The organism is Burkholderia sp. JKS000303, from assembly GCF_002563755.1.
Taxonomy (GTDB): Bacteria; Pseudomonadota; Gammaproteobacteria; order Burkholderiales; family Burkholderiaceae; genus Burkholderia; species Burkholderia anthina_B.
Map to the genome: position 1 here is coordinate 3705590 of NZ_PDBZ01000001.1, position 57671 is coordinate 3763260.

The window sequence follows — 57671 nt, forward strand, 5'->3', positions numbered from 1 at the left end:
ATCGACCGCTTCCTGATGTTCTACGTGCGCACGGCCGACCGGCTGCAGCGCACCAGCGTGTGGCGCGACAACCTCGAAGGCGGGCTCGACTACCTGACCGACGTCGTCGTGCACGACAAGCTCGGGATCGCGGCCGAACTCGAAGCCGACATGCAGCACGTGGTCGACACCTACGAATGCGAATGGAAGAAGGCCGTCACCGATCCGGAAACGCGCAAGCGCTTCCGCCACTTCGTGAACAGCGACGCGCCCGACGCGACCATCGCGTTCGTCGAGACGCGCGGCCAGATCCGTCCCGCGACACCCGACGAGCGCGTGGGTGGCAAGCCCGTTTCGATTCCCGTCGTCGCCGAACTCGCGACGCAGGCCGTGACCGAATCCGCAACCGTTTGACCGTGACCGACACCAGCGTCTTTTCCAAGGAGCCCATCATGAACGATCGTCTTCCCCTGTCCTGGACCCGCGTGTGCCCGCTCGACGACATCGTGCCGAACACCGGCGTATGCGCGCTCGTCAACGGCGAGCAGGTCGCGGTGTTTCACGTCGCGCATGCCGAAGGCGGCGTGTTCGCGATCGACAACGTCGACCCGGTGTCGCACGCGGCCGTGATGTCGCGCGGGCTGATCGGCAGTCTCGGCGAGCGCGTCGTGGTTGCGTCGCCGCTGTACAAGCAGCATTTCGACCTGCGTACCGGCGAATGCCTCGAATCGCCCGAGCAATCGGTGAGCGCGTATCCGTCTCGCATCGAGGACGGTTTCGTGTGGATCGCAGCCTGAGCACCGCGGAGCACGCATGAGCGCCACCCCCGTCAAGAGCGTGTGCCCGTACTGCGGCGTCGGCTGCGGGATGGTGCTGCACGTCGAGGATGGCGAAGTCGTCAAGGTATCCGGCGACGCCGACCATCCGACCAACTTCGGGCGGCTGTGCACGAAGGGCTCGTCCGCGCACGTCGCGCTGCGCCGCTCGGGGCGGCTCGATCGTGCGTTCGTGCGCCGCGCGCGGGAGGACGACCTCGTGCCGCTGCCGGCGCGCGAGGCGATCGCCGAGACCGCGCGGCGCCTGCGCGCGGTGCTCGATACGAACGGGCCCGATGCGCTGTCGTTCTACGTGTCGGGGCAGATGTCGATCGAGGCGCAATACCTCGTGAACAAGCTCGCGAAGGGCTTCGTCGGCACCAACAACATCGAGTCGAACTCGCGCCTCTGCATGGCGAGCGCGAGCACCGGCTACAAGCAGTCGCTCGGCGCGGACGGCCCGCCCGGGTCGTACCAGGACTTCGATCGCGCCAACCTGTTCTTCGTGATCGGCGCGAACATGGCCGACTGCCATCCGATCCTGTTCCTGCGGATGATGGATCGCGTGAAGGCCGGCGCGAAGCTGATCGTCGTCGATCCGCGCCGCACCGGCACCGCCGACAAGGCCGACCTGTTCCTGCAGATCCGGCCGGGCACCGACCTCGCGCTGACCAACGGGCTGCTGCACCTGCTGCATGCGAACGGGCGCACCGACGCCGCGTTCATCGACGCGTACACCGAAGGCTGGGACGCGATGTCCGCGTTCCTCGCCGACTACACGCCCGAGCGCGTGGCCGACATCACGGGGCTCGCGGAAGCCGATATCCGCACGGCCGCGCAATGGATCGGCGACGCACAGGAATGGATGAGCTGCTGGACGATGGGGCTCAACCAGAGCACGCATGGTGTGTGGAACACCAACGCGATCTGCAACCTGCATCTCGCGACGGGCAGGATCTGCCGCGTGGGCAGCGGGCCGTTCTCGCTGACCGGCCAGCCGAACGCGATGGGCGGGCGCGAGATGGGCTACATGGGCCCCGGGCTGCCGGGCCAGCGCTCGGTGGCGTCCGGCGATGATCGCCGCTTCGTCGAGAACCTGTGGCGCGTGCCGGCCGGCACGCTGCGCAAGGACACCGGCAAGGGCACCGTCGATCTGTTCGAACGGATGGCGGCCGGCGACATCAAGGCGTGCTGGATCGTTTGCACGAATCCGGTCGCGACCGTGCCGAACCGGCAGAACGTGATCGCGGGGCTGCAGGCCGCCGAGCTCGTGATCGCGCAGGACGCGTTCCTCGACACCGAGACCAACCGCTACGCGGACATCCTGCTGCCCGGCGCGCTGTGGGCCGAGGGCGACGGCGTGATGATCAACTCCGAGCGCAACATGACGCTGATGCGCGCGGCGGTCGCACCGCCCGGCGACGCGCTGCCGGACTGGCGCATCGTCGCGGAAGTCGCGCGCGCGATGGGCTTCGGCGATGCGTTCGACTATGCGTCGGCGGCCGACGTGTTCGACGAGATCGTGCGTTTCTCAAATCCGGCGACCGGCTACGACCTGCGCGGCGCGAGCCACGCGGCGCTGCGCGACGGTCCGGTGCAATGGCCGGTCGCGCCGGGCACCGCGCGCGACCGGCATCCGGTCCGCTACCTGAACGACGGCGTGAGCCAGACGCCACGCGCAGCCGCCGACGGTAACGACGTGCCGCGCCTCGCGTTTCCGACGCCGTCCGGCAAGGCGCGCTTCTTCGCGCGGCCGCACGTCGCGCCGGCCGAGCTGCCCGACGACACGTTCCCGATCGTGCTGAACACCGGCCGGCTCCAGCATCAATGGCACACGATGACGAAGACGGGCAAGGTCGCGATGCTCAACAAGCTGAACCCGCGCCCGTTCGTCGAACTGCATCCGGACGACGCGCGCGCGCTGGGTATTGCCACGAGGGACAGCGTCGAGATCCGCTCGGCGCGCGGCCGCGCGGTGCTGCCGGCCGTCGTGACCGAGCGCGTGCAGCGCGGCAACTGCTTCGCGCCGATGCACTGGAACGACGTGTACGGCGACGATCTGTGCATCAACGCGGTGACGAACGACGCGATCGATCCGGAATCGCAGCAACCCGAACTGAAATATTGCGCGGTCGCACTGACGCGCGTCGACACGGACGCGTTCGCCTCGACCGGCGACGACACGGCGCGCGCCGACGCATGCGTGGACGATGCACCGCCCGCGCATGCGATCGCGATCGCGCCGATCACGGCTTCACAGGAATCCGACATGGCAGACCTCGACACTTTTGCGGCCGCGCTCGGCGTGGCCGATCTCGCGCCGCCGCCGCTGACCGATGCGGAGCGCCTGTACGTGGCCGGCCTCGTCAGCGGGCTGAAGGCGAGCGCCGGCCGGCGCGAAGGCAGCGTGCCGGTGCTGCCGGCCGGCGCGCCGCTCGCGCCGCCGGTGCGGTTCTGGCTCGACGGGATGCTGGCCGGGTTGTTCAGCCGCACGTTCCCCGCGGGTGCGCCCGTTGCCGCGGCGCCCGCGCTGCCGGCGGAAGCCGCCGCGCCCGGCGGCGTGCGGATCGTGCGCACGCGCCCGAAGGTCGTGCTGCTGTGGGCATCGCAGACCGGCAACATCGAATCGCTGACCGAGGATTACGCGACGCAGCTGATGAACGCGGGCTTCGAGATCCGCACCGCATGCATGTCCGACTATCCGGTCGCGTCGCTGGCCGGCGCGCAATACGTGCTGCTGATGACGAGCACGTTCGGTGACGGCGATGCGCCCGACAACGGCAGCGAATTCTGGGACGCGCTGCAGGCCGGCAGTGTCGCGCGGCTCGACGGCATGCACTTCGCGGTGCTCGCGTTCGGCGATCGCAATTACGACCAGTTCTGCGGACACGGCCGCCGGCTTGATGCACGGCTTGCGGAACTCGGCGCGGCGCGTTTGTGTGCGCGGGTCGACTGCGATGTCGAATTCCAGCGCGATGCCGACCAGTGGCTCGAACGCGTGGTCGCGCGGATCAAGGAGGCCGATGCGGCGCTGCACGCGGTGCCGTCCGCCGGGATGAGCCCGTCGGGGCTGCTGCCGACCAAGGCGCATCCGGCGCCGTCGAAGCTCGTCGCGAACCTGCGGCTCAACCGCCCGGGCGCCGCGAAGGACACGCGCTGCGTGTCGCTGTCGACCGACGGCGCGAATCTCGAATACGAAGCCGGCGACGCGCTCGGCGTGTGGCCGACCAACTGCCCGGAGCTGGTCGACGAGCTGCTGGCCGTCACCGCGCTGAAGGCCGATGCGCCGGTGTCGGTCGCGGGCGTCGGCGACGTGCGTCTCGGCGATGCGCTCGCGCGCCACTTCGACATCACGCGCCCGCATCCGGACACGCTGGCCTTCATCGCATCGCGCAGCACGAACGGCGCACTGAAGGCGCTGCTCGGTGACGAGCGCAAGGCCGATCTGAAGCAATGGTTGTGGGGGCAACAGCTTGCGGATGTGCTGCACGAGTTTCCGGTCGAGCTGTCAGGCACGGAGCTGGTGTCGATGCTCAAGCGCATGCAGCCGCGGCTGTATTCGATCGCGTCGAGCCCGAGCGCGCACCACGGCGAGATCCACCTGACCGTGTCGGCCGTGCGCTATCACAACGGCCGCCGTGCACGCAAAGGCGTGGCGTCGACGTTCCTCGCCGATCGCGCGGACGACGGCCGCGTGCCGGTGTTCGTGCAGAAGTCCGCGCATTTCCGGCCGCCGGTGAACGGCGACGTGCCGGTCGTGATGGTGGGGCCGGGCACCGGCGTTGCGCCGTTCCGCGGCTTCCTGCACGAGCGGCAGGCGCGCGGCGCGCGCGGACGCAACTGGCTGTTCTTCGGCGAGCAGCATGCGCAGACCGATTTCTACTACGGCGACGAGCTGGGCGCGATGCGCGACAGCGGCTTCCTGACGCGGCTCGATCTCGCGTTTTCGCGCGACCAGGCCGACAAGATCTACGTGCAGGACCGGATGCGCGAGCAGGGCGCCGAACTGTACGCGTGGCTGGAGGAGGGCGCGCACTTCTACGTGTGCGGCGACGCCGCGCGCATGGCGAAGGACGTCGATACCGCGCTGAAGGCGGTCGTGGCCGAGCACGGCGGGATGTCGGACGAAGCTGCGAACGACTACGTCGCGCGGCTCGCGAAGGCGCGGCGCTACATGCGGGACGTGTACTGACCACGGGCGTGGTGGAACGAGGGGCGTCGAACGGCACCGCCGTGAGCGGGTGAAGGCGTGACGGGCGAAACCAAAGGTTCGCACAGGATCCGCTCTTGACCGCGCCCAAACAATTGGCACACGGCTCTGGAGCGGTGACTTCGATATCACGAGAGCAAGGAATGTGCTCGCATGACTAAGCTCACCCGTGGCGTATCTATTTCCCGAATGATGCGGACCGTGCTGGATCGCCGTCCAACGAAGGAATTTCAATGATCTGCCAACCTTCGTTTCGCCGGGAAAGAAATTGCATGATCGAGTCGACCGTGACGGTTTGAATCCGGTTCGAGTAACGTAATTCCGAAGGGTGATCGTCAAAGGCGACGTTCGCCTTGAATAGGCGGCCGCCGAGGCGTTTTAGCGCGCCAACCTGCATTTCAGATGGCTTATATCCCGCGAGTCTGAGCCAGGCCTGTGCTTGTTCGCGCGAGTCGACGCTTGCGTCTCTCGCTTCGGTCGCTGCGAGCGTTTCCAGAACCCAGTCATTCGAATTCTGATAGCGAGTGGAAAACGGGTAACCGACGAGACTGTAGCGACTGCTGTGGACCGATCGAAGGGCGCTGGAATTCTGGAACCGCTGCAGCAGCTTGTCACCGACTTCACGGGGCGGAATGATGGCCACGGAATCGTAGCTGAAGAGGTCATCAAGGAAGAAGTTGCCTAAGCCTTGGTACCACAGATCCGACTCGGCCGTGTTGCAGGCATTGAGCAGGTGGACAACGCGCCGGGGCGCGTCCGGACTTATCCGATAAATGAAGCCGACGTGGCTGTACTTGAGATTGTAAGCTGACAAGTCCTGTCCGACGCGACCCAACAAGGCGACGTTATCGTGTCGCTGGTCCAGGACGTTCGTGACGTTAAGTGCCGTTTGCATGGCCTTGCTGACCATAGCGGGGGACAATGGCGCCTCATCGCAGCTCTGGCCAGCACTCGCAAGTAGCGGTGCGGATAGCGTAGCCAAGAGGCAAGGGATATGCAGACGCCGGAAAATTGATGGAGACCTCATTGAGCCTCCGTGCCGGGAACTCGAGCGTTGTAGAGTAGTGCTTCACCGACCTTGTTCGGGATAAAGGCCAGCAGCTTTCCCGACGCGATCAGAAGCGTACCGGTTGATTCGGCCACTGCGCGCACCGTCGTGCCGACCGAAATACCGAGCTTTTCGAAGCTTGCGCGCGCGAGATTGATCGATACTTTTCCCGCTCCGCTCGACGCATCTAGGATGACCTCAACGGAATCCTTCGTGCCCTCGCCAATGCCGGTCACGACAAACGCACTGCCCATGCCAGCCAAGGTAGAACCTGCTACGGGGTTTTCACCTCCGACGCTACCTGCGACACTTACAGCGGGCGCGGCCAGTATGGACATTGTGCCAACAGCCACTGCTTCCGAGTTCCCCATCGTGGTTGTCGATTGGGCATGGGCGTTGGTGATCGTCAGGGTGGACGATATCAAAATTGAGAGGACTACTTGTTTTCCAAATGAATTGCGGATTTTTGCTGATTTCATTTTCTCCCTTTCTGAGAAAGGCTGAAGCACTTGTTGTTGTTCGTCACGGTCGAGAGCCGTCGGTTTCTTCCCACTGTGAGAGAAGCTCGGCTGGGATTGCTGTGACGACTTCGGCGTAAGGCTTGCCGACGAACCGCTCCGCACGCTTGAGCAACACAGGAATCGGGCTGCTCGGTTCGTGGGTCTCGAACCACGTTCGTGCCGTGCGAATCAGAGTAAGCGCCGCCTGGCGGTCCGCCGGAGCGGATCTCGGTTGGGCCGTTATGGGTTTGGTGGCGCTAACCGTTCTGTCATTCACCGGTTCGAGCTGCGCTGACGCATCATTTCCTGATGATTCGCTGGAGGCCGACGTGGGATCGCGGGATTCTTCCAACTGCTCGACTGCGTTCGCCGGCGCAGGCGCACTCAATATGCCGAGTAGCCGCGTGAGCGACGACAGATCTGGCAGGTACCCTTCGAGATGACGGGCGCACCACGCAGCGATCGCAGCGAGATGCGTAATCGCATCGTCAAAGCCCACCATCACTTCGGGCTGCTGCATGCGCACATCCAGCAACTGCTGCGTGACGGACTCGGGCGCGAGGGCATCGGCGGGGCGAGGATGCGCAAAGGCACGTTCGACATCACGCACCTGCAGTCGCGCGAGCGTCGATTTCGAAAGCACGATCTCGCGCACGTCGGCGAGCAGTCCGTCCGGATCGGCGAGCGCCTGTAGCGCATTCATCCGCATTTCACGTGCGGCGTCACGCCCCCCGTCGACATCGGGCTGTGGATGCATCTGTCCGGCGAACCCGTCGAGCCAGGCGGCCAGCCATCCCGTGCCATCTGCAAGACCTGCTGCACCGGCGAGCCGCGTGCGGCATCGCGTATACAGGATGGCGACCCGAATATCCTTCGTCCGCAGCATGAGCCGTTGGCAGTCGCGTTCAAGCTCGCTCCAGTTGACGGGATCGGGTGCACCGACGAACGCGCCGTACTGCACGTCCTGTCTGGGCGCCGCACTCGCGAACAGCACCACGAAATCGTGGTCGTATTCGAGGTCCGGGCCGCAGGGCATGGAATCGCTTACGGGCGCGAGCCAGTCGTGATGCCCTGCATTTTTCAAGGAGCCTTTGCCGGATACGGACTGTCGGGCTGACTGCTTTTTGATCATGGTCGATTGTCGGATTCAGTAGTGTGCTGTTCGAAATGCCTCATATAACGTTCGGGTTCGAATCGCATGCCGGTAATCGGCCGATCGGGTCTGGGGTGCCCCAGCCATCCGGACCATCCCATGCGTTGCTGGCCGCCCATGACGGCCGGCGGCGCGCTTTCCGGCTTGATGCGCAGTTCGAGTTCCCATTCCAGTTCGTAGCCGACGAACGTTCGCACCCATTCGACGAGACGCGGCAGATCCTCGCCTTGCGGCGTGAAGCGCAGATACGCGTCGAGATCGATGGGGCCGATCACGATGCGGAACCGGTGTTGACGGTCCGGCGCCACGCGACCGAGCATCGCGGCTTGTCCCATCGTCGCGGCGGGACCCGGTCGGCCCATGCGTCCTTGATCGGCCGCGTCGATTTCGATCCAGTGGAATACGTTTTCCTCGATCGCGACCGGCACGCCGAAGTAGTGTTCGAGTGTGGCGCGAAGTCCGTCCGAGTTGCGCGACTCGCGTACAAGATGCGCGGACGCTGCCAGTCGTGCGTGCGAGGGCAGGGGGCGCCGCCCGATTTCGGCGGTATCGTGGCCCGTGAGGCTCGCAATGTAGAACGAAAACCGCTCGTCGTCTTTCCGGTCGAGGCCGGCAGTCGACTGTGCCGACGCCCATGCGCGATAGAACAGCGTCAGGAACCGGTGATGGAAGATGTCGAAGAAGTCGACCGTCGTCGTGTCGCGGCGGCCCTCTTCGCGTTCGCGTGCCCATTCGGTCACATGGATCGGCAGCGGCCCGTTGGGCCCGAGCATGCCGAGTCCGAAGAGTCGCACCTTGAGCCGTCCCGCCGCTTCCTGGACGCTGGCGATTTCGCGCGGCGCGAAAGCGAGACTCGGTTGTTGTCCGAGCCGGAACGGCTCGGCCTGCGGTCGGCGCGCGGTGCCGACCGGGTCGACCGCGGGGTTTGCGGCGACGCGTCGCAGCAGCGACAGGAACCCGAAGCGCCACGGCTCGATTTGAAGACTTTCTAGCAGGTCGGGCGAAAGCGTGCTGTCGCGCACGAGCGCCGGCAAGGTGGCACGTTTCATCACAGCACTCCACGTGTCCCGGTGCGCACGGGCCAGCGCGCGATACGGCCGCGCTGCATCGAATGCAATTCGGTCTGCGTGAAGCTGTTGATCGAGACGTGCCGCGCCAGCCAATGCTCGAGAATCGTACCGAATAGATAGGGGCTCACGCCGGAGAAACCTGTCTCGTCGACCGTTACCGCACACTCGATGCCACGCCCGAACGTCATCGGACCCGTGCCCGGCAGCTTGCGTGTTACCGGGCGCGTCTTGACGCCGACGAGGCTTTCGACTTGTCGCAGATGTTCGTTGTTGTCGTTCGAAATGGTTAGGCGCAGCAGGTCGCGCAGTCCTTGTCCACCATCACGATGATCGAGACCTTCGAGTGGCAGATAGTTGAAGTTGAGCTGGCGGATCAGCCGCCACGCCATCTCTCGCTCCGCATACGGCGCTTTCGGCGGACTCGGCGGTCGAATGAGACCGATGCTCTCGACTGGCGCGGACTCCTCGGTTGCCAGGTCACGCACGCCGTTGCGTGGCACGAGCGTGGCGAGATCCCGATTCGTAAGTAGCGCATCGACTGACAGGAAACGGATGTCCTCGCCATACGGGGCCTCGTTTTGGTCAACCAGCGAGAGAAACACTTCGGTGCCGACATACGGGGTCCGCGTGCCGTAACGGCGCGCCGAATCGGACACGAGCCGCCGTTCGCGCCGTGTCGAGAAGTACCGCCCGTGATTGCCTTCGTCGTTGTTCAGCGTCTGATACAGCGGACGGAATTCCAGTTCGTTCGAGGTTGCTGAGACCTGTCCATGCACGGTCTCCACCGAGAACACTTCGTAGTCGAGCGGTGCGAGTCGGGCGGGCACCAGATGAGACTCGGTCTCGCGGGGGGAAATCTCGATGCGGTCGGTATGTCGTTTGAAGAGGTTGACAACGGGCGTGCAGAACAGCGCGAAGCGCGACGCATCGACGAGGTTTGCGAGCTGGCCCGGTGCCCGGTCGAGCAGCACGACGATTTCGACCTCGCGACCGTTCACGCGGGATAGTCCTTCGGCAAGACCGTTGAGTGCGAAGAACCAGAATCGTGCCGGGCATGCGAAGTATTCGTGCAGCAGGTTGTGTCCGTGAAACTTCGTCCAGGTGAGTGGCAGCAAGTTCTGATCGGTGCGCAAGCCCTCGTGTTCGACCGCACCGTGAGTCACGGCGGCGGGAGAGCGGCCCGGTCCACCGAATTAGCCGGGCGCGGCAATCACGGATGCGATGCCGGCAACGTGCAGCAACTCGAACAGGTGCGAGGCGACCTGTTCGTCGCCGGCCAGATACACGGGCAGCCGGTCGAGCGCCTTCAGATCGGCGATGCGCACGTCGCCTGTCGTCGCCAGCCGCAGTCGCAATGCGCCGCGCACCTGTCGGTCAGGCGGGACGTAGCGGTCGAGCGCCGGGATGTCGGGCGGAATGCCCGTCAGGCGCGCATCGGTGATCGTGAGCGGCCAGAGCGTGACCTCCTGCCCGCTCGTAAACTGGCAAGCGGTTTTTTCGCCATCGGGAACCCGTGCCTTGAACGACGTGCCGCGCGCGATACGGTAGCCTGCGGCCAGATTGCCTTCGGCCTGACCGGGGTACAGGCGCGCGACCGCGATCGACGGCGTGGGCGCGACGTAATTCGGGTAGATCACTTCCAGCAGGCGCCCCGTGAAGCGCGGAAACTCCGCATCGAGCTTGAGCTGCATGCGCGCGGCCATGAAGCAGAACGACTCGATCAGGCGCTCGACGTAGGGGTCCGCCACTTCGCCGGCCTGCATGCCGAGCCGGCGCGCGATTTTCGGGTGCGCGTGTGCGAACTCGGTGGCGAGTTCGCGCATGTAGATGAGTTCCTGGTTGTAATAGTCGAGTAGTCGAGGGTCCATCGGAAAGGTCTCGTTTTGTTGTTATGCCGTGCCTACCCGGAGCGCATGCCGGTGATCTGGATCTCGCTTGTCTCGAGATCGAGCGAGCTCTGCACCATGAATTCGAGCGGATACGGGTCCATGTGAACCAGGCCGCGCACTTCGAACGCGAGCACATTGTGATGGCCGCTGGCGTCGTCACCCTGACGGGGCGACACTACCAGCGAATCGGCGATCAGCCGCGGCTCGAAATCGGTGATGGCCTGCCGGATCATCCGCTCGATGTCGTTCCACTGGCGCGACGCGAGAAAGGTGCCCGCGAGTGGCGGCACGCCGAAATTGACGGTCGACGCGGCCGCTTGCGGGTGGCGTTCGCGCTCGATCCGGTCTCCCATGCTCGTCGTGTTGAGCAGATAGGCGAGATCGCGCTGGACGATGTCGCGCATCTGTTTGCGCGTGACGGCATATTCTTCGGGGGCTTCGACGAGCCGATGCGGTGCGTCGTCGCGCAGCCGGTCGAGCAAGGTCGGCATCAGATGCGCGTTTGCCCGCCGCGGCGGGCGCGCGACGAGCGAGTTGTCCTGCGTGGGATGCCGCTTGCGCTCAGTCATCGATCGGCGCTCCAGTGGTGGCACCGTCCGCTACACGCGAGCCGAACTGCGCGTGTGCCAGTTCGAAGAGACTGAAATCACCCTGATCCGTTGTCCAGGTTTTTTGTCCGATCGCGATGACGGAGGTCTGTCCAGCCTCATGCCAGGCTGTTTCGCGCCCCAGACGCAGTGCATCGGTAGCGGCCCCAGAGCCTGGGTAGCGGGCCGCCATGAAGCCATGCACGGCGCTGCCGTCGGTCAGGGTCAGCACACACGGCGCCCAGACGAGATCGATGAGGTTCGCAGGTGGTGCCACGCGCCACGCGGCAAGATCGGCGAACGGTATCCATCGGTAGTGCCCGGCCGTCATGACCTCGCACACCGGGCCGAAACGCGAATCGCTGTCGGCGATCCAGCTTGTGTCCCCGAGGGGCGTGCGCGCTGCGATGAGCGGTGCCACATCGAAGGCTTTTTTTCGCGCTTCGTCGGCGCGTTCGCGGTGCCCCTGGCCAGCAAGTCGCAGTGCGAATGCGAGTTCCATGACCCACGGAGCCGGTTCGAGGACGAATCCAGGGCGTTCGTGTCCCACGACAACCTTCTGTCGCCAGCGCTCGGCCCGGATCAGGTCACGATAAACCTGTGCGGCCTGCGCCTGTTGCGGTTCAAGCTTCGCCCACGTCTGCAGTTGAATCACGGCGCGTGCCCAGTCGCCCGTTACGCAGAGCCACTGGAACAACGCCCACCGATGGGCGGCGCAGGTCGGCTGCGCGCGAATATGCGATTCGATCCGCTCGATCTGCACGGCGATCGGCAGGTTGTCTTGGCCGTGGCCACGCAGTGCTTCGGCAGCTAATGGCATTTTCATGCGTCGTCTTTGCGTACCGGCGCGGCCAGCGGACTATCGACCGACAGCGCGTGATGCTCGCGCCGGGTGAGCGCGGGTGGCAGGGCTGGCGCGCGGTGGGCCTCGGCCGCATGGAATTCGGGAGGTGCAAAGACGCGCAACACCTCCGGCACGGGCTCGATCTCCAAGTCGGACAAGACACTTTGCTCCAGACGTCCGAAGGCGTCTTCCAGGTTGCGCTTGCCTGACAGCAACATTTCGATGGAATCGGGGCGAGCAGGGTTTGCCGGTGCCGGCCGGACGTCGTGCGAATCGGGCGTGACTGAGGCAAGAGGTGTTGCCGGCGAATCCAGCCGTTCGCCCCTTGAGTCGGAAAGGGCGGTGTGTGGGTTCGTCAGCGCGCGCCAGTACTGCGCGTGAAGCGTTTCGACGAGGTCGTCGGTGCGCTTGGGAAATGACATAGCCTGCGACTCCGTACCGCTCTTCCTCCGCGCGGCATCCGCAGTAACGCCGTGGCTGCTGATCAGATCGAGGATCGACGTATTGCTGCCCGCGCGATCCGATGAATCGAGCAGGAGAAAGTCCGCGCTGCTCTCCTGCTTTTCGGAATCGCACGGCCCGTTACGCAATACGGGCTCGGTGAGAGAGGCGTCAGGTCGACGGCGCCACGGCAAGCGGAATGAACGCATGGATAGATATTTTCTAATGGATTCCAGATTCTAACCGCGAGGGATCGCATTAAGTTCATTCAAATGGTGGGTGTCGCCATTTTAAATAATGATCGTCGTTTAATCTCGAAATATTAAATATATCAAGATATGAAAAAATGCTCTCCGCGGAGAGGGAGTTTATATTGTGATATCGCTTAAGTTTCTGGTAATTGTTAAGAAATGTTCACGTTTATTGATGAATTTACCTTTTATATCAATAGGTTGTTGATTGAAGTATTCGTGTAATTGGTGATTTTGCGCTATGTGAGCGGCGAAGGTGGAATGTCTTTGGTGGCACGCGGAAGGATGTAATTCGGTGCGGGCTTGCTCATTGATATGGGTTGACGGCGGCGAAAATTAATTGGAATAATGCGTCGCCTGAGAGGCTTTCACTTTGTTTTGGTGTGAAGCGCGGCAGTAGACCAATGTCACATGAATGGGATTCCTGATCGCTCAGGTCAGAGCCAGGAAATACCGAATAAACAACAAGAAGGTTCGCATGACGATTTCACGCCAGGCGTTGTTCGGCAAGCTCGGGGTTCGGCTCTACCGCAGCATCGAATCGGCGACGCAATTCTGCAAGCTGCGCGGGAATCCATACGTGGAGCTCGTCCACTGGTTGCATCAGCTCCTGCAGCAGCCCGATAGTGATCTGCATCGCATCGTGCGGCACGCTGGCATCGAGCGCGACGCGCTCGATCGCGACTTTGCGCGGGCGTTGGCTGTACTGCCGGCTGGCGCCAGTTCCATCAGCGACTTTTCCTGGCACATCGAGACGGCGATCGAACGCGCGTGGGTGCTCGCCACATTGAGTCATGGCGATCGCCGTGTGCGTGGCGCGTGGCTCGTTGCTGCGCTTGTCTCGACGCCCGAGTTGAGGCGTGTTCTGCTGTCGATCTCTCCAGCGTTCGGCAAGATCCCTGTCGACGGACCGGGCAACGAGCTGCCCGCATGGGTCGACGGCTCGCCCGAAGCCACCGATGCGCCGTACGACCACAGCGATTTTTCGGCTGCAACGCCGGGCGAGGCATCCAGCGCAATGCCAGTCGAATCGAAGGGCGGTTCGCTCGATCAGTATTGCGCCGACCTGACAGCGCGCGCTCGCGCGGGCGAGATCGATCCGGTCATCGGCCGTGAGCTCGAGATTCGCACGATGATCGACGTGCTGCTGCGCAGACGGCAGAACAATCCGCTGGTCACGGGGGAGGCCGGCGTCGGCAAGACGGCCGTCGTGGAAGGACTGGCGCATGCGATCGCATCGGGCAATGTGCCGCCGAAGCTTGCCGATGTGCGGCTGCTGTCGCTCGACGTTGGCGCACTGCTCGCCGGCGCGAGCATGAAAGGGGAGTTCGAGGCGCGTCTGAAAGGGCTGCTCGAAGCCGCTGCAAAATCGCCGGCACCGGTGATCCTCTTCATTGACGAGATTCACACGCTGATTGGCGCCGGCGGACAGGCGGGCACGGGCGATGCCGCCAATCTGCTGAAACCCGCGCTTGCGCGTGGCACGATCCGTACGATCGGCGCGACGACCTGGGCCGAGTACAAGCGCCACATCGAGAAGGATCCGGCGCTTACGCGACGCTTCCAGGTGCTGCAGATCGCGGAGCCGTCCGAGGCTGCTGCGGTCGATATGGTGCGCGGGCTTGTGCAAACGTTTTCCCGGCATCACGGCGTCGTGGTCCTCGATGAAGCGATTCGTGCGGCGGTGACGCTCTCGCACCGTTACATCCCGTCGCGTCAGTTGCCGGACAAGGCCATCAGCCTACTTGATACCGCTTGTGCGCGCGTGGCGCTGTCGCAGCATTCCCCGCCGCGCGAGCTGGATGACGCGCGCCAGCGTCTTGCGGCCGCGCGCGCCGAGGAAACCTTGCTCGTACAAGAAACCCGCATCGGTCTGGATGTCGACAGGGCATTGGCGGGCGTGAGAGCGCGCATCGATACATTGGCGACCGAAGAGGCCGCAGTCGAGCATCGCTGGCGAGCACAGGCGACGGCCGCGGAGGCGTTGCTGGCCGCGCGCGAGGCCATTGGGCCCGACGACGGCGAAACCCCACGGGCCGAGGCGGCGATTCCCAAGCTGCGCGAATTCGAATACGCGCTCGCTGTGCTGCAAGGCGATGCGCCGCTCGTCTTCCCCGAAGTCGACGAGGCGATCGTCGCGGAAATCGTCTCCGACTGGACCGGCATACCGGTCGGCCGCATGGTGACCGACGAGGTCGCGGCCGTGCGCACGCTGCCCGACACGTTGGAGGCGCGCGTGATTGGTCAGACCGACGCGCTGCGTCAGATTGGCGAATGCGTGCAAACCGCGCGTGCTGGTCTGACCGACCCGAAGAAACCGCTCGGCGTATTCCTGCTCGCCGGTCCCTCGGGCGTCGGCAAGACGGAAACCGCGCTGGCGCTGGCCGAAGCACTGTACGGCGGTGAACAGAACCTGATCACGATCAACATGAGCGAGTATCAGGAGGCGCACACCGTCTCGGGCCTGAAGGGCGCGCCGCCGGGTTATGTCGGTTACGGCGAGGGCGGGGTGCTGACCGAAGCGGTGCGCCGCCGTCCGTATTCGGTCGTCCTGCTCGACGAGATCGAGAAGGCCCACCGCGATGTGCGCGAAATGTTCTTCCAGGTACTACACGCATCATGGCATGTCGACGACCGAGGACGTCAATGTGTCCGTCTCGGAAACGGCAAAGCCGGCAACCGGCGTTCCGGGTAAGGACGGCGCCGATGGCCAGCCGGCTGGAGAGGCTAAAGGCGACGCGAAGCGGAATGAGGCATCGCAATCGAAAGCTGCCGCCGTGTCGACAGCCAGCGTCCATGTCGTTCCGCCCGGTCAAGGTGCGGGTGAACGCCGACAGAAGATCGATCGCGCGGAATGGCTTGGATTTCTGGGCATGCTGCGCCGGCATCGGCCTCGCGCGCCGATCAACGGCGCGTTGCTGACGATCGATCTTGCCACGTTGGCAGGCGCCGACGAACAGGCGCGTGTGGCGGAGGCTGCCGCGTTGCGCGCGCGGCTGGCGGAACTGAGGCAGGAGCTGGGTATTCGTTTCCCTGTCTACGTGATGGTCACGAAGATGGATCGTCTGACGGGCTTCGCCGAGTATTTCGGGACGCTGACGGCCGAGGGGCGGGCGCAGGCGTGGGGCTTCACGCTTCCGTATGGCAAGGAAACGGTTGCGAAGGAAGGGCTGCGCGCCCGCTGCCAGGCGGAACTCGCAGAACTCGCGCAACGGCTTAGCGGTTCGATCGATACGCATCTGCAGGATGAGTACGATTCGCGCAAGCGCCGATCGCTTGCCGCTTTGCCCGAGGAGTTTGCTGCGCTGCTCGGACCGCTGCTCGACTTGATCGACCGGGTGTTTCTCGACTCGCGTTACGACGATACCCAGCTCCATTCGACTTTGCGCGGTGTGTACTTCACGAGCGCTCGACAACGGGACAACGAGCTCGCTGTGGAGCGCCGTACAGTCGTTCAACGTCTTCTGTCGACTCAGGACCACGCTGCCGCTTCGCCGGCGCGTGCCGAGGGCAACCAGGGTTTCTTCCTGCATGACCTCCTGACTCGTGTCGTGTTCCCGGAAGCGCATCTGGTGAGCCCCAACCTGCGCTGGGAATATCGTTACCGGCTTTTACGTCTGATCGGCCACGCATTGGCCCTGTTGTTGTTCGTGTGGCTGGCAATTGGCCTGCGCGCGAGCTTTGGCCACAACAACGACTATCTCGATGCGGTCGGCCGCAAGGTGCAGGCGCTCACGGCTCGCGTCACCCAGCTCTACAAGGAACCGAAACCGGAAGCCGTGCCTGACACGCTGACCGAGGCACGCTATCTGCCGACCTTCCCGGGGCTCGACCTGTCCGATCCGGACAGCGCGTGGCGCTACGGCCTCTACACGCCGGCAGACATTGCAACCGAAAGTCGCCACACCTACGACGCCCTCGAAGACAACCTGCTGTTGCCGCAGATCGTGCACCGTCTCGAAGACGTCATGTCCGGTGCAATTGCCAACAGGGATCCAAAGACCGCCTACGATGCGCTGCGCGTATACCTGATGTTGTACGACAAGGCGAAGTTCAATGCCGCGGACGTCAAGGCCTGGGTGCTCGACGACTGGGCGACGACCGACAGCGCGGCTGTTTTTGGTGGACGTGCGTCGATGATCGACCACATGCAGCAGCTTTTCTCCGGAGAGCGCGTGGTGCAGTCGCCGCTGATCCGCAACGATGCGCTGGTGCAGCAGGCGCGCGCGTTTCTCGACGGCAGCAACGCTACCGATCGCCTTTATCAGCGCGCGAAGGCGGCCATGCTCAAGGAGGCGCCTGATGAGTTTACGTTGCTGCGCGCGGTCGGCCCGCAGGCCGGCACGGTGTTCACGCGAGCGAGTGACGCGCCGTTGTCGCGTGGTGTGTCGGGGCTCTTCACGTTCGATGGTTATCGGAATCTGTTCGACAAGCGATTGCCCGAATTCGTGCAGATCGCGCGAGACGACGATGCATGGGTGATGGGACGCTCGTATCTGGCGGGTTCGTCGGATTCGGCTCAAAAAAAAACGGTTGAGATTGTGAGCAACGCGACCGGTACGGACGATGCGTTGACCGACGCGGTCCGCCGCGAATACCTGATGGAATATGCCCGGCAGTGGGGCGCGTTTCTCAACGACATCCGGACCGTGAGCGGCACGAGCCTTGCGTTCAATCTCAAGGTGCTGCGCAGCTTCGCGGCGCCGGATTCGCCGCTCGTGCGGCTTGCGCGCGCAGCCGTGCACGAGACGACGCTCACGCAGCCGATGGCTGCGTCGGACGGTTCGCTGCTGCAGCGGGCCGCCGATCAGCTCAATCAGAAGGCGGACAAGGCGTTGGGCATTCGGGCGTCGGAACGCGTTGAGCGGGAACTCGTCGACAATCACTTTGCGGCGCTGCGCGAGGTCGTGACAGGGAGTGTGGATGCGCAATCCGATACGCAGCCTGCCGCCACGCAGGCAGACAAGACGGGGCTGGACGGCGTCACCAACCTGCTGAACGACTATTACACGGCGCTCACCGTTGCCGATAATGCGTTGTCGAACAACAGCATGCCGCCGACGAGCGACGTAGCCGCGAAACTGAAAATGACGGCCGACACGATGCCCGCGCCGTTCCGTGCGGTATTGCTGCAACTCGCCGCCGATGGTTCGCGCGAAGTCAATCAGGGGATTGGCCAACTGCTGTCGCGCCAGATGCAGGCGGTGGTCGGCGATACATGCCGGCTGATTGTCGAGGGCAACTATCCGTTTTCACCGGACAGCAAGCGTGACGTCAGCATCGGTGATTTCACCCGGGTGTTTGCGCAGGGGGGCTTGATCGATGACTTCTTCACGAAAACGCTTGCACCGTTTGTCGACACGGCCGCGAAGCCTTGGCGCTACCGGACGCTGCCGGGTGCGACCGAACCCATGCAGGGGCCGGACCTGGAGCCGTTCGAGCATGCCAAGGCAATCCGCGACGTCTTCTTCAACGATCCCGGCCACAAGCAACTGACCTGGAAGGCCGACATCCGGATTCCCGAGCTCGACCCGACGATCATGAGCCTGTCGCTAGACATTGATGGACAGACGACGCTCTATCAACACGGTCCGGTCGCGCCTTTCACGGTCACGTGGCCCGGACCGCGCGGTGGCGTCCACACGGAAATCACGGCCAGTCCGCGGATTCGGCCGGATACGTCGACGATCGCAACGGACGGACCGTGGGCGTTGATGCGCCTGCTCCAGAAGGGGCGTGTGGTGGAGACGGCGACGCCGGGCCGCACACGCGTCGCGTTCAGTTTCGACGGTCGTCAAGCGGCGCTCGACGTCGCGAGCGCCGGGAGTGTCGCGAATCCTCTTACGAGCGACGTGCTCAAAACGTTCCGGTGCCCCAGCATGATGTCGGCGTTCAACCTGCCGGATAGCGGTCCGCCACCAGGGTTGCCGCGAGGCATGGTGCCGGCGAGTGCGGGAAGCGCTTCCCACTGAACCGGTAGGGATCGATCAAGATGACTCTTTCGACAACTGATTCGCGGGGCCAAGCTGGGGGCGCGGCGTCGCCGCCTGTCGCTGCGCGGCTGAAGGCCGCGGAGCAGGCGATCAACCCGCTGCTCGAAGCGTCGCGTGTCCTGTTGCAGGCGTTGGCCGATACGCCCGAAACGCTCGATGCCGACGCTGTTGCACGGTGGCGTCGATGGCTGGGGCAGGAAGTTCATCTCTTCACCCGGATCTGCAGTGAGCTCCAGGTTCGACCCGAGCATGTCCGGTGCGCAAGCTATTGTCTGTGCTCCGCGCTCGACGAGGCTGCGATGCAGACGCCTTGGGGAAAGGGCGAAACAACCGGTGTCGACTGGCAGGACAGCAGCCTGGCGAGTGCGTTGGGACATGATCGTCAGGGCGGCGACCGAATTTTCCGGCTGATCGACGAGGCAATGCGCGATCCTCGCGAGAACCTCGATCTGATCGAGTTGTACCAGAACGTACTCGATCTCGGGTTTCGTGGGCGATACCGATTTGAAGCAGGCGGTCAAAAGCGCTTGCAGGTCATTCGCGAACACGTACACGACGTGGTTATTACGGGGGGACAGAGTGTGAGTCGCGTCAGCGAGCCGCCGAAACGTCCGCGACAGACGATCGATCCATGGGTACGTCCCGTGGCGGTGCGTCGATCGCGAGCGAGGTTCGCAGGAGGTCTCGCTGTTGCGTTATTGCTGGGGGCAGGGGGGTACGCCGCGCTGGACCGTTGGGTTCGCATGAAAGAGATGCTCCAGGCGTCGCCGCTCGATGTGCTGGCTCGCAATCTGGAACTGCGGCTGCGCGATGAAGTCGCTGCAGGAAATGTTGAACTGATTCGCGACTCCGGGCGCAATGCCTTGACACTCCGGTTCAGCGGAATGTTCGGGCCTGGCGAGGCAACGGTGGCGCCATGGGGCGCTTCGGTGGCAGCTTCGGCTGGCCGGGAAATCGCGGCTGTGACCAAGGACGCGACCGTCCGGGTGGCAGGATACGCGGATAGCACACCAATCAGTTCGACACGTCAAGCATCTAACCACACGCTTTCCGCAGCACGCGCCCGGCACGTGGCCCAAATTCTCGTTGCGGCAGGAATACCGGCGCCGCGCATCAATGTCGAGGGAAATGGCGATGCCGATTCGCTGGCGGACAACGGTACCGCGTCGGGAAGGGCGAGAAATCGTCGCGTCGAAGTGACCATCACGGATTGACGTTCGATTGCGGGCGATAATTTCAGCCTTGAGCCGGCGAGGAGGATTGACGTTCGATTGCGGGCGATAATTTCAGCCTTGAGCCGGCGAGGAGTATTGAGCTGACGCACGTTCAGCAGGATCACGAGCATAGCCGGGTTCGCCGGTCCAATCACTGAGCAATTTCTCGCGTGGGGGGAACACCAAGGCCTCATGCAATTGGAGCTGCTTGAGGATGCCGACACATTCAAACAGCCCCAGTGATTCATCTTGTTACCGTTTCTTATTGCTGCCGCTCCCACGCGTGCGCCTGCTCGGCGCGCACGAACGCTTCAGACACTTGCGGCAGCAGGTTGCGGAACGCGCCGCCGTCGCGTTCGATCACGTCGACCATCTTCGCGATCATTTCCTCCGGATCGTGCTGCTCGAGCGGGAAGGTCAGCCGCTCGGGCGTCACGGTGTGGACGGCCGGGTCGTGCCAGCGCCGCGGCGTTTCCATCATCCGGTCGTTGAAACCGGTGCGGTACGGGCCCGGGTTCACGACCGCGACGCGGATGCCGTGCGGCGCCAGCTCCGCATGCATCGCCTCGGCCACCGCTTCGATCGCGTGCTTGGACGCGCAATAGGCGCCCGTGAACGGCCCGGTGATGAGCCCCGCGATCGACGACACGAACACGATCTTGCCGTGCTTGCGCGCGAGCATCCCGCGTGCGATCTGCTGCGTGAGTTCGAGCGGGCCGAACACGTTGACGTCGAACAGTTCGCGCACGATCTCGACCGGCAGGTCGACCAGCGCGCCGGCTTCGCCGACGCCCGCGTTGTGCACGAGCACGTCGATGTCGAGCTCGCCGGCGCAGGCGCGATCGTAGGCCGACGTGACGTCGAGCTTCACCGCGCGCACGGTGGTGTCGCGCTGCGCCGCGTCGTGCGTCAGCGCGTCGATCTCGGCGGTCGTGCGTACGCCGGCCGTCACGTCGTGACCGTGTTGCGCGAGCCGCAGCGCGACTTCGCGGCCGAAACCGGTGCCTGCACCGGTGATGAGGATGCGTTTCGTTGCCATGTACTTACCTCGATGTGTGGAAGGTTGCGTGAAAGCGATCGCGGCAGTGACGCGCGATCGCGTCGTCCTGCTCGACGCTGCCGCCGGAGATGCCGATCGCGCCGACGCAGCGGCTGTTGCCGTCGACGAGCGGCTCCCCGCCGCCGAACGTGACGAGCCCGCCGTGGCTGTGCTCGATGCCGCGCAGCGGCCCGTCGCCGGACATCGCGCCGAGCGCGCCGCTCGACGCGCGAAAGAGCACCGCCGTCAGCGCCTTGCGTTGCGCGAGGTCGATCGCGCCGAGAAAGCAGTCGTCGGTGCGCATGAACGCGACCAGGTTCGCGCCGGCGTCGACGATCGCGATCGACACGCCGTCGACCCGCAACGACGCGGCGTGCGCGAGCGCCGCGTCGATCGTGCGTTGAACGGCTGCCAGCGGCAGGGCGGTGCCATGGGGGTGCATCGGGTGCTCCGGTGAGGGCGACCAGGCCAGTGTAGGCAGTTCCGGTATATGGGAGAATCCGTATTCCGCTCGAAGGAGTTTCAAGTTTTTTTAATGATGAGCAGACGCGATCCGATGGCCGGGCTGCACGTGTTCATGATGGTCGCGACCGCCGGCAACTTCACGCGCGCGGCCGCCGCGCTGGGGCTGACGCCCGCCGCCGTCAGCCTTGCGATCGGGCAGCTCGAGGGCGAGCTGAACGTGAAACTGTTCAACCGCAGCACGCGCGGCGTGAGCCTGACCGAAGCCGGCCAGCAATACCGCCGGCAGACCGAACCCGCGTATCGGCAGGTCATGCAGGCGCGCGACGCACTGAAGGAGGTGCGCAGCGAGCCGGGCGGGCTGCTGCGCATCACCGCGCTGCCGCTGGCGCGCACGCTGGTGATCGCGCCGATCCTTGCGGTATTTCGCGAGCGCTATCCGAAAGTCCGGCTCGAGATCCGCTACGACAACGAACTGGTCGATATCGCGAAGGACGGCTTCGATGCAGGGATTCGTCTGGCCGACCGGCTGCAGCCCGGGATGATCGGCGTGCGGATCGCGCCGGCGCTGTCATGCGCGCTGGTTGCATCGCCCGGCTATCTGGCGCGGCACGGCACGCCCGCGTCGCTCGCGGCACTCGAACGGCATGCGTGCATCCGTTTCCGCTTCTCGGAAAGCGGCCGCCTGCACAAATGGCTGCTGCACGACGGCCGCCGCGACGTCGATCTCGATCCCGACGGCGTGTTCGTGACGAACGATGCGGATGCGGTGATCGACGCGGCGCGCGAGGGCGTCGGCATCGCGTTTGCGTTCATGCGCGAGCGCATCGAGCAGGACCTGCGCGACGGCGCGCTCGTCGAGGTGCTGCCGGGCGCGTGCCGCACGCTGCCGCCGATGTGGCTCTATTACGTGAATCGCAAGCACGTGCCGGCGAAGCTGCGCGCGTTGATCGACGTGCTGCGCGAGCGGGCGACGTGACGGGCACGACGAGGGGTGACGAAGGGCGTACCCGCGGGGGTGTGGCAATCCGTCCCCATTCCCTGAAACCCGCGCCCGGCCGCGGTTTTGCGCTCGCGGGCACGGCCCGGCGGGGAGAATTTTTCCCGAATGCGCGATTCGTCATTCATCCGATGAAAAATCCCCATCGGTTCCCGGTATGATGCGCACCCTGCGCATGATTTTGATGCGCCGTTGATGCACCCGCCGCGCCCGAACGGTCCGGTGCGAGATCGAAAGATTCTGTAATATAAATTCCGTATACTTGTCATTTCTGATCCAGGCGCTGCCTGCCTCCGTCCCAGGCCGACCGCCCACGCAGAACAACCAGATTCGTCGCCGCCCGGCCCCCCGCGCCGCGACTCGCTATGCACCACCACTGAACAATCTATGTCTTCCCGCCACCCTGGTCCGCCCGGCCGTGCCGCGGCGGCGATCGCCCGTGTCTCGGCGCTGATCCGCAACGAGCGCGTGCTGTCGCCGCTGCTTGCGCTCGGCATCGGCCTGTTGCTGATCGTGGTTTTCCAGCACCTGTCCGAATCCGTCGATTACCGCTCGGTGATCCGCCAGCTGCGCCACATGGCGATCGGCGAATGGGGCGCGTCGCTCGCCGCGACCGCGCTCAGCTATCTCGCGCTCGTCGCCCGCGATGCGGTCGGCCTGCGTTACGTCGCCGCGAAAGTGCCGCGCGCCGCGCTGTGGATCGGCGCGATCGCCGGCTCCGCGCTCGGTAACGCGACCGGCTTCGGCGCGCTCACGGGCGGCGCGGTTCGCGCCCGCGTGTACGGCGTGTCGGGCGTCACGCCCGCGCAGATCGGCCGGATGACCGTGTTCACCAGCGGCACGCTCGCGCTCGCGCTGGTGCTGATGACGGCAGTCGGCATGGTCTGCGTGCCGCAGACGCTCGCCGCGATGCTGCACGTCGCGCCGGGCGTGCTCACGTGGGGCGGCGCCGCGCTGCTGATCGTGCTGGCGGGGATGGTCGCGATGTGCGGCAACACCGCGCGTCCGGTCGTCACGCGCTTCAAATGGCTGGCGTTCGACGTGCCCGCGCGGCGCGATCTCGTGGCACAGGTGGTCTATGCGGTGATGGACGTCGTGGCCGCCGGCCTCACGCTGTGGGTGTTGCTGCCCGCGGCGCCGGTCGGCTTCCCGACCTTCATCACCGTCTATGCGGCCGCGCTGCTGCTCGGGATGATCGGCCACACGCCGGGCGGGATCGGCGTGTTCGAAGCCGCGATGGTCTTCACGCTGGGCCGCGAAGTGCCCGCGCATGAGATGGTCGCCGCGCTGATTGCGTACCGCGCGATCTACTTCGGCGTGCCGCTGGTGCTGTCGGCCGGCCTGCTGGCCGCGTTCGAAGGCCGCGCGCTGCGGCGCCGGCTCGTGTCACGGCAGGCCGCGCGCGTGTCGCAACTGGCGCCGCTGTTCCTGAGCCTCGTCACGTTCGCGGTCGGCGGGATGCTCGTGATCTCGAGCGCGACGCCCGCGTTCTGGCACCGGATCGCGATCCTGCGCAACATCGTGCCGCTGTGGGTGCTCGAAGGCTCGCAGGTGATCTGCAGCGTGCTGGGCGTCGCACTGCTGTTCGTCGCGCGCGGGCTGCTGCGTCGCCTGGACGGCGCGTGGTGGATGACCTTCGCGCTGACGCTCGCGAGCCTCGCGCTGTCGCTGGCGAAGGGTCTCGCGTTCGTCGAAGCCGGCGTGCTCGGCACGCTGCTGGTGCTGCTGCTCGTCAGCCGCCGCCGTTTCAACCGGCATTCGTCGCTGCTCGCCGAGCGCTTCACGGTGAGCTGGTTCGTGTCGGTGACGATGGTGCTGATCCTCGCGGTGTGGGTGCTGTGCTTCGCGTTCCGCGACGTGCCGTACACGCGCGATCTGTGGTCGCATTTCTCGTTCGACGCCCGCGCGCCGCGCGCACTGCGTGCGACGCTCGCCGCCGGCGTGTTCGTCGCGATGTTCGCGCTGTGGCAACTGCTGCGCCCGGCGCCGGGCCGCTTCGTGAAGCCCGTCGCGCAGGACCTGCTCGACGCCGAGCAGATCATCCGTGGGCAGGAGTGCAGCGATGCGGGCCTCGCGCTGATGGGCGACAAGTCGTTCCTGTTCTCCGAGTCGCGCCGCGCGTTCCTGATGTACGCGAAATACGGCCGCACGTGGGCGGCGCTGCACGACCCGGTCGGCCCACGCGACGAATGGCCGGCGCTGATCGGCAAGTTCATCGCGCTCGCGCATGCGCACAGCGGTCGCGCCGCGTTCTACCAGGTGCGCGCGAACGCGCTGCCGCTGTATCTCGACGCGGGGCTCACGCTGATGAAGCTCGGCGAAGAAGCGCACATCGCGCTCGACCAGTTCGACCTGAAGGGCTCGAACCGTTCGCACCTGCGCTATGCGCTGCGCCGCGGCGACAAGGACGCGCTGACCGTCGAGGTGATCGCGCCGACCGACGTGCCGGCCGCGCTGCCGGCGCTGCGCGACATCTCCGACGGCTGGCTCGACAGCCGCGACGCGCGCGAGAAGAGCTTCTCGGTGGCCGCGTTCCACGACGGCTATCTCGCGACGCAGTCGGTGATGCTGGTGCGCCAGGCCGACACGCCGATCGCGTTCGTCACGTTCATGACGACCGACCTCAACACCGAGGCGACCGTCGGCGTGATGCGTCATCTGCCGGAAGCGTCGCCGTATGCGATGGAGTATCTGTTCACGCAGCTCGCGCTGCATCTGAAGGAAGCCGGTTTCCGCAAGCTGAGCCTGGGCATCGCGCCGTTCTCGGGGATGGGGGCGGCAAAGATGCCGTCGCCGTTCCACCGGCTCGGCCTGATGGTCTGGCGCTTCGGCGGCCGCTTCTACAACTTCCGCGGCTTGCGTGCATTCAAGAGCAAGTTCGAACCGCACTGGGAGCCGCGTTATCTCGCGGCCTCGGGCACGGTCGGCGTGTTCGTCACGCTCGCGGATCTGTCCCTGCTGGCTGGAGGTCGGCGTTCATGATGTTGAAGAAAGTTATCGCGCAGGCGGCACTCGTCTGCGCGGGAATGATGCTGGCCGGCGCCGCGTGCGCCACGCAGCCAGCCGCCATGAAGGCGCAAACCGTGTCGGGCGGCCGCTACGGGCCCGTGACCGTGACGAAGCCGAACGGGCCGCTGCGCGGCTTCGTCGTGCTGTTCTCGCGTGAGGCCGGCTGGAATGCGGCCGATCAGCAGGCCGCCGATGCGCTCGCGAAAGTCGGGGCGATGACGGTCGGCGTGGATTCGGAGCGTTATGCGGCGAACCTCGCCGCGAAGCAGGAAACCTGTCACCACCTCGACGGCGACGCCGAAGCGGTCAGCCACCAGCTCGAACGTCTTGCGCAGTCGTCGCGTTACTACGCGCCGATCGTCGCGGGTGTGGGCCAGGGCGGCGCGATCGCGAAGCAGATCCTGTCGATGGCACCGGAAAACACGATCGCCGGCGTCGTGTCGGTCGACCCGGCCGTGAAGCTCGATGCGCGCTTCAAGCCGTGCCCGCCTGATGCGACGATCGTGCGCCGCGCGATGCCGGGCTTCGTCGAAACGGCCGCGGCCGGCGACACCGCGAAGCTCGTGTCGCTCGTCACAGCGCACCTGCACGACACCAGCGCGAGCGACGAGCTCGACGTGTCGGACCTGCCGCTCGTCGAGCTGCCGGCCAAGGGCGGCAGCGACCGGCTCGCGATCGTGATCTCGGGCGACGGCGGCTGGCGCGATCTCGACAAGACGATCGCCGAGGCGCTGCAGCGCGACGGCGTGTCGGTGGTCGGCATCGACAGCCTGCGCTACTTCTGGAGCGAGCGGCCACCCGCACAGGTGAGCCGCGACCTGGCGCGCGTGATGCGCACCTACATGGCGCGCTGGCATGCCGACCGCGTGGCGCTGGTCGGCTACTCGTTCGGCGCCGACGTGATGCCGTTCGCGTACAACCGGCTGCCGGCCGACCTGCGCGACAAGGTCTCGGTGATGTCGCTGCTCGGCTTCGCGCCGGCGGCCGATTTCCAGATCCGCGTGACGGGCTGGCTCGGGATGCCCGCGAGCGACAAGGCGCTGAAGGTCGCGCCGGAAATGGCGAAGGTGCCGCCGCAGCTCGTGCAGTGCTTCTACGGCGCGGAAGAGAAGGACACGATGTGCCCGGCGCTCGTGAACACCGGCGTCGACGTGGTCAAGACGGGGGGCGACCACCACTTCGGCCACGACTACATCGCGCTCGAGAAGAAGATCCTCGGCGCGTTCGGCAAGCCGGTGGCGGCGCGCTGAACGCCGGCGCCCGCTTCGCGGCGGGCGCGTGTGCATGCGGTTCATCGAACGGGCGGCCTGCGGGCCGCCCGTTGTCATGTCTTCGCCTGGGTCGCGGCGTCCTGCCGCGGCACCGTTCCTCTCGCATCGCGCTGATAGAAGCCCGGAAACCGGTCGAGTTGCCGGCGCGCGGCCGCGATGTCGGTATCGCCGCCGAGCACCGCGCTCGAGAACCCGGTGCGCGCCATCAACAGCAACTGGTCGATCAGCACGTCACCCGTCGCACGCAGGTCGCCGGTGAAGCCGAAGCGCTTGCGCAGCAGGTAGGCCTGGCTGTACGCACGGCCGTCGGTGAAGGACGGGAAAAGCAGGTCGATGCGCGCGGCCTGCGCGATCCGTGCGGCGAGCGGTGGCAGTTCCTCGTCGTTGCCGATCGTCAGGACGTCAGGCGCGTCTGCGTCGCCGGCGTGCTCGGCAGGCGTCAGCAGCCGGATGCGTGCGGTTGCGTTGTCGGTCGGTTTCATGCGTGCTCCGCGTGGTGACGCGCATCGTTCGCGGCCGCCTTGAAGGGTTCCGCGCCGATGCGGCGCACCGTGTCGATGAAGCGCTCGGCGTGGCCGTCGGTGTCGAGCCGCGCATCGAGATACGCGTTGACGAGCGCATCCACGACATCGACGATCTCGTCCGCCGAAAACGACGGGCCGATCACCTTGCCCGGCCGTGCGGGGCCGCTCGCGCTGGAGCCATCCGAGCCGCCGAGCGTCACCTGATACCACTCGGCGCCGTCCTTGTCGACGCCGAGAATGCCGATGTGCCCGCTGTGATGGTGGCCGCACGAGTTGATGCAGCCGCTGATGTGCAGGTCGATGTCGCCGACGTCGTGCAGCATGTCGAGATCCTGGAACCGTTCGGCGATCGCGTCGGCGATCGGGATCGAGCGCGCATTCGCGAGCGCGCAGAAGTCGCCGCCCGGGCACGCGATCATGTCGGTCAGCAGCCCGACGTTCGCACTCGCCAGCCCGACGGCGCGCGCGTTTTCCCACAGCAGGAACAGGTCGTCGACGTGCACCCACGGCAGCACCGCGTTCTGCGCATGCGTGACGCGTGCCTCGCCGGCCGAGAAGCGCTCGGCGAGGTCGGCGAGCGCGTCCAGCTGTTCGGGCGATGCATCGCCGGGCGCCTGCACGCGGCGCTTGAACGACAGCGTGACGATGCGCAGCGCCGGGTCGCGGTGCGCGGCCACATTGCGCGCGAGCCAGCGCGCGAACGCCGGATGACGCGTGGCGTGCGCGGCCATGCGCGTGTCGGCGTCGTGCAGGTCGAGCGTGCGCGGCTTGAGACGCGGCGGCACGAACGACGCCGCGATCCGCTCGAACTCGGCCTGCGGGATCGTGTGCGGGCCGCCGTCGAGCTCGACGATCTGGCGGAACTCTTCCTCGACGTCGTCGATATAACGCTGCCCCTCGGTTTTCACGAGGATCTTGATGCGCGCCTTGTACTTGTTGTCGCGGCGTCCGTAGCGGTTGTACACGCGCACGATCGCCTCGATGTAGTTCATCACGTGCTGCCATGGCAGGAACGTGCGCAGCAGCGTCGCGATCATCGGCGTGCGTCCCATCCCGCCGCCGACGCTCACGCGGAAACCGGGTTCGCCCGCCTCGTCGCGCACGAGCTTCAGCCCGACATCGTGCCAGTCGGTGGCCGCGCGGTCTTCGGCCGCGCCGGTGATCGCGATCTTGAACTTGCGCGGCAGGAACGCGAATTCCGGATGCAGCGTCGTCCACTGGCGCATCACTTCGGCGAACGGCCGAGGATCGGCGATCTCGTCCGGCGCGACGCCTGCGCGTTCGTCGCACGAGATATTGCGGATGCAGTTGCCGCTCGTCTGGATCCCGTGCATGTCGACGCTCGCGAGCAGGTCCATCACGTCGGCGGCCTTCGCGAGCGGAATCCAGTTGAACTGCACGTTGGTGCGGGTCGTGAAGTGGGCGTTGCGGGTCGGCAGGCGCAGCGTGCCGAGCAGCGCCTGCGCATCGCAGGCGGCGCGATAGGTGGCGTCGTCGGGCACGTCGTAGTCGCGTGCGATCCGCGCGAGCACGCGCAACTGCGCGCTCGACAGTTCGCCGTACGGCACGGCGACGCGCAGCATCGGCGCATGGCGCTGCACGTACCAGCCGTTCTGCAGGCGCAACGGCCGGAATGCGTCCTCGCTCAGCGTGCCGTGCTGCCAGCGTTCGAGCTGGTCGCGGAACTGGGCGGCGCGGCTGTGCACGAGCGCCCGGTCGAAATCGGTATATCGGTACATGACGTGATACGCGAGAGGAGCGGCGGCGCACGGGGCGTGCGCCGCTCGACAGGGGAGGTTGCGACGGATGTCGGGCAACCGGAGACAGCGTAGGGAACGCCGGGCGGCGGGACAAGCAGCAGATCGGGACGAAAAGGGCGCAGCAGATTGGCGCAGCGCCGGGGCGAGCGGGCATGCATGGCGCATGCCCGCTGCAGGCTTACGCGTGCGCGTCGACCACCAGCGCGGGATTCAGCGCGCGGATGCGCTGGTCGATGAAGTAGCCGCCGCCTTCCTGATAACGCAGGTACAGCCGGCCGCACGATACGCAGCGGCTGACGTTGCAGCGGTTGTACGGGAAATGACGCAGCGCGATCGGCGCGTCGTCCGACGCATAGCGCGTGCCGGCCGGATGATATTCGTCGTAGACCGGCTCCGCCTCGCCGGGCGGCGCGAGCGTGGCCACTTCGACGAGCTGCGCGTCCTGCAGCGACAGCGGCAGGCTCGTCCAGCCGGCCAGCGAGGTCTTCGTGCACGTGCACGGCTGCGTGACGCCGGCCGCGTCGGCCGTGAGCCTGAGCAGCGCATCGTGATCGAGGTAGGGCAGTTGGCTCATGGGAAATCGTGAAGGAGCGGCGGGATCAGCAATGTAACCTGCGCCCGGCTTCGCTGCATGAACGTGATGCAGGCGGCGCGCAGCGCGCGCACGCCGTGCGATCAGCCCGGCTTGCGCACCGTCGGTTCGGCGACCAGCTCGCCGAGCACGCGGATCGCGCGCTCGATGTCGCGGTTCCACGGATGGCCGAAGTTCACGCGCACGCAGCGCTCGAACCCGTGCGCGGCGGAGAAGAGCGGCCCCGGTGCGAAGCTGATGCCGCGCGCGATCGCCTGGCGGTGCAGCTCCATCGCGTCGATCGCATCGGGAAACGACAGCCACAGGAAATACCCGCCTTCCGGCCGCACCCATTCGACGCCCGGCGGCAGCCAGCGCCGCAGCGCGTCGTCCATGCGCGCGAGTTGCGTTTGCAGCGCGCCGCGCAGCTTGCGCAGGTGACGATCGTAGCCGCCGTGCTCCAGGTAGTTCGCGATGCCGGCCTGCGCGGGGATGCTCGCCGACAGCGTCGTCATCAGCTTGAGCCGCTGCACCTTCTCCGCGAAACGGCCGGCCGCGGCCCAGCCGATCCGGTAGCCGGGCGCGAGCGTCTTCGAGAACGAACTGCAGTGCATCACGAGCCCGTGCCGGTCGAATGCGCGCGCGGGCAGCGGATAGTCGGGGCCGTAATGGAGTTCGCCGTACACGTCGTCCTCGATCAGCGGCACGTTGCGCGCGGCCAGCATGTCCACCAGCGCGCGCTTCTTGTCGACGGAGAGCGTGACGCCGGTCGGATTCTGGAAATTGGTCATGAACCAGCACGCGCGGATGTCGTGCCGCTCGAGCGCGTTCGCGAGCGCGTCGAGATCGAGGCCCGTGCGCGGATCGACGGGAATCTCGACCGCGCGCAGGTCGAGTCGCTCGATCGCCTGCAGCGCCGCATAGAAGCCGGGCGATTCGACGGCCACGACGTCACCCGGCCGCGTGACGGCCATCAGGCACAGGTTCAGCGCTTCGAGCGCGCCGTTCGTGACGACGATCTCGTCGACGGGCTGCGCGACGCCGGTCGCGAGATAGCGTCGCGCGATCTGCTGGCGCAGCGCCTCGTTGCCGGGCGGCAGGTCGACCACGGTGCTCCACGGGCTCACGAGCCGCGTCGCCTGCGCGAGCGACTTCGCGAGGCGCGGCAGCGGAAACAGTTGCGGTGACGGAAACGCGGAACCGAGCGGCACGATGCCGGGCTGCGTCGCCGCATCGAGCACCGAGAACACGAGATCGCTGATGTCGACCTTGCGCGTGGCGCCGGCGCGGGTCGCGCGGCGTTTCGCGGGCGGGGCTGCGTCGGGGCCGGCGCCCGGCGCGACGTAGTAGCCGGAGCGTTCCCGTGCGCGGATCAGCCCCCACTGTTCGAGCAGGTAGTACGCGCGAAACACCGTCGACTGGCTCACGCCGTGTTGCGCGATGATCTGCCGCAACGACGGCAGGCGCGTGCCGACCGCGAGGTTGCCGTTGCGGATTTCGTCGGCGATCGTATGGGCGAGGGTTTCGTAGCGTTTCATCGGCGCGGGCGGGAACACGTCGCCGCCGCGCGCGGGCCGGTGCGGCGCCGCGCCGGCGGGCGCGGGTCATTGTCCGACGAGCGGCCCGAAAAGGAAAGCGCGACGGCCGTGGCCAGTCGCGCTTTCGCGTTACTTCCGTGACTTCCGACGCTTGCGCGGCATCAGGCCGCGTTCGGTTCCGCGTTGCGTCCGTTCGCGCCGTTGCGCAGCGGCGGCAGCGGCTCGACCTTGCCGACGACGAACAGGTACGACAGCGCACCGACCACGCACAGTACGCCGGCAACCGCGAGCGGCACGACGAACGAGCCCTTCGTGATCGACAGCATTACGCCCGTGAACGTCGTGATGAAGATGCCGGCGAGATTGCCCGCGAAGTTCTGGATGCCGCCGAGCGAAGCGACGTGCGCGGGCGTCGGTGCGACTTCGCCGACCAGCGTCCACACGTTCGCACCGGCGAACGACAGGCTGGCATAAGCGAGCGCGAACAGCGCGAGGCAGGCCCACACGTTCTCGACGAACGCCGACAGCGCGATCGACGACGACAGCAGCATGCCGAGCACGAGGCAGGTCTTGCGCGCGGCGGTGGCGCTCCAGCCGCGCCGGAACAGGCTGTCCGACACGTAGCCGCCGAGCCAGCCGCCGGGAATCGCGAGCAGCGCGGGCAGCATGCCCCACGTGCCGAGCGACGTGAGCGAGAAGCCGCGCGACTGCAGCAGGTAGCTCGGGAACCACGTGATGAAGAAGTAGATCGCGAAGTTCAGGCAGAACAGGCCGATCATCATCCCCCACACGGTGCGGTAGCGGAACAGGTCGAGCCACGACACCTTCGGGCCATCGGTTGCGTTCGCAACGGTCTGCACGCCGCGCTGCGCGAGCAGCGCATCGACCGCGTCCGGCGCGATCGCGCGATAGCGTTCCGGGTCGCGGTAGATGAACCACCACGCGAGCGCCCATACGATGCCGATCGCGCCGGTGATCGCGAACGAACCGCGCCAGCCGACGATCGAGATCAGCCACGCGACGAGTGGCAGCGACAGCGCGGAGCCGACGCGCGAACCGCTGTCGAAGATGCTGCTCGCGAGCCCGCGTTCGCTGCGCGGGAACCAGTTGAACGCGACCTTCGCGAACGACGGGATCGCGGCCGCTTCGCCGACGCCCAGCATCAGGCGCACGCCGACGAGCTGCGCGAGCCCGCGCGCGGCGCCGGTCGCGACGGTAAATACCGACCACCAGCCGACCGCGAGCGCGAGGCTCACCCGCACGCCGACCTTGTCGATGAACCAGCCGGCCGGCAACTGCAGGAACGCATAGGTCCAGAAGAACGCGCTCAGCACGAGCCCCATGCCGACCGCATCGAGCCCGAGATCGGCGCGGATGCTGGGCGCGGCGATCGCGAGGTTCGCGCGATCAATGAAGTTGATAACGTTCGCCAGGAAGCACATCAGGATCATGGCCCATCGGATGCGTGGCATTGCAGTCTCCGCGCGGAATGTCGTGACGGGCGACCGGCGATCCGCTGCGCCGGCCGCCTCGGGAGGGGCGGGTTATCGCGACGCTTACGTTTGCGTTTGCGTTTGCGTCTGCACGTGCGGCGTGGCGTCGAACTTCGCCAGCGCCTCCCACAGACCGTTCAGGTAGACCGCGCCGAGCGCACGGTCGTAGAGGCCGTAACCGGGCTTGCCCGTCTCGCCCCAGATCATGCGGCCGTGATCGGGACGCACGTAGCCCGTGAAGCCCGTGTCGTGATATGCCTTCACGATCGCGGCGATGTCGAGCGAGCCGCAGTTCGACAGGTGCGCGGTTTCCTCGAAGTCGCCGTTCGCGTCGACCTTCACGTTGCGGATGTGCGCGAAATGGATGCGGCCCAGCGCGCCGAATTCGCGCACGAGCGCCTCGACGTCGTTCTGCGGGCCCGCGCCGAGCGAACCCGAGCACAGCGTCAGCCCGTTCGCGGACGTGTCGACGATGCGCAGGATCCGCGCGAGATCGTCGCGGTTTTTCACGATGCGCGGCAGCCCGAAGATCGGGCGCGGCGGGTCGTCCGGGTGGATCGCCATCTTCACGCCGGCTTCTTCGGCCACCGGGATGATCGCGTTCAGGAAGTACTCGAGGTTGGCCCACAGCGCGGCTTCGTCGACGTTGCGATAGTCGGCGAGCAGCGCCTGCAGTTCGTCGGCCCGGTAGCTCGAGTCCCAGCCCGGCAGCGCGATGCCGTCGTTCGGGTCGATCCGGTCGACCGCTTCGGTGCTGAACGCGAGACAGGTCGAACCGTCGTCGAGCGTCTTCGACAGCTCGGTGCGCGTCCAGTCGAACACGGGCATGAAGTTGTAGCAGATCACGCGGATGCCGGCCGCGCCGAGATGGCGGATCGTCTGCCGATAGTTGTCGATCAGGCGGTCGCGGCTCGGCTTGCCGAGTTTGATGTCCTCGTGGACGGGCACCGATTCGACGACCTCGAAGCGCAGGCCGGCCTGCTCGATCGTCGCCTTGAGCGCGGCGATCTTGTCGGCGGGCCACACTTCGCCCACGGGTTCGTCGTAGATCGCGGACACGATCTGCGTGACGCCCGGGATCTGACGGATGTATTGCAGCGAGACCGGATCGGACTCGCCGTACCAACGGAAGGACATCTTCACTGGAATAGCTCCTGACTGGCGGTTCATGCATCGGACGGCCGGGCGGCAGCATGCCGGCCCCGTCGTCGGTGTGAACGGATTATGATTGGTATGCCAATTGTGCGGGATAGTGGTTTACCAGTTGTCTGCCAGTTTTCCGGGAGAGCGCCGGGCCCGCGCTGGACTCGTGCCGGGTCAGGCTGGCGGGTGGCAGCCAAAACTGGTGTACCATTTTGTCGATCCGGCGCCGCGCGTGCGCCGGCAAGCCCGTTGCGAGCCCATTCGATGACCGATCTTTCCAGCCTGCCCGCCAGCCGCGACACCGAAGCCGCGGACCGCTCCTATATCGGCCTTGCGCGCGAGATTCACGCGATGGTGGCAGCCGGGGCGTTCGAAGCCGGCGCGCGGCTGCCGTCCGAGCGCAGCCTGGCCGACCAGTTCGGCGTGAGCCGCACGCAGGTGCGCGAGGCGATCATCGCGCTGGAGGTGCAGGGGATCGTCGAGGTGCGGGTCGGCTCGGGCATCTATGTGTCGACGGCCGACGCCGCGCGCCCGGTGACGTTCGAAGTGCCGCGCGGCCCCGGCCCGATCGAGACGCTGCGCGCCCGCGGGCTGATCGAGACGGAAGTCGCCGCGTTAGCGGCCACCGAGCGCAAGGACGCCGATCTCGACCGGCTGTTTTTCTCGCTGACGACGATGCGCGAGCAGATGAACGACAAGGCCGCGTACGACACGGCCGACCGGCAGTTCCATCTGCGCATCGCGGAATCGACCGGCAACACCGTGCTGCTGCACATGGTCACGGCGATGTGGGACTGCGCGCGCAGCGATCCGTTGTGGGACAAGATCGAGGAACACTTTCACTCGACCGCGCTGCGCGAAGCGTCGCAGGAAGATCACCAGCGCATCTTCGCGGCGATCATGGCCCGCGATGCGAACGGTGCGCGCGACGCGATGCGTGCGCACCTGTCGCGCGTGATCGCGGAGTTCACGCAGGCCTGGCGCTAACCGGGGGAGGGCCGCCGCTGCGGGGAGTCGTTTGCCGTCCGGGTATCGAGTCGAGTTCCGGGAGGCGGGCGCTTCATCGGTGCGGGCAGGCCGCCGCGTCGCGCCCCGCGCGCGTCAGGTCCCCTCGAACAGCGCGACGTTGTCGTCGTACGCACGCTGCTGCCGCGCGTACGCGTCGTCGAGGTGCTCGTGCAGCGCGCGCTCGGCCGCATCGGCATCGTGACATTCGAGCGCGTCGAGCAGCTTCTGGTGTTGCGCGAGCGTGACTTCGCCGACGACCGGGTCACGCACCGTCACGTGCCGCACGCGATCAATCGGTGCACGCACGAATTCGACGAGCTGCTGCACGCGCGGCAGTCGCGCGGCTGCGCTGACCGTCGCATGGAACGCGTTGTCGCAGGCGATCGCGGCGACCGCGTTGCCGCGCGCGATCGCGCGCCGGTGGGCTTCCTGGATGTCGTGCAGCTGCTCGAGCTCGCGCGCGCTGATGACCTCGGCCGCGCGGCGGATCGCGGCGGTTTCCAGCACCTTGCGGATCAAGGCGCTCTCGGCGAACTGTTCGCGCTTCACCGGCGCGACGAAGGTGCCCGACTGCGCGGCAATCAACACGAGCTCCTCGCGCGCAAGTTGCAGCAGCGCCTCGCGCACCGGCGTGCGCGACACGCCGAGCGCGTCGGCGATCGCGCGTTCATAGATCACGTCGTTCGGGTGCAGCGTCATCGTCACGATCGCGTCGCGCAGCAGCGCGTGTATCTGCACCGACAGCGCCTGCGAGCGGTCCAGCGCGAAGTCCGCGGGGATCAGGCGGGCGATGAAAGTGTCCTGGACGGTGGGTTCTGACTTCATAAATCGGCAAGAGGGTGGCAGGTAGCCGGCACGCGTTCGCGTCGCACTCCGGTGCGTGCCGGCGCGTGCCGGTCGATCAGTATATTAGTGCACGAATCATTTCCGGCATGTCGCGCGGCAATTCGGCCGATCGGCTCGACCCGGGGCAGCGGGTTTACCCCGGTGACGCTGTCAGGCGGCATCTCTATAATTGCCAACTAATATATTAGTTGGCTGGCGCAGCAGGAAAGGCGAGCCGACGATCATCCCCACAGGAGACAGGCATGCATATCGAAGACTCAGCCGGACCGCGCCAGACGGTCCATGCCCCGGCCGCCGCGCCGACGGCCGTGCGCTGGCGGATTTTCTGGCTGTTGCTGTTGCTATCGTCGATCAATTACATCGATCGCGCGTCGCTGTCGGTCGCGCTGCCGATCATCTCGACCGAATTCAAGCTGTCGCCGGCGATGGAGGGCGTATTGCTGAGCGCGTTCTTCTGGACCTATGCGCTGATGCAGATTCCGAGCGGGCTGCTGGTCGACCGCTTCAAGGCGCGCACCATCGTCGGCCTGGCCACGATCGCGTGGGGGGCGTGCCAGGCCGTCGCGGCCGTGTGTTTCAGCTGGGTGCCGTTGCTGCTGACGCGGCTCGGGCTCGGCATCGCCGAGTCGCCGATCATGCCGGCCGGTGCGAAGCTCGCGGGCACGTGGCTCACGCCGTCCGAGCGCGGCCGCGGCGCGGCGCTGCTCGACGGCGGCGCGCCGCTCGGCTCGGCCTGCGGCGCGATCATCATCACCGCGCTGATCGCGGGCCTCGGTTCGTGGCGGCTGGCGTTCGTCGTCGCGGGCGTGGGCACGATCGTGGTCGGTATCGGCGCGTGGTGGTACATCCGCAATCATCCTTCCGAGCATGCTGGCGTGAATGCGGCCGAACTGGAACACGTGACGTCGTACGCGGCGAAGGCGCGCACGGGCGAGCCGAAGGCGAGCGTGCCGTTCCGCGAACTGCTGCGCGACCGTTCCGTGCTGTTCATGTTCGCGAGCTGGGCCTGCTACAACAGCGTGTTCTACGGGTTGATGACGTGGATGCCGAGCTACCTGCACAAGGCGCACGGCTTCGACCTGAAGCAGATGGGCGGCGCGACCTTCATCATCTTCATGTGCGGCTTCGTCGGCGAGTTGTTCGGCGGCTGGGTCGCCGACAAGTGGCGCGCGGCCGGCGGCGCACCGAACCGCGTGATGCGCTCGATGTTCTCGGTCGCGGGCTTCACGTCCGCCGCGGCGATTCTCGCGGTGAGCTTCGCGACGGGGCTCGTCAGCGTCGTCGTGCTGCTGTCGGTCGCGCTGTTCTTCATCCGCTGGTGCGGGATGTTCTGGGGCGTGCCCGCGACGCTCGGCGGCCAGTCCCGTGCGGGCCTGCTGGCCGGTGCGATGAACTTCAGCGGCAACATCGTCGGCGTCATCGTGCCGATCCTGATCGGCCTCATCGTGCAATTCACCGGCACCTATTTCCTCGCGCTGATGTTCTTCGTCGTGGCCGCGTTCGGCCTGGCCGTCTGCGCGAGCCTCATCGACTATCGCGACCGCGGCCTCGACTGATGCCCGTCGCCTGATTCAACCGGAAACCACCATGTCGTCCCTTTCCATCGAAACCCAACCGGCGTCCGCCGCGCCGCGCGCGCGCACGATCCGGCTCCATCCCGCCGACGACGTCGTCGTCGCCGTCGAGCAACTCGTCGGCGGCACGCTCATCGACGACGAAGGCGTGACCGTCGCCGGGCTGATCCCGGCCGGCCACAAGATCGCGACCCGCGCGATCGAGGCCGGTGCGCCCGTGCATCGCTACGGCCAGATCATCGGCTTCGCGAGCCAGTCGATCCGGCCCGGCCAGCACGTCCATACCCACAACCTCGACATGGGCGAGTTCGCGCGGGACTACGCGTTCGGCGCAGGTGCGTGCGCAACCGAATTCGTGCCGGACGCGCAGCGTGCGACCTTCGACGGCATCGTGCGCGAGGACGGCCGCGTCGGGACGCGCAATTACATCGGCATCCTGACTTCCGTGAACTGCTCGGCGACGGTGGCGCGCGCGATCGCCGATCATTTCCGCCGCGACATCCATCCGGAGGCGCTCGCCGCGTATCCGAACGTCGACGGTGTCGTCGCGCTCACGCATGGCGTCGGCTGCGCGGTCGACCCGGACGGCGACGCGCTCGCGATCCTGCAGCGCACGCTAGGCGGCTATGCGTGCCACCCGAATTTCGCGGCGGTGCTCATGATCGGGCTCGGTTGCGAAACCAACCAGATCCCGCGGCTGCTCGAGACCCAGGGGCTGGCCGAACACGCGCGGCTGCGCACCTTCACGATCCAGGACAGCGGCGGCACCCGCAAGACCATCGAGAAGGGCATCGCGCTCGTCGAGTCGATGCTCGCCGCTGCCAACGACGTGCGGCGCGAGCCGGTAAGCGCGAGCCACCTGACGGTCGGCCTGCAGTGCGGCGGCTCCGACGGCTATTCGGGCATTACCGCGAATCCGGTGCTCGGCGCGGCGGTCGACCTGCTGGTGCGGCACGGGGGCACGGCGATCCTGTCCGAAACGCCGGAAATCTACGGCGCCGAGCATCTGCTCACGCGCCGTGCGGTGTCGCGCGACGTGGGCGAGAAGCTCGTCGCGCGCATCCGCTGGTGGGAAGACTACTGCGCGCGCCATCACGCTTCGATGAACAACAACCCGTCGGCCGGCAACAAGGCGGGCGGGCTCACGACCGTGCTGGAGAAATCGCTCGGCGGCATCGCGAAGGCCGGCAGTACGAATCTCGTCGACGTCTACGAGTATGCGATGCCGGTGCGCGCGAAGGGGCTCGTGTTCATGGACACGCCCGGCTACGACCCGATCTCCGCGACCGGCCAGGTCGCGGGCGGCGCGAACCTGATCTGCTTCACGACGGGGCGCGGTTCCGCTTACGGGTGCGCGCCGACGCCGTCGCTGAAGCTCGCGACCAACAGCGCGCTGTGGCGCAGGCAGGCCGACGACATCGACCTGAACTGCGGCGACGTGCTCGACGGCGGCGTGCGCATCGACGCGCTCGGCGCGACGCTGTTCCGGATGATGCTCGACGCGGCCTCGGGCCGCCCGACGCGCAGCGAACTGCACGGCTACGGACAGAACGAGTTCGTGCCCTGGCAGATCGGCGCCATTACCTGACCTCACTTTTCGCAGCAAGGAGTTTCACCCATGCAATCGAGTCTTTCAGCCGCCGGCTATCGCGGCGTGTTTCCGGTCGTCCCGACGATCTTCGCGGACGACGGCCGTCTCGACCTCGACGGGCAGCGCCGTTGCGTCGACTTCATGATCGACGCGGGCTCGGACGGCCTGTGCGTGCTCGCGAATTTCTCCGAGCAGTTCTCGCTGGCCGACGACGAGCGCGACGCGGTGATGCACTGCGTGCTGGAGCACGTGGCGGGCCGGGTGCCCGTGATCGTCACGACGTCTCATTTCGGCACGACTGTCTGCGCGCAGCGCAGCCGCCGCGCGCAGGACGCGGGGGCCGCGATGGTGATGGTGATGCCGCCCTATCACGGTGCGACGTTCCGCGCGAGCGAGACTGCGATCGTCGAGTTCTTCCGCACCGTGTCCGATGCGATCGACATCCCGATCATGATCCAGGATGCGCCGGCGAGCGGCACCCAGTTGTCCGCCGCGCTGCTCGCGCGGATGGCCATCGAGATTCCGCACGTGTCGTACTTCAAGATCGAGGTGCCGCAGGCGGCCGCGAAGCTGCGCGAACTGATCGCGCTCGGCGGCGACGCGATCGTGGGTCCGTGGGACGGCGAAGAGGCGATCACGCTGATGGCCGACCTGGAGGCCGGTGCGACGGGGGCGATGACGGGCGGCGCCTATCCCGACGGCATTCGCGCGATCCTCGACGCGTGGGTGGCCGGTGACGCCGTCGAAGCGGAGCGGCGGTACCAGCGCTGGCTGCCGCTGATCAATCACGAGAACCGGCAGGGCGGCATCGCGACCGCGAAGGCGCTGATGAAGGCGGGCTGCGTGATCGCGTCGGACGCCGTGCGCCATCCGCTGCCGACGATGCACCCGGCCACGCGCGACAGCCTGTTGCGGATCGCGCGGCCGCTCGACCCGCTCGTGCTGCGCTGGGGCCGTTGAGACCGCCGCGCGTGCCTGGACGGCACGCTTGACCGATTCACCGATTCACTGATTCACCGAGGACGATTCATGCATATTTCCGGCGCTTCCCTGATCGGCCGGCGCGACGTGGCCGGCGCGGCCGGGTTCCAGGCGATCAATCCGGCCACCGGCGCCGCGCTCGATCCCGTGTTCGGCCGCGCGTCGGCGCAGGATGTCGACGTGGCGTGCACGCTGGCGGCACAAGCGTTCGACGACTATCGCAATCGCACGCTCGATGCGCGCGCAACCTTGCTCGACACCATCGCCGACCGGCTGCTGGCACTCGGCGACACGCTGATCGCGCGCTGTGTTGCGGAAAGTGGCTTGCCGCGCGCGCGGGTCGAAGGCGAGCGCGCCCGCACGGTCGCGCAACTGCGGATGTTCGCGCAGATCGTGCGGGACGGCGCGTTCCTCGGCGCGCGCATCGATCCCGCGCAACCCGACCGTCAGCCGTCGCCGCGCGCGGACCTGCGTCTGCAGAACGTCGCGCTCGGCCCGGTCGCCGTGTTCGGCGCGAGCAATTTCCCGCTGGCTTTTTCGGTGGCGGGCGGCGACACCGCGTCGGCGCTCGCGGCCGGCTGCCCCGTGGTGGTGAAGGCGCATCCCGCGCATCCCGGCACGTCGGCGCTGGTGGGGCACGCGATCCGGGACGCGGTCGACGCATGCGGGATGCCGGACGGGACGTTCTCGCTGCTGTTCGACGATGGTCACGACGTCGGCGCGGCGCTCGTGCGTCACCCGCGGATCCAGGCGGTGGGTTTCACGGGGTCGCGTGCGGGCGGTGTCGCACTGATGACGCTGGCCGCCGCGCGGCCGCAGCCGATTCCCGTGTACGCGGAGATGAGCAGCGTGAATCCGGTGCTGCTGTTTCCGCATGCGCTCGACGCGCGCGCGGACGCGATCGGCCGTGCGTTTGCTGCGTCGCTGACGCTCGGCACCGGCCAGTTCTGCACGAACCCGGGGCTGATCCTTGGAGTCGACGGCCCGGCGCTGCGGCGCTTCGAGGCGGCCGCCGCCGCGACGCTGGCTGACCTTCCCGCGACCGCGATGCTGACGCCGGGCATCCATGCCGCCTACGATTCAGCGGTCGAGCGGCTCGCGACCCATGCGGCCGTCGAACGGCTGGCGGGCGGTGCGGCGGGCGGCGACATCCGGCATGCGGGCCGGGCGGCGCTGTTCGCGACGCGGGCGGAGGATTTCGCGCGACACGCGGAATTGCACGACGAGGTGTTCGGCCCCGCCGCGCTCGTCGTGCGGTGCCCGAGTCTCGATGCGATGCACGCACTCGTCGAACGGCTCGATGGACAGCTTACGATCGCCCTGCATCTGGACGAGCGCGATCGCGATGCGGCACGCGCTTTCATGCCGCTGCTCGAGCGTCGCGCCGGACGGATCCTCGTGAACGGCTTCGGTACCGGCGTCGAGGTCGCGCATGCGATGGTGCACGGCGGGCCGTATCCGGCGACGTCGGACGGCCGTTCCACGTCGGTCGGCAGCGCCGCGATCGGCCGTTTCCTGCGGCCCGTCTGCTACCAGGACGTTCCCGACGGGTTGTTGCCCGACGCGCTGCGCGACGGCAATCCGCTGAACGTGCCGCGGAGCACCGACGGGGGGCTTGGCGTGCGGGCCTGACCGCACGCGTTGCCGGTCACGCGGATTGAATCCGCGGCCCGGCTGTGCAACGCGGGCTTTCCCCTGATGATTCGATTCGCGTAGCCGGTTGCCGTCGCGCGGGTGCTTGTATTCGTGCTGTTTGTGCGGCTTGTGCCGATTGCGTACGCGGGCTTTTTATGGTTTCGTTGCACGATCCGCATCGGCTCGAAAAAGGACAATCGAATGCAGCCGGGGAATACGGACGGGGAGCTATTGGGCAGGGGGATCGGCACGCGTTCGCGTGTGCGCCGTGTTTTGCGTCGACTGTTCGTCATGGTGGCGCTTGGCGCATTCTGCGTGCCGGCGTGGGCCGCGTCCGCGGCGTCGGCCGGGATGGCGGCCGACAGCATCCTGCGCGTGCTCGCGTGGCCGGGCTACGCGGACCAGGATGTGGTGGATGCATTTGAGACGCAATTTCATGTGCATGTGGAAGTGACGTTCGTCGATTCCGACGAAGCGCTCTGGACCCGCATGCACAGCGCGTTTCCGCCGCCGTACGACGTGCTCGCGGCCAACACGGCGGAGATCCAGCGGTATGCGCACGAAGGCCTGCTCGCGCCGATCGACCTGTCGCGGATCCCGAACCGCCGGCGGCAACTGCCGAACTTCCAGCACGTTGCGGCGATCGGCGGCCTCGTGCATGACGGCTCGACGTACGGGATTCCGTTCACGTATTCGTCGATGGGCCTCATCTACGATCGCAAGCAGGTGGCGGCCACGCCGCGCTCGATGCTTGAACTGTGGAATCCCCGCTACCGCGGCAGGGTGCTCGACTTCAACAGCGCGCAGCACAACTTCTCGTTTACCGCACTCGCACTCGGCTATCCCGACCCGTTCCACCTGTCGCGCGCGCAGACGCTGGCCGTCACGCACAAGCTCATCGACCTGCGTCGCAACCTGCTCACGTATTACACGCTCCCGGAAGAGGCGACCGCGCTGTTCGTCCAGCATCACGCGGCATTGATGTTCGGCAACTACGGCACGCAGCAGGTCGAACTGCTGCGTCGCGCCGGCGTGGATGTCGGCTACGTGATTCCGGACGAGGGCGCGCTCGCGTGGCTCGACTGCTGGGCGGTCACGCGCGGTGCGGAGCGTCGCGACCTCGCGTTCGCGTGGATCAACTATATGCTCGAACCGGCGATCGGCACGTTGCTGACCGAACGCCAGGGGCTCGCGAACACGCTCGAACCGCCGCCCGGTCTCGCGGCCTGGCATCCGCATCTCGTGTGGATCCAGCCGGTCGAGGACATCGCGCGGCGCGAGTCGCTGTGGAGCCGCATCGTGTCGGGCGATCGCCCGGAGCGCTTCGAAAAATGATCCGGCTCGGGCTGACGTCGAAGCTGTCCGTGCTGTTCGCGTGCATCGGCGTGATCGCGTCCGGCACGACCGGCTACTACGCGTATCGCGCGAACCGCACGATGCTCGTGGACGAAGCGCAGCACAGCCTGCTGATGTCGACGCAACTGCTCGGGCAACGCTTCACGACCGCACTGGCCGACGTCGCCGACGATGCGCTCGTGCTCGCGCAGTTGCCGTCGTCGTCGCTCGTCGCGCGCGACGAACACACCGAGCGCGGGCCGCGCACGCGGCTCGAGCAGGTGTACTACAGCTTCATGAGGAATCACCCCGAATACCTGCAGATTCGCCTGATCGCGAGCGGACATTTCGGGCTGGAGCGCATTCGCGTCGATCGCGACACGCGCGGCGTCGTCGTGTTGCCCGAAAGCGCGTTCCAGGAGAAGGGGCAGTTTTCCTACGTGTTCGATACGCTCGCGACCGCGCCCGGCCACATCTATCTGTCGCCGATCGTGATCAATCACGAGACCGGTTCGCATGCGGCTGAAGGGCTGCCGATCCTGCGCGTGGGGACGCCGGTCGTCGATACGTCCGGCCGGATCGTCGGCGCGCTGATCGTCGACGTCGCGTTGTCGCGCATGTTCGAGCGACTCGAACGCGATCTGCCGCCGGACTACTCGGTGTATCTCGCGAGCGAGTGGGGCGACTTCCTCGTGCATCCCGATCCGTCGCAGACGTTCGGCTTCGATCGCGGGCGGCGCGTGCTGATGCAGGACAGCTTTGCCGCCACCCGTACGCTGTTTGCCGGCGCGCGCACGAGCGTGACGCTCAACGGCCTGCGGCGGCCCGACGAGGCGCCGGGCCAGATGTTCGCGTTCGTGCGCACGCCGTTCGGCAAAAACGAGGGCAACCGCTTCGTCGTGCTCGGGATGGGGCGGCCGCTCGCCGACGTGCTGACGCCGGCCGGGATCCTCGGTGACCGGATCATCCGGATGGTGCTCATCTCGAGCGTGATGGCGGTGATCCTCGCGATCCTGTTCGCGCGCGCGATCACGCGGCCGCTGCAGATGCTCGCGCGCGCCGCGACGCACGTGTTCGACGATCCGGCCGCCGAACGGCTGCCCGTTGCGCGTTCGGACGAGATCGGCGTGCTCGCGCGCTGCTTCGACAGCATGCGTGTCGAGATCCGCACGCAGGTGTCGATGCTGCGCGCGAAGCAGCAGGAGCTCACGCACCTCGCCGGCCATGATCCGCTGACGGCGCTGCCCAATCGGCTGCTCTTCATGGAGCATCTCGACGCGGCGATCCGGCATGCGGCTGCGGTGCGGCAAGGGCTGGCCGTGATGTTCGTCGACCTCGACCGTTTCAAGCAGATCAACGATCAGCACGGACACGCGGCCGGCGACCGGACGCTCGTCGCCGTCGCGAAGCGGCTGAGCCAGGTGCTGCGCAGCGGCGACATGGCCGCGCGGCTCGGCGGCGACGAGTTCGTCGTGCTGATTTCCGACTTGCGCTCGTCTGCGGTGATCGGCGATATCGCGTCGCGTATCCAGCTCGTGATGGCCGAGGAGCTCGAATTCGGCGACAGGCGCGTGGCCGTCGGCGCAAGCATCGGCGTCAGTGAGTATCCGGTCGACGGCGCGTCGGCCGAGGAACTGCTCGTGAAGGCCGATGCGGCGATGTATGCGGCGAAGGCATCCGCGCAGCGCATGTGCGTGCGTTATCAGGAGCTGTTGGGCGGCGTGCTCGGCACGGAGCCGGACGGGCGCATTGCGTCGGGCGGCGCCGGCTGATGGCTGATGGCTGACGGTTGGCGGGTGCGCTGGCTCGTCGCGGCGTAAACGCAAAGAGCCCGTCGCAGGACGGGCTCTTTGCATTCGGGCGAACCGCGCGCGACGCGCGCGGTAGCGACAGGCTTAGTGGCCGAAGTAGACCGAGTCGTGTGCGCTCTGCACCTTGACGGCAGGCGCGCCGCCCTGGACAACCGGGGCCGGCTGTGCGCCGTAGCCGGTGGCGTCTGCGCCATGCACGCGGTCTTGCGCAGCCTGGATGTCGGCCGGGTAGTACGGGCTCGACTGGCTCGGCTTGTAGCCGGCGTTTTCGAGCTGGACGAGTTCGCTGCGCACCTGGGCGCGGGTCACGGTGCTTTGGGCGAAGGCGCCGAACGAGGCGGACAGGGCGACAGCGGCGACAACTGCGGAAACGAGCGATTTCATGATGACCTCCGATGTTTTATTGACTTCGCCGTCGACACCATGTCGTAAGCGATTGATTACATCGTAGGCTTCGGTGGACCTAGGGTAAACGTGTATTCCAGCGAAAGATCCTTGCAGGCGAGGCAATAATACCGGGATAAGATCGGTCTGGCCCCAATCGCTATTGCGGGATTTGCAAGTGAGGGGCGGGAAGGCCGCGATCCGCCGTGCGCGGACGGACATCCGGCGGGGCGCCGGTAGACGGGGCGGGACTCGGGGGCCGGGCGCCGGATCAGACGTCGTCGTCGATTTCCTTGCGCTCGCGGCGTTCCTCGTTGCCGCGGCGCGCGCGCAGGCGCTGGCGCGACAGGACCGCGATCACCTGCTGGGTCGGCGCGCCGGACGGCAATTCGTTGCGGATGCGATCGGGCACCATCGGCAGGCCCGCGCGCTGTCGGCGCAGTGCCTTCGCGATCGCACGGCGGCATTCGTCCCCGTGGCAATCCCATTCATCGCGGATTCTCTGGCAATAACGGCATTGTTCCATCCGGACAGTCTAACGCGTCTTGGGGAATGGGGCGGGGAGCGACGGCGGAAAGGAACAGGATGGCGGGGGCGGCGCGGCTACGGGAGCGCACCGGCGAGCGTCGTGCCGATGCAGGCGTCGTGGCGAAAACTTCGCCGCACCTGCCTTCACTTGAGCGACCAGATCCCCCAGATGGCAATCAGCAAACCGAGACCGAACCCGCAGCCCAGCAACACCCATGTTTCCATTTCGCGCCTTTGAAAAACGTGCCGTCGCCGACGGGGGTGTCGGCCGGCAAGTAGCCATGTCGATACCGGGCGCCGGCTCGTTCTCATCGAGTCGGGCGCGGTACGTCAGGTCCGCGAATACTACGCTTCGCAGCTTTCAGAACGCATGCGCGATTTCTTGCAGTCGGGGAGCCGTGGCGGCGTCGCCGGCGTCATTGCTTGCCGGCGTGCCCTGTGTCCATCTGTGCTGCAGGCGCCGCCGCGTGGCGGAAGACGCCGGACTTCCAGATCATCTGCGACGCGGCGACGAGCACGAACAGCAGCACGACGGTCCGGAAAATGCGCGGCGACATCCGGTCTCGCAGCGGGCGAACCAGCCACATGCCGGCGATGGCCGGCAGGCTGGCCAGCGCGGAAACCGCGAGGTCGGCGCCGCTCGCGTGGGTGGCGCCGCCGAACGTCGTGATCAGCGTGACGATCGACACGACGAGGATGATCGCGATCTGCTTCGTGAAGACCCGGCCGGTCGCGCCGGACGAAATCAGGTAGGTGGCGAGCAGCGGGCCCGGCACCGATGCGATGCTCTCCATCAGCGCCGCGCCGAACCCGAGCGCGAAGCCGACGGGCTTCTGCCACGCGGGCGGCAGGTTGAGCTTCGGCGCGCTCAGCATCAGCGTCGCGGCGACGATCAGCAGCGCGCCCGACGCGGCCTGCGCGTGCCCGGCGTTCAGCGAAAGGAGAATCGCAACCCCGACGACGTTGCCGATCACGGTGCCGACGATCGGTGCGGCGATCTTGCGGGCGGTGGCCAGCACTTCGCCGCCTTCGAGCGCTTGCGGGATGTTGCCGAGAATGATCGGCATGGACAGCAGCAGCACCGCATGCCGGATCGGCAGGAACTGGCTGAGGATCGGCATCGCGACGAGCGGCACGCCGATGCCGGTGATCCCCTTGACCATGCCGCCGAGCAGCAGCGCGACGGCGATGCCGACGAGATCGAGCAGCGCAAGCCCATGCAGGCTGGAAACCAGCACACCTTCAGTGAGATCGAAATGAGTCATCGGAAGCAGGTCGAGACATAACCGGCGGCGGCGCGATCGAGCGCGTCCGCTGCCGGCGCGTGCGGCTCGGCACGCAGTTGTTGTTTGGTCTGGAATCGAACCGGTCGCCCGATTGTCGCGGTCCGGCCGTCGGTCTACGCCGGCTGGATCGCAGCGGACGAACACCCCTTCGACAGCACGGAACACGGTTCGAGGCTGAATCTTACCCGAGCACGGCGCGGGGCATCGGCGACCGCTGCCTGTCGTTGCCGCCGGTCGCTACAATTCGATTCATGATGTGCGACCCTGACATGTGAAACATGCATGTATCGAAACGAGAGGAGGCGAGATGACGCTTGCGCAGTTGCAGGCACTGGCAGCGGTAGTCGAACTCGGCTCGCTGACGGCGGCGGCCGATCGGCTCAGTCGCAGCCAGTCGGCGATCAGCCACGCGCTGACCGAACTGGAAGCGCTCACCGAGGTCAAGCTGCTGTTGCGCGACCGGCAGCCGGTCGTGTTGACCGCGGCGGGCGAACGCCTGTGGCCGTACGTGCAGAACGTCGTGCGCGAAGCGCAGACGCTGCGCCAGCAGTGCAGCCTGTCGCGCGGCAAGCTCGAAGGGCGGCTGGTGGTCGCGTCGCTGCCGAGCGTATCGCTGGCGTTCGTCGTGCCTGCGCTGGAGACGCTGAAAGAGCGGCATCCGGGGGTGACGGCGGTGCTGCTCGAAGGGACGGACGCGGAAGTCGAAGGGTGGATCGACGACGGCACGGCCGACATCGGCGTGGTGGCGGGCACCAAGACGTTCGCGCACAACCTGCCGCTGCTCGACGAGGATTTTGTCGCGGTGGCCGCGCACGACACGTTCGACGGCCGCAAGAGCGTGTCGGCCAAAGTGTTGTCGGCGGCGCCGTTCATTTTCTCGAAAGCCGGATGCGGGCCGGTCATCGCGGATTACTTCGCCCGCAACGGTGCGGCGCTGCGAGCCGCATTCAACGTGGTCGAGATGCGGACGATCCTGTCGATGGCGGAGGCGGGAATGGGCGTGTCGATCGTCCCGCGCATCACGTTGAGCTACACGCGATTCGGCGGACGGGTGCTCGAGCTGTCGCCCAGGCTGCGTCGTTCGGTGCGCCTGGCGTGGAATGCGACCGGCAACGCGGTCGCCGATGAATTCGTGAAGCTGGTCGACGCGCAGCGCGCCAAGGCAGGCAAGGCGACCCGGACGCGGGCGAAAAAGAGCAAGTAACGAGGGGCGCAGCGCGATGAAACGCGCTCATGAGGGGCTTGCAATTTATTCATGCTGACGTGTATCGACATGCAATACATTGTGGACACTCGCCGCTGATTCCATTTCCATAGCCTCGAAGGAGACTGCCGTGCCGGCCTTGCCCACCCTGATTGCATTCGGACTCGTGTCGCTCGGCATGGTGCTGACGCCCGGCCCGAACATGATCTACCTGATCTCGCGTTCGATCTGCCAGGGCCGCCGCGCGGGGCTGGTGTCGCTCGGCGGCGTGGCGCTGGGGTTCGTGTTCTACATGTTCTGCGCGGCGTTCGGCATCACCGCACTGGTGCTGACCGTGCCGTATGCATACGACGCATTGCGCTTTTGCGGGGCGCTGTACCTGTTGTATCTCGCGTGGAATGCGCTCAAGCCCGGCGGCCGCTCGGCGTTCCAGGTCCGGCAATTGCCGCATGACAGCGGCGCGAAACTCTTTGCGATGGGCTTCGTGACGAACCTCGCGAACCCGAAGATCGCGGTGATGTATCTGTCGCTGCTGCCGCAGTTCATTTCACCGGGGCATGGCAGCGTGCTGACGCAATCGGTGGCACTGGGCTGCGTGCAGATTGCGGTCAGCATCTGCGTCAATGCGCTGATCGCGTGCATGGCCGGCGCGATCGCGGGGTTTCTTGCCGGGCGGCCGGTGTGGGCGCGGGCTCAGCGCTGGCTGATGGGGACGGTGCTGGCCGGATTGGCCGTGCGTATCGCGCTGGAATCGCGACGCTAGACGAAGGCGCCTGGGTGATGCGGGAGCCACCCATCGCCCGCCACGCCATCACGCGCAGCGGGCGACCGGTGCATCAATGCCCGCGTCGCTGCTTGCTCAGCTCGATCGTCTCGAACAGTTCGTATTGCGCGGTCGGTTGCTGATCCGCACCCGGTGCGTGGTAGTAGCGCATCGTGATCGTCGTCTGGCCGCCCGGCTTGCCCGGATCGTGGTCGAACACGGCGATCCCGTACCCCGTGCCGGTATCGCGGCGCGCGGACCAGATCGCGTCCTCGAGCGCATCGGCGCCCTGGCGCACGAACGTGTTCGCGGCAGTGCCCGGCACCGGCCGGTTCGGCTTCGTGAAGATTTTCGCCTGCGCATAACCCGTCGCCGGATTCTCGCCGTACACGTCGAGCGGCGCACTGGTGCCGCCGCCGCCGAGGATCAGGTGGATCGTGCCGTGGCTCGTGTCGAACGTCGTGCGCGCCGGATCGGTCGTGCCGACCGGACGCGGCTGCAGCGTCTCGACGACTTCGCCGGTCGACGCATCGACACCCGCGCGGTGATTGCAGCCGCGCACCGGGTAGCTGCGCTCGTAGTCGTGATCGTGACCGCACAGCACGAGATCGACGCCATAGCGATCGAACAGCGGCAGCCATGCCTCGCGGATGCCCTTGTCCGATCCGTTTCCCGTCTTCGACGAACTCAGCGCGTCCTGGTGCATCTGCACGACGATCCAGTCGATGTCGTCATCGTGCGACGCGTGACGCAGCGTGTGCTCGAGCCAGCGCGTCTGTTCGCCGTTGCTGTAGCCGCGCACGTAGAACGACGTGCCCGGCGCGATCGGCGGGCGGCCGGTGCTCGCGGCAGGCACGAGCGGATCCGGGCCGCCGACGAACGCGGCCGCATCCTGATACACGACGTCGTCGGCGTCGAGCGAGATGAACAGCACCGAGCTCACGCGGAAGCTGTACCAGCGGCCCGGGAAACGCGTGCCGTTCTCCGGCAGCGTGTAGCGCGCGAGATACGAGTCGAGGCCCTGCGGGCCGTTGTTGAACTCGATCTCGTGATTGCCCGGGCAGGGCATCCACGGACGATTCGCGGCCGAGGTCTGGTTGTTGTTGCCGAAGTCGCGCCACACCTCGGGCTGATGCGCGGGGTTCAGGTTCGCGTAGCAGAGGTCGCCGTTCAGCAGGTGGAACAGCGGCTGGAACTGCTCGACGGCCTGCACCGCGAAGCGGCTTTGCGGCGACGACAGCACCCATGCGCCATTCGGCGTCGCGAGGTCGCCGTAGCTCGTGAAGCGGAACGGCGCACGGCCGCGCGGCGCGGTCGTGAAGGTGGCGGAGAACGGCTGCGCGGCATTGCTGTCGTTGTCGGCCGTCAGCTCGTAGCGGTAGCGCGTGTTCGGCTTCAGCCCGTGCACGCGGGCGTGATACGTGAACACGGTCTCGCCGTTCAGGCCGTCGGTATAGAGACGCTGCACGCCGTGCACGGTGTGTGCCGGCTCGCCGTCGGCGACGATGCGCGCGCGCGGATTGACGGCCGGCGCGAGCGACACCCACGAGATCGCGACTTCGGACGTCGGGTCGCTGCCCCACGTCAGATGCACCTGTTCGGGCGTGCCGTCCGGGTTCGACGTGGCGGCACGGGCGGCCGCAAGCCCGCCCGCGGCGGTGGCGAGGCTCGACACACCGGCCAGTTTCAGGAAGCCGCGACGCGATACGGAAGCGGCCGGCTCGTTCGGCTCGGCGGAGAAGGTGTCCGGGTTCGACATGATCGTATTTTCGTTGATAGGGACGCGAGATGAGGAACCGCCCGGCCGGCGCATGCGCGGCCGGGGCGTGGGCCGGAAACGAGCGGGATCCCGGTGATACGCATTGTCGAAGGGCAGTTTTGCCGGGTTGTGACAGACGGTAAACAACGCGTCGCGCGCATCCATGGGTGCGTTCAGCGCGGCGGAAATTTATTTGCCGATGGCGCGACGGATTTCCTCGGCACGCGTCGTTCAAGGAAATGAACGGCCGCTTCCGGCCGAGCCTGACGCTTCGGAGCCTTTCATGAAACTTTCCATCTCATTGCGATTTGCTGCCGGTTGCGCGGCTGCGCTGGCGACGTCCGCCGTATTCGCGCAGGCCGTCATCGTCGCGCCGGTCGCACCGCCGCCGGCGCGGGTCGAGGTCGTGCCGGCCCCGCGTGCCGGCTATGTGTGGGATCACGGTCACTGGCGCTGGCGGCAGGGCCGCTACGTGTGGGTCGGCGGACACTGGCAGACGGTGCGCACGGGCTATCACTGGGTGCCCGGACACTGGGCCCCGCGCGGCCCCGGCTGGCGCTGGGTGCCGGGCCACTGGGCGTGATGCACACGGTGTCGCGCGGCGTGCAGCGCCGGCGCGGCGGGATTTCGTCCAAACGACACGAGTCCAACCATGCCTTTCCGAACCATCGTGATACTGGCGGCCGCGGCCATCGTGCTGGCCGGCTGCGTCGTGGTGCCGGCGCGTCCGGCCTATTACCGGCCCGCGCCGGTCGTCGTATATTGATCGCGCCGGCCGGCTGCCGCAGGTCGCGGCGCCCGGCGCGCGATCGACAGGATCGATATGCGGTTCGAGCCGGATGTCGATGAAGCCGACCGTGCCGACATCGGGCGCGGCGCATCACGCGCTGCCGAACCGTCCGCGTGGCGCCCTGCGGCGCCGGCCCGACGCATGCAAGGAGAGCACGACGATGAGCTTCATCCGGACGGCGGAGACACCCGCCGGCACAGTGCGGCGTACGCGCGGCACGCGGCGGAGCAGCCTGCGTTGAGCGACGGCGATCCGGACGCGGAACTCGTCGCCCGGGTCGGCGCGCGCGACGCGTCGGCCGTGCGCGTGCTCGTCGCCCGCAAGCTGCCGCGACTGCTCGCGCTGGCGACGCGCATGCTCGGCGACCGCACCGAAGCCGAGGACGTTGCGCAGGAAACCTTCCTGCGGATCTGGAATCACGCGCCGCGCTGGCGGGAAGGCGAGGCGCGCTTCGACACGTGGCTGCATCGCGTCGTGCTGAACCTCTGCTACGACCGCTTGCGCGGGCGGCGCGAGGAGCTGGTCGACACGCTGCCCGAGGTGCCCGACACGCAACCCGAGCCGGCCGCGCGTGCGGAGTTGCGCTCGCGCGACGCGCGCGTGCGTGACGCGCTCGCCGCGTTGCCGCCGAGGCAGCGGGAAGCGCTCGTGCTCCAGTACTATCAGGAAATGTCGAACATCGAAGCGGCCAACCTGATGGGCATCACCGTCGATGCGCTGGAAAGCCTGCTCGCGCGCGCGAGGCGCAACCTGCGCGCGCAACTGGCCGGCGACCCACCTAGCGAGGACTTGCGATGACACCCGAACGATTCCGTACCATCGTCGCCGCGTACGGCTCGGATGCGCGGCGCTGGCCGCAAGACGAACGTGCGGCGGCCGAAACGTGGGCACAGGCGCATCCGCGCGACGCGCTGGAGGCGCTCGACGATGCGGCCGAACTCGATGCGTGGCTGACGCACGACACGGTTGCGCCGCCCGCGCCGGCGCTCGTCGAGCGCATTGTCGCGACGGCACCCGCGCCCCAGCGTGCGCGGCGGCGGCGCGGCAACGTGTGGTGGTCGGGCGCGGCGTTCGCGGGCGTCGGGCTGGCCGGTGCGCTGGCGGGCGCCGTTGCGGTGTCGATGCTGATGCTCGGCAGCGCGCCGGTCTCGCAGCACGAACCCGGCTACCTGACGACGACGTTCGGCGGGCCGAGCATCGACGGAGGCGACGAATGAGCGAACGCGGCTGGAAATTGATCCTCATCGGTTCCGTCGTGCTGAACGTGTTCATGCTCGGCGCGATCGGCGGCGGCGCGTATCAGTGGTTCTCGACACATCGCGGCCTGCATGTGGCCGGCATGCCTGCGCAGCACACCGCGCTGCGTTTTGCCGCGGACGAATTGACCGACGCGCGCCAGCGGGAATTTGCCGCGGCGCTGAAGGCCGCGCGCAAGGACGGCCGGGATTTCGCGCGCGAGGGGCGCGATGGCCGGATCACCGTGCTGGATTTGCTGGCCGCGCCGCAGCTCGATCGCGCGGCGATCGACGCCGCGCTCGATCGTACGCGTGCGGCCGATACCGCGTTGCGCGGGCAGGTCGAGCGCAGTGTCGTCGATTTTGCGGCGACGCTGACGCCGGATGAGCGCGCGAAGTTCGTCGACGGGTTGCGGCGCAGCGGGAACTGGCGGCTGCCGCCGAAATTGCAGAAGAAGCAGGGCGAAGCGGGGAATCAGTAAGCAGCGCGGCGTGGCAACGCGTCGGGTTCGTGACGCGCGACATCGGATTCGCGTTGCCCCGGTCAGGAACCCGCATGGAGACGGTCGCGTTCTTCCACATACAGGCGCAACGCGAACCTGCCGGCCGTCGTATCCCGCAGCCGCAACACTTCATCGCGCATGGTCGCGGGCACCTCATCGAGCGCCGGGTAGGCAGCGCGATACTCGGCGGGAAAGAGCGCCGGCGCGGCAAGTGCCGCAAATGTCAGGTCGGCCGCCGTGAAGCGGTCGTCGACGAGAAAGCGTCGACCGTCGCCCAGCCGCCCGTCGACTTCCTTGAAGAGCACTCGCACCCGCTCGATGGAGCGCGCCGCACTTTCCGGTGTAATCCTGAGTGCCGCACGAATGAGCCTTACGACGCCCGGCATGATGACCGGCAACGACACCGCCTCGAACCGCGGCACGCCGCGCGTCATCACGTGCAGCAACAGCCGGCGATCGGGCAGCAATTGCGCATAGGCCCAACGCCTCGCATGCGGGCCCAGCACGTCGTCGAATTGCGTCTCCAGCGCTTCGACTTCCTGTCGCAGCCCCGCATCGCGCGGATACAGCACGTCGCCGCCGCAGACGGCATCGAGGTGCATCAGGATATCGGTGGAATCGATGAACCGCGCGCCGTCATGAATCAGCAACGGCACGCTGCTGCCGCCATTGCGTTTCGTCGCCAACCGGTGCAGCAGCGGCGCATGCGGCGTTTCCCGATACGGCAGCGCGAGGCGGTCGAGCGCCCAGCGCGCTTTTTCGCTGTAGTGGCTGTGCGGCATCGTGATCAACACGGCAAGACGAGCATTATCGCGGGTCATCGAAAGCGCCCTCGCATGGAATGGGCCGCGCGTGCCTTTGCTGTGGGGGCAAAGGCACGGATACGATCGGGTCGCGCGTGCCATGTCGTTTCGACGGCATGCGCGACCGTTGCGCTCAGCGTGCAAGTATCCATGCGGAGATCGCATCGACCACGCCGCTCTCCACGCCATTGAAGCCGTGATAGCTGAACGCTTCGCAGGGATCGCCGCGCGACGTGCCGCCCGTGACGATCATCAGGTCGGCTTTCGGCGATTGATCCAGTTTCTTCATCAGGGAATCCGTTTCCGAGACCGGACAATACTTGCAGGCATCCTTCTCGTGGTGCACGACCAGCACCGGAATCCGCAGGCCGGCAAGATCCATGCTCGTGACCGGGTGGCCGCCGCGATCGTCACGGAGGATCGTGGACGTCAGCACGATACCGTCGGGCCCGCCGTCGCCGGCGAGTGCGATGGCAATCGCCGCGGCGGATTGCGTGCCGCGGCTCGTTCCCACCAGCCAGACCGGTACGTGCAGTTGCGCCCTCAACCAGGCGATCACGGCGCGCGCATCGTCGGCATGCTCGCGCGACAGACGAAAGCCGTCGAGATAGGGCGCGGATTGCCGGTCGCTCGGTGCGTCGATGACCGCCACGGCAATGCCGTCGTCGACGAACCGCATTCTGGTGCGGACCAGGAAATTGCCTTTCCCCCATCCGAATCCACCGGACGCGTCCAGCTGCAGTCCGCCATGTCCGCCGGCATAAAGAATGGCTGCGGCCTTCGGTGCTTCCGGCGCGATGAAAAGAAACCGTTGCGTGACGTCGGGGCGCGTCGGAATGTCGACGACCCTGGGCGCGTTTTGCGCGCAAGCCGCGTGATCGTGCAGCATCAACGCGATGGCGAGCAGCCACGCGCATGTCCAGAACGGTGGTGCGCGGTGACATCGCATCGTCAGGATCATGTCAGGACTTCGACGCGATGCGCCGCGTTCAATGCGATTCGACAAACTGAATGATTTCGCCGTTGTCGCGCTTCAGGTAGAGATCGTCGCCTTTCACACGCACGTCGTTGCACGAGTACGGAATCTTGCGGCCCTTGCTGCAGATCTTGCCGTCCTCGGCTTTCCAGTCGCCGTGATCGGCAAATCCCTGGCTCGACTTGAAATCGTAGTCGCCGCTATTGCCGTACTGGACATGCCATTGCGTGCCGTCCGCCAGTTTGATGTCGAATGCCTTGCCGGACAGGCGTTGCTGGATGTCCGATGCGCTCGGCGCGGAGGAGCCTTCGGGAAATGCCGCCGGATCGGCAAGAACGATGGCGGGAGACAGCAGCAACAGGGCGAGCAGCTTGGTCATGGTCGGTCTCCGGTTGTGCCGGTTCATGGCTCCGGGGCGAGACGACGAAACTCGCGTGACGCGCGGTCGGCACATTCCTTTGAGTCTAGATGGCTTTGAGGGAAGGGCAAGCGGGCAACGGGCCGCGTTTCGCGGGCTGTCGATTTCGGCGCATCCATCAGTCGAATCGCTGTATCCATCTCAACGCGATTCGCGCGCTGCCGCGGCGCAACCGCAACCGGCTTCAGGTTCGCACGTGCGTGGCGCGTACCGATCGTTCGATGTCGCGCGCCGATCGTTGCCGGCCGATCTGCAACATCGCGATACCGACGAGCACCAGCGCGATCGCACTCACTTCCAGCACGCCCACGCGTTCGCCGGCCACCCAGCCGATCAGGAGTGCAACCGTGGGCGTGATGTACGTCGAACCCGACGCCGCAACCGGCCCGAGTTCCTGCAGCAGAAAGTAATAGAGCAGGTAAGCGACGCCGGTCCCCAGCAGGCCGAGCCCGATCGCGACACCGGACGCGGCACGCCAGTCGTGAAAGATGCGCTCGATCCCGGTGAAGTCGGTCAGCACGGCAAGGATCAGCAGCGCCAGGCCCATCTGCCACGTCACCAGCGCGAGCGGTTGCAGGCCGAACGGCGACAGGAAGCGTTTCACGTAGACGTACGACAGCCCGAGGATGATTGCGCCGGCCAGCATCCACGCGACGCCGGCGGGATCGACCGGATTGCCCGCGCCTTCCCACGGGCGCGCGATCAGCACGATGCCGGCGAAACCGACGACGACCCCGGCTGCCATCAGCCCGTTCATTTTCTCGGTTCGAAGGAACAGCAGCGAAAAGATCGCGGTGAAGATCGCGATCGAGCCGCCCAGCACGCCCGCGATTCCCGACGGCAGCAGCGCCGTGCCTTTCACGATGGCCACGTAGTAGAACGCCGTCGCGACGGCAGCCATGACGAAAAAGTGCGGCAAATGCCGCGCCTGGCTTCGATGAATCGCGCGCTGCCGCCACGCGGCGAACGCCAGCGGCAGGAAGCCGAACAGGACGCGCAGGAAGGCGATCTGCATCGGGGTGATCCACGCAGCCGCCCATTTCATGTAGATGAAGTTGGATCCCCAGATCAGGCCGAGGAGAACGAAAGCGATCCTGGTCAGTTTCATGGCGCCCGCCGTGTCGGCTAACGAGAGTGATCGTCAGTTAATCAGGAGCGCAAACGGGTAGATAGAACACAATCGGCATCGCGACGGTGGATCGCGACATCATCGCTGCGCGATCCCTGGCAATACGCGCCGTGCATGGTCCGGCGAATTCAAGCTGTCGTTTGAAAGCAAACAGCAAGGCATGCGCGCCCGGTGCAACGCAGAAAAAATATTGAGCCGCCCGGCGACGGATTTCCCGCTGCCGTCCGTTAAACACGGGTACGCATCGCGAGAACCCCGTCATGGACTACCCGAACGACATCTCACCGGCCGCCGTCGCGCTGAACCGCTTCGGTCTCGGCGCACGGCCCGACGAAGTGCCGCCTGCGGATCCGAAGGCGGCGTTGGTCGCCCAGTTCGACCGTTACGACGCGCGGCCCGCCGCGTGGGCCGGCGAGCCGGACGCGGTGGCGCTCGCGACGCGTTTCGCGGAGGCGCGCAACGCGATGACGAGCGACGACGCCGCAGCGAAGCGCGCGACCGCACAGTCGATCCGTCGCGACGGCTACGACGCATATCGCAGCGCCGTCGCCGCGCGGCTGAACAGTGCGCTGAACACACCGGCGCCGTTCGTCGAGCGTCTCGTGCATTTCTGGGCGAACCATTTCGCGGTGTCGGTCGACAAGGGGCAGGTCGCCGCATACGCAGGGGCATTCGAGCGCGATGCGATCCGTCCGCACGTGCTCGGCCGCTTCGAGGACATGCTCGTCGCCGTCGAGCAGCACCCTGCGATGCAGCTGTTCCTCGACCAGGCGCGCTCGGTCGGCCCCGACAGCCCGGCCGCGCTGCGCGCCGACGCCCGCAATCCCGCGGCGCGGCGCGGCCTGAACGAGAACCTCGCGCGCGAAATCATGGAGCTGCATACGCTTGGCGTACGCACCGGCTATACGCAAGCGGACGTGACGGAATTCGCACGCGCGCTGACGGGCTGGAGCATCGCGGGCGGACGCGGGCCGCAGCCCGGCGACGCGGCGCCCGGAGCGTTCGTGTTCCGCCCGAAGCTGCATGAACCGGGCGCGCGCACGGTGATGGGGCGCACCTACGACCAGCCGGGCGAAGCGCAGGGCCGCGCGATTCTGGCCGACCTTGCGCATTCACAGGCGACGAGCCGGCATGTCGCGTTCCAGCTCGCCCGTCATTTCGTCACCGACAATCCGCCGCCCGGGCTGACCGACCGGCTCGCGCGCGCGTTCGACACGAGCGGCGGCGACCTGCCGACCGTCTATCGCGCGCTCGTCGATGCGCCGGACGCATGGGCGCCGGTGAACCGCAAGTTCAAGACACCGTGGG

General features: G+C 66.7%; 45 protein-coding genes and 3 pseudogenes (2 of these 48 running past the window's edge). 23 read left to right on the plus strand and 25 right to left on the minus strand.

All coding sequences use genetic code 11. From position 1 onward, the window contains the following. The 3 genes in view from nirB to BX604_RS17550 are tightly spaced (at most 38 nt apart) and all read left to right on the plus strand, a layout consistent with a single transcriptional unit that may run on beyond the window. On the plus strand, positions 1-393 hold the 3' portion of the coding sequence (nirB, locus tag BX604_RS17540) for a nitrite reductase large subunit NirB (RefSeq protein ID WP_098551902.1). Its footprint begins 2205 nt before the window's first position; 393 of the gene's 2598 nt are visible here — the last part of the coding sequence; the start codon falls outside the window, past its left edge; the stop codon is at positions 391-393. 38 nt (positions 394-431) lie between these two features. Continuing rightward, positions 432-776, plus strand: coding sequence for a nitrite reductase small subunit NirD (nirD, locus tag BX604_RS17545; RefSeq protein ID WP_098552941.1), 345 nt, complete (start codon positions 432-434; stop codon positions 774-776). A 16-nt stretch (positions 777-792) separates the two neighbouring features. Further along, the gene (locus tag BX604_RS17550) at positions 793-4986 is read left to right on the plus strand and encodes a bifunctional nitrate reductase/sulfite reductase flavoprotein subunit alpha (RefSeq protein WP_098551903.1); all 4194 of its coding nucleotides are present in this window, start codon (positions 793-795) and stop codon (positions 4984-4986) included. Between the two features lie 196 nt (positions 4987-5182). Here BX604_RS17550 and BX604_RS17555 read toward each other — a convergent pair whose 3' ends face one another. The 8 genes and pseudogenes from BX604_RS17555 to BX604_RS17590 all read right to left on the minus strand — a co-directional run bounded on the left by BX604_RS17555 (position 5183) and on the right by BX604_RS17590 (position 12745). Next, positions 5183-5899 carry a DUF2145 domain-containing protein gene (locus BX604_RS17555; protein ID WP_257146350.1) on the minus strand — a complete coding sequence of 239 codons (717 nt, stop codon included), beginning with the start codon at positions 5897-5899 and terminating at the stop codon, positions 5183-5185. A 128-nt stretch (positions 5900-6027) separates the two neighbouring features. After that, positions 6028-6531, minus strand: a complete 504-nt coding sequence (locus BX604_RS17560) for a hypothetical protein (RefSeq protein ID WP_179894819.1) — start codon at positions 6529-6531, stop codon at positions 6028-6030. A 43-nt stretch (positions 6532-6574) separates the two neighbouring features. Next, positions 6575-7684 (minus strand): ImpA family type VI secretion system protein, encoded by a 1110-nt coding sequence (locus tag BX604_RS17565; protein WP_098551905.1) that lies wholly within the window; start codon positions 7682-7684, stop codon positions 6575-6577. Beyond that, a complete protein-coding gene (tssG, locus tag BX604_RS17570; RefSeq protein ID WP_098551906.1) occupies positions 7681-8754 on the minus strand; it encodes a type VI secretion system baseplate subunit TssG in 1074 nt (357 codons plus the stop codon). Before tssG ends, BX604_RS17565 begins: the two co-directional genes overlap by 4 nt. After that, positions 8754-10643, minus strand: a pseudogene (gene tssF / locus BX604_RS17575) (type VI secretion system baseplate subunit TssF). The gene tssG and the pseudogene tssF overlap by 1 nt, the downstream one beginning before the upstream one ends. A 32-nt stretch (positions 10644-10675) precedes the next feature. After that, positions 10676-11233, minus strand: coding sequence for a type VI secretion system baseplate subunit TssE (tssE, locus tag BX604_RS17580; protein ID WP_098551907.1), 558 nt, complete (start codon positions 11231-11233; stop codon positions 10676-10678). Continuing rightward, positions 11226-12077, minus strand: coding sequence for a type VI secretion system accessory protein TagJ (locus tag BX604_RS17585; protein ID WP_098551908.1), 852 nt, complete (start codon positions 12075-12077; stop codon positions 11226-11228). The genes tssE and BX604_RS17585 overlap by 8 nt, the downstream gene beginning before the upstream one ends. Continuing rightward, positions 12074-12745, minus strand: coding sequence for a TagK domain-containing protein (locus BX604_RS17590; protein ID WP_098551909.1), 672 nt, complete (start codon positions 12743-12745; stop codon positions 12074-12076). Before BX604_RS17590 ends, BX604_RS17585 begins: the two co-directional genes overlap by 4 nt. Positions 12746-13265: 520 nt before the next feature. On the opposite strand from BX604_RS17590, the pseudogene tssH reads away from it, so the two are divergent. From tssH to icmH, 3 genes and pseudogenes are all read left to right on the plus strand, one after another. Continuing rightward, positions 13266-15431, plus strand: a pseudogene (gene tssH, locus BX604_RS17595) (type VI secretion system ATPase TssH); the annotation flags it as partial. Continuing rightward, a pseudogene (gene tssM / locus BX604_RS17600) lies at positions 15394-18759 on the plus strand (type VI secretion system membrane subunit TssM); the annotation flags it as partial. The pseudogenes tssH and tssM, both read left to right, overlap by 38 nt. A 20-nt stretch (positions 18760-18779) precedes the next feature. Beyond that, positions 18780-19994, plus strand: coding sequence for a type IVB secretion system protein IcmH/DotU (gene icmH / locus BX604_RS17605; protein WP_098551910.1), 1215 nt, complete (start codon positions 18780-18782; stop codon positions 19992-19994). A gap of 262 nt (positions 19995-20256) precedes the next feature. On the opposite strand, the gene BX604_RS17610 is transcribed toward icmH, so the two are convergent. Both BX604_RS17610 and BX604_RS17615 read right to left on the minus strand, forming a co-directional pair. Then, on the minus strand, positions 20257-21033 hold the full coding sequence (locus BX604_RS17610; RefSeq protein WP_098551911.1) for an SDR family oxidoreductase: 777 nt from the start codon (positions 21031-21033) through the stop codon (positions 20257-20259). A 4-nt stretch (positions 21034-21037) separates the two neighbouring features. After that, the gene (locus BX604_RS17615; protein WP_098551912.1) at positions 21038-21475 is read right to left on the minus strand and encodes a GlcG/HbpS family heme-binding protein; all 438 of its coding nucleotides are present in this window, start codon (positions 21473-21475) and stop codon (positions 21038-21040) included. A 96-nt stretch (positions 21476-21571) separates the two neighbouring features. Between BX604_RS17615 and BX604_RS17620 the strand changes: the two genes are divergently transcribed. From BX604_RS17620 to BX604_RS17630, 3 genes are all read left to right on the plus strand, one after another. Further along, a complete protein-coding gene (locus BX604_RS17620; protein WP_098552943.1) occupies positions 21572-22474 on the plus strand; it encodes a LysR family transcriptional regulator in 903 nt (300 codons plus the stop codon). Positions 22475-22882: 408 nt separating this feature from the next. After that, positions 22883-25477 (plus strand): bifunctional lysylphosphatidylglycerol flippase/synthetase MprF, encoded by a 2595-nt coding sequence (mprF, locus tag BX604_RS17625; protein WP_098551913.1) that lies wholly within the window; start codon positions 22883-22885, stop codon positions 25475-25477. After that, positions 25474-26754 (plus strand): virulence factor family protein, encoded by a 1281-nt coding sequence (locus tag BX604_RS17630; protein ID WP_098551914.1) that lies wholly within the window; start codon positions 25474-25476, stop codon positions 26752-26754. The genes mprF and BX604_RS17630 overlap by 4 nt, the downstream gene beginning before the upstream one ends. 74 nt (positions 26755-26828) lie before the next feature. On the opposite strand, the gene BX604_RS17635 is transcribed toward BX604_RS17630, so the two are convergent. The 6 genes from BX604_RS17635 to uxuA form a co-directional block, all read right to left on the minus strand. Beyond that, the gene (locus BX604_RS17635; protein ID WP_098551915.1) at positions 26829-27257 is read right to left on the minus strand and encodes a DUF934 domain-containing protein; all 429 of its coding nucleotides are present in this window, start codon (positions 27255-27257) and stop codon (positions 26829-26831) included. Then, positions 27254-29038: a nitrite/sulfite reductase gene (locus tag BX604_RS17640; protein WP_098551916.1), complete on the minus strand. Its 1785-nt coding sequence runs from the start codon at positions 29036-29038 to the stop codon at positions 27254-27256. Before BX604_RS17640 ends, BX604_RS17635 begins: the two co-directional genes overlap by 4 nt. A gap of 199 nt (positions 29039-29237) precedes the next feature. Continuing rightward, complete coding sequence (locus BX604_RS17645; RefSeq protein WP_098551917.1) at positions 29238-29633, minus strand: hypothetical protein; 396 nt, start codon at positions 29631-29633, stop codon at positions 29238-29240. Positions 29634-29734: 101 nt separating this feature from the next. After that, a complete protein-coding gene (locus tag BX604_RS17650; protein WP_098551918.1) occupies positions 29735-31168 on the minus strand; it encodes an aminotransferase-like domain-containing protein in 1434 nt (477 codons plus the stop codon). Positions 31169-31329: 161 nt separating this feature from the next. Next, positions 31330-32640, minus strand: a complete 1311-nt coding sequence (locus BX604_RS17655; RefSeq protein WP_098551919.1) for an MFS transporter — start codon at positions 32638-32640, stop codon at positions 31330-31332. An 84-nt stretch (positions 32641-32724) separates the two neighbouring features. Further along, positions 32725-33804 carry a mannonate dehydratase gene (gene uxuA, locus BX604_RS17660; RefSeq protein WP_179894820.1) on the minus strand — a complete coding sequence of 360 codons (1080 nt, stop codon included), beginning with the start codon at positions 33802-33804 and terminating at the stop codon, positions 32725-32727. Positions 33805-34068: 264 nt separating this feature from the next. On the opposite strand from uxuA, the gene BX604_RS17665 reads away from it, so the two are divergent. Beyond that, entirely contained in the window at positions 34069-34791 is a 723-nt protein-coding gene (locus BX604_RS17665; protein WP_098551920.1) for a FadR/GntR family transcriptional regulator, read from the plus strand. Positions 34792-34905: 114 nt separating this feature from the next. Here the strand turns inward: BX604_RS17665 and BX604_RS17670 are convergent, their stop codons facing one another. Then, complete coding sequence (locus tag BX604_RS17670; protein ID WP_098551921.1) at positions 34906-35637, minus strand: GntR family transcriptional regulator; 732 nt, start codon at positions 35635-35637, stop codon at positions 34906-34908. A 263-nt stretch (positions 35638-35900) separates the two neighbouring features. Here BX604_RS17670 and BX604_RS17675 point away from each other — a divergent pair, with 263 nt between their 5' ends. The 6 genes from BX604_RS17675 (at position 35901) to BX604_RS17700 (ending at position 44546) form a co-directional block, all read left to right on the plus strand. After that, positions 35901-37214: an MFS transporter gene (locus BX604_RS17675; protein WP_098551922.1), complete on the plus strand. Its 1314-nt coding sequence runs from the start codon at positions 35901-35903 to the stop codon at positions 37212-37214. A 31-nt stretch (positions 37215-37245) separates the two neighbouring features. Further along, on the plus strand, positions 37246-38820 hold the full coding sequence (locus BX604_RS17680; RefSeq protein WP_098551923.1) for a UxaA family hydrolase: 1575 nt from the start codon (positions 37246-37248) through the stop codon (positions 38818-38820). Between the two features lie 30 nt (positions 38821-38850). Further along, positions 38851-39783 (plus strand): dihydrodipicolinate synthase family protein, encoded by a 933-nt coding sequence (locus tag BX604_RS17685; protein ID WP_098551924.1) that lies wholly within the window; start codon positions 38851-38853, stop codon positions 39781-39783. Between the two features lie 69 nt (positions 39784-39852). Next, positions 39853-41436, plus strand: coding sequence for an aldehyde dehydrogenase (NADP(+)) (locus BX604_RS17690; protein WP_098551925.1), 1584 nt, complete (start codon positions 39853-39855; stop codon positions 41434-41436). A 204-nt stretch (positions 41437-41640) separates the two neighbouring features. Continuing rightward, positions 41641-42774: an extracellular solute-binding protein gene (locus BX604_RS17695; protein WP_098552945.1), complete on the plus strand. Its 1134-nt coding sequence runs from the start codon at positions 41641-41643 to the stop codon at positions 42772-42774. Further along, entirely contained in the window at positions 42771-44546 is a 1776-nt protein-coding gene (locus BX604_RS17700; protein ID WP_098551926.1) for a diguanylate cyclase domain-containing protein, read from the plus strand. Before BX604_RS17695 ends, BX604_RS17700 begins: the two co-directional genes overlap by 4 nt. A gap of 123 nt (positions 44547-44669) precedes the next feature. Here BX604_RS17700 and BX604_RS17705 read toward each other — a convergent pair whose 3' ends face one another. From BX604_RS17705 to BX604_RS17715, 3 genes are all read right to left on the minus strand, one after another. Next, the gene (locus BX604_RS17705; protein WP_098551927.1) at positions 44670-44969 is read right to left on the minus strand and encodes a DUF4148 domain-containing protein; all 300 of its coding nucleotides are present in this window, start codon (positions 44967-44969) and stop codon (positions 44670-44672) included. A gap of 271 nt (positions 44970-45240) precedes the next feature. After that, positions 45241-45495 carry a hypothetical protein gene (locus BX604_RS17710; protein WP_027791787.1) on the minus strand — a complete coding sequence of 85 codons (255 nt, stop codon included), beginning with the start codon at positions 45493-45495 and terminating at the stop codon, positions 45241-45243. A gap of 418 nt (positions 45496-45913) precedes the next feature. Then, positions 45914-46762: a sulfite exporter TauE/SafE family protein gene (locus tag BX604_RS17715; RefSeq protein ID WP_098551928.1), complete on the minus strand. Its 849-nt coding sequence runs from the start codon at positions 46760-46762 to the stop codon at positions 45914-45916. A 328-nt stretch (positions 46763-47090) separates the two neighbouring features. Here BX604_RS17715 and BX604_RS17720 point away from each other — a divergent pair, with 328 nt between their 5' ends. Then, a complete protein-coding gene (locus BX604_RS17720; RefSeq protein WP_098551929.1) occupies positions 47091-47987 on the plus strand; it encodes a LysR family transcriptional regulator in 897 nt (298 codons plus the stop codon). Positions 47988-48117: 130 nt separating this feature from the next. Then, the gene (locus BX604_RS17725) at positions 48118-48750 is read left to right on the plus strand and encodes a LysE family translocator (protein ID WP_098551930.1); all 633 of its coding nucleotides are present in this window, start codon (positions 48118-48120) and stop codon (positions 48748-48750) included. Between the two features lie 73 nt (positions 48751-48823). Here the strand turns inward: BX604_RS17725 and BX604_RS17730 are convergent, their stop codons facing one another. Then, on the minus strand, positions 48824-50509 hold the full coding sequence (locus BX604_RS17730; protein ID WP_098551931.1) for a purple acid phosphatase family protein: 1686 nt from the start codon (positions 50507-50509) through the stop codon (positions 48824-48826). Between the two features lie 283 nt (positions 50510-50792). On the opposite strand from BX604_RS17730, the gene BX604_RS17735 reads away from it, so the two are divergent. The 4 genes from BX604_RS17735 to BX604_RS17750 all read left to right on the plus strand — a co-directional run bounded on the left by BX604_RS17735 (position 50793) and on the right by BX604_RS17750 (position 53016). Then, positions 50793-51092, plus strand: coding sequence for a YXWGXW repeat-containing protein (locus BX604_RS17735; RefSeq protein WP_098551932.1), 300 nt, complete (start codon positions 50793-50795; stop codon positions 51090-51092). 240 nt (positions 51093-51332) lie between these two features. After that, on the plus strand, positions 51333-52097 hold the full coding sequence (locus tag BX604_RS17740; protein WP_098551933.1) for an RNA polymerase sigma factor: 765 nt from the start codon (positions 51333-51335) through the stop codon (positions 52095-52097). Further along, the gene (locus tag BX604_RS17745) at positions 52094-52516 is read left to right on the plus strand and encodes a hypothetical protein (protein ID WP_098551934.1); all 423 of its coding nucleotides are present in this window, start codon (positions 52094-52096) and stop codon (positions 52514-52516) included. Before BX604_RS17740 ends, BX604_RS17745 begins: the two co-directional genes overlap by 4 nt. Then, positions 52513-53016 (plus strand): periplasmic heavy metal sensor, encoded by a 504-nt coding sequence (locus BX604_RS17750; protein WP_098551935.1) that lies wholly within the window; start codon positions 52513-52515, stop codon positions 53014-53016. The genes BX604_RS17745 and BX604_RS17750 overlap by 4 nt, the downstream gene beginning before the upstream one ends. A gap of 62 nt (positions 53017-53078) precedes the next feature. Here BX604_RS17750 and BX604_RS17755 read toward each other — a convergent pair whose 3' ends face one another. The 4 genes from BX604_RS17755 to BX604_RS17770 all read right to left on the minus strand — a co-directional run bounded on the left by BX604_RS17755 (position 53079) and on the right by BX604_RS17770 (position 56342). Then, entirely contained in the window at positions 53079-53942 is an 864-nt protein-coding gene (locus tag BX604_RS17755; RefSeq protein WP_179894821.1) for a glutathione S-transferase family protein, read from the minus strand. Between the two features lie 31 nt (positions 53943-53973). Then, positions 53974-54729, minus strand: coding sequence for an alpha/beta hydrolase (locus BX604_RS17760; RefSeq protein ID WP_179894846.1), 756 nt, complete (start codon positions 54727-54729; stop codon positions 53974-53976). A 100-nt stretch (positions 54730-54829) separates the two neighbouring features. Continuing rightward, positions 54830-55195 (minus strand): hypothetical protein, encoded by a 366-nt coding sequence (locus BX604_RS17765; protein ID WP_143748057.1) that lies wholly within the window; start codon positions 55193-55195, stop codon positions 54830-54832. Between the two features lie 223 nt (positions 55196-55418). Beyond that, positions 55419-56342: a DMT family transporter gene (locus BX604_RS17770; RefSeq protein ID WP_098551938.1), complete on the minus strand. Its 924-nt coding sequence runs from the start codon at positions 56340-56342 to the stop codon at positions 55419-55421. Between the two features lie 281 nt (positions 56343-56623). On the opposite strand from BX604_RS17770, the gene BX604_RS17775 reads away from it, so the two are divergent. Continuing rightward, positions 56624-57671, plus strand: partial view of a DUF1800 domain-containing protein gene (locus tag BX604_RS17775; RefSeq protein ID WP_098551939.1) — the 5' portion only. The gene runs 347 nt beyond the window's last position; the window shows 1048 of its 1395 coding nt (coding positions 1-1048); the start codon lies at positions 56624-56626; the stop codon falls past the right edge of the window.

Coding starts and splice junctions, on each gene's coding strand:
- nirD (WP_098552941.1), top strand. CDS start 432: ATGAACGATCGTCTTCCCCTGTCCTGGACCCGCGTGTGCCCGCTCGAC.
- BX604_RS17550 (WP_098551903.1), top strand. CDS start 793: ATGAGCGCCACCCCCGTCAAGAGCGTGTGCCCGTACTGCGGCGTCGGC.
- BX604_RS17555 (WP_257146350.1), bottom strand. CDS start 5,899: ATGCAAACGGCACTTAACGTCACGAACGTCCTGGACCAGCGACACGAT.
- BX604_RS17560 (WP_179894819.1), bottom strand. CDS start 6,531: ATGAAATCAGCAAAAATCCGCAATTCATTTGGAAAACAAGTAGTCCTC.
- BX604_RS17565 (WP_098551905.1), bottom strand. CDS start 7,684: ATGATCAAAAAGCAGTCAGCCCGACAGTCCGTATCCGGCAAAGGCTCC.
- tssG (WP_098551906.1), bottom strand. CDS start 8,754: ATGAAACGTGCCACCTTGCCGGCGCTCGTGCGCGACAGCACGCTTTCG.
- tssE (WP_098551907.1), bottom strand. CDS start 11,233: ATGACTGAGCGCAAGCGGCATCCCACGCAGGACAACTCGCTCGTCGCG.
- BX604_RS17585 (WP_098551908.1), bottom strand. CDS start 12,077: ATGAAAATGCCATTAGCTGCCGAAGCACTGCGTGGCCACGGCCAAGAC.
- BX604_RS17590 (WP_098551909.1), bottom strand. CDS start 12,745: ATGCGTTCATTCCGCTTGCCGTGGCGCCGTCGACCTGACGCCTCTCTC.
- icmH (WP_098551910.1), top strand. CDS start 18,780: ATGACTCTTTCGACAACTGATTCGCGGGGCCAAGCTGGGGGCGCGGCG.
- BX604_RS17610 (WP_098551911.1), bottom strand. CDS start 21,033: ATGGCAACGAAACGCATCCTCATCACCGGTGCAGGCACCGGTTTCGGC.
- BX604_RS17615 (WP_098551912.1), bottom strand. CDS start 21,475: ATGCACCCCCATGGCACCGCCCTGCCGCTGGCAGCCGTTCAACGCACG.
- BX604_RS17620 (WP_098552943.1), top strand. CDS start 21,572: ATGAGCAGACGCGATCCGATGGCCGGGCTGCACGTGTTCATGATGGTC.
- mprF (WP_098551913.1), top strand. CDS start 22,883: ATGTCTTCCCGCCACCCTGGTCCGCCCGGCCGTGCCGCGGCGGCGATC.
- BX604_RS17630 (WP_098551914.1), top strand. CDS start 25,474: ATGATGTTGAAGAAAGTTATCGCGCAGGCGGCACTCGTCTGCGCGGGA.
- BX604_RS17635 (WP_098551915.1), bottom strand. CDS start 27,257: ATGAAACCGACCGACAACGCAACCGCACGCATCCGGCTGCTGACGCCT.
- BX604_RS17640 (WP_098551916.1), bottom strand. CDS start 29,038: ATGTACCGATATACCGATTTCGACCGGGCGCTCGTGCACAGCCGCGCC.
- BX604_RS17645 (WP_098551917.1), bottom strand. CDS start 29,633: ATGAGCCAACTGCCCTACCTCGATCACGATGCGCTGCTCAGGCTCACG.
- BX604_RS17650 (WP_098551918.1), bottom strand. CDS start 31,168: ATGAAACGCTACGAAACCCTCGCCCATACGATCGCCGACGAAATCCGC.
- BX604_RS17655 (WP_098551919.1), bottom strand. CDS start 32,640: ATGCCACGCATCCGATGGGCCATGATCCTGATGTGCTTCCTGGCGAAC.
- BX604_RS17665 (WP_098551920.1), top strand. CDS start 34,069: ATGACCGATCTTTCCAGCCTGCCCGCCAGCCGCGACACCGAAGCCGCG.
- BX604_RS17670 (WP_098551921.1), bottom strand. CDS start 35,637: ATGAAGTCAGAACCCACCGTCCAGGACACTTTCATCGCCCGCCTGATC.
- BX604_RS17675 (WP_098551922.1), top strand. CDS start 35,901: ATGCATATCGAAGACTCAGCCGGACCGCGCCAGACGGTCCATGCCCCG.
- BX604_RS17680 (WP_098551923.1), top strand. CDS start 37,246: ATGTCGTCCCTTTCCATCGAAACCCAACCGGCGTCCGCCGCGCCGCGC.
- BX604_RS17685 (WP_098551924.1), top strand. CDS start 38,851: ATGCAATCGAGTCTTTCAGCCGCCGGCTATCGCGGCGTGTTTCCGGTC.
- BX604_RS17690 (WP_098551925.1), top strand. CDS start 39,853: ATGCATATTTCCGGCGCTTCCCTGATCGGCCGGCGCGACGTGGCCGGC.
- BX604_RS17695 (WP_098552945.1), top strand. CDS start 41,641: ATGCAGCCGGGGAATACGGACGGGGAGCTATTGGGCAGGGGGATCGGC.
- BX604_RS17700 (WP_098551926.1), top strand. CDS start 42,771: ATGATCCGGCTCGGGCTGACGTCGAAGCTGTCCGTGCTGTTCGCGTGC.
- BX604_RS17705 (WP_098551927.1), bottom strand. CDS start 44,969: ATGAAATCGCTCGTTTCCGCAGTTGTCGCCGCTGTCGCCCTGTCCGCC.
- BX604_RS17710 (WP_027791787.1), bottom strand. CDS start 45,495: ATGGAACAATGCCGTTATTGCCAGAGAATCCGCGATGAATGGGATTGC.
- BX604_RS17715 (WP_098551928.1), bottom strand. CDS start 46,762: ATGACTCATTTCGATCTCACTGAAGGTGTGCTGGTTTCCAGCCTGCAT.
- BX604_RS17720 (WP_098551929.1), top strand. CDS start 47,091: ATGACGCTTGCGCAGTTGCAGGCACTGGCAGCGGTAGTCGAACTCGGC.
- BX604_RS17730 (WP_098551931.1), bottom strand. CDS start 50,509: ATGTCGAACCCGGACACCTTCTCCGCCGAGCCGAACGAGCCGGCCGCT.
- BX604_RS17735 (WP_098551932.1), top strand. CDS start 50,793: ATGAAACTTTCCATCTCATTGCGATTTGCTGCCGGTTGCGCGGCTGCG.
- BX604_RS17740 (WP_098551933.1), top strand. CDS start 51,333: ATGCGGTTCGAGCCGGATGTCGATGAAGCCGACCGTGCCGACATCGGG.
- BX604_RS17745 (WP_098551934.1), top strand. CDS start 52,094: ATGACACCCGAACGATTCCGTACCATCGTCGCCGCGTACGGCTCGGAT.
- BX604_RS17750 (WP_098551935.1), top strand. CDS start 52,513: ATGAGCGAACGCGGCTGGAAATTGATCCTCATCGGTTCCGTCGTGCTG.
- BX604_RS17755 (WP_179894821.1), bottom strand. CDS start 53,942: ATGGCACGCGCGACCCGATCGTATCCGTGCCTTTGCCCCCACAGCAAA.
- BX604_RS17760 (WP_179894846.1), bottom strand. CDS start 54,729: ATGCTGCACGATCACGCGGCTTGCGCGCAAAACGCGCCCAGGGTCGTC.
- BX604_RS17765 (WP_143748057.1), bottom strand. CDS start 55,195: ATGACCAAGCTGCTCGCCCTGTTGCTGCTGTCTCCCGCCATCGTTCTT.
- BX604_RS17770 (WP_098551938.1), bottom strand. CDS start 56,342: ATGAAACTGACCAGGATCGCTTTCGTTCTCCTCGGCCTGATCTGGGGA.